We start from the raw sequence: 57,671 nt of genomic DNA, 5'->3' as shown, positions 1-57,671 counted from the left end.
CCTTTATGGTTCCCGCATCAGCCTCACTTATAAGGCTTTCAAGTCCGCCGGCACTGACCCACAAGCTGCGCTTGCTAACCACCTCGGCGGCTGTTTGCACTATGATACGAATCTGCTGGTTGGCGGTAACATTGGTGATGCGGTAGACATTCTCACTGTTTGGCGAAAGGATGAAACCGTTAGCCTTGACCGTGACAACCATGTCTTTGGATGCCGGTACAACCTTGAATGTATAGTCGCGTCCCTTTATCACTTTGTTGTCGGCACCGGAGATGACAGCACCGTTCACAGTGGCAGGAATGTCCACGGTGAAGTACTGTATGGTGTTGTTCTTTGCCTTTATCTCATTGGTAGTGATGAGATCGCCGGTTACAGGCTGCCATTCGTTTGTCCCGTCAGCCATGGTTGCCAGACGCACAATGTCGTCATTGGCAACAGTTGTGCCAGCAGGGACAATACAATCGAAGTCAACATAGCGTTGCTGCATAATCTGCATAGACTGCAGTGAGAGAGTCTTGCCGTTGCAAAGCATTGCTTTCCGCTTTCCGTCAGCAGAATAGAGAGCCACGGCAATACGCCCGGCAAAGTTGCCATAGGACACGTTTTTCAGTGCTCCTGCTCTTACCGTGAACTTTGTTCCTGCACTGATGTTTGCCACATCGGAGGTCATACCCACCTGACGCTCGTCGGAGGTGAGATGGATTGGCGACCAAACACCGGTGTTTGCTGCCGGCTTGATGTTGTAAATAATTGTTGTCTGGTCGTTGAAACTGTGCGAAGTGCTGACTGTCGGGTTCAGTGCGTCGGAAGAGAAATATCCGTTGGCAGAGCCACCCCATCCCCAGTTGATATGGAAATATGGCACAGTCCCCCTCATTTCGTAGCCGTCGCATACGAAAGCATGCCCTACCGACACATCCTGTCCACTGTAGATGACAGGGCGTCCGGCCTCAATCTCATTTATGATGATGCCATCCCAAGTGGCGCGGTCTGTCTCCGAACGCTTCTTGTAAGAGACTTGCGGTGCATAGCCGAAATAGGAAATGAGGGCAGCAGGCACACGTACCTCGAAAGCACTTGAACCGGACATTCCGAAATCTGTCTTGACGGAGATTGCACAGTGTGCCATAAGTGTAGACACCGCCTTGGCTTCCTCTGCCGAATAGCCATAACGGTAGTTGTCGGTTCTCATGTTCTTCCAATCATACGGCGTGTTAAAGTCCGTGCCGTCAAGCGAACCGGTGCCGCTTGCAGGGTGATTGTGGTATTTCATCACAGTAGCCATAGCCGTTCCGACACATCCCACCAGACGACGGTTTGGGATGAGGTTGTTGAACGGTGACTCCTGGCTCCATTCCGCTGTCTTGATGAGTTTCTTGCCTGAGACTCTTGCCTTTGCACGGCTGCGGAGTTCCCCTGCGCGTCCTGCCACTTGCTTTATGGCATTGGCAATCATCTTCACCGTAGCATCGGAAACATTGTCCGGCATGAATGACGACTCATAAGAGTAGCCCACAATAGGAATAGCATTGTCGTCAGCCGAAATGATGATGAATCCTCGGCTGTCTTTGGCATTAAAAACGTAGTAGACGGGAGTGCCGTCACTCTTTTTAGAAGCACACACCAGTTCCAAGGCGTCAATGCTGCTCAGGCGCGAGACATTGCCGGCACTAAAGAAGTCGGTTGCAATCCGTGCAGCTTCTTCCGAAGTGATGGTTTTGGCTTGCATGCCGCAAGGGACACACACGCACATAAGAAGAAGCAGCGATTTGAAAAACTGTTTCAACATAAAAAAAGACTAATCGTTTCTTTTAATTTGATTAATGAATATAATGTTTAATTTTCTTGTTTTGCGATTGTAAAAATACGATTTCACAAAATCGGCTGCAAAATTAGCAATTATTTCCCAAACGGACAAAAAGTTTTGCAAAACAATAGTGATTTTTTCTCGAATTTGCCATACATTAATCTTAATGCCCATGCCACTTCCATGTAGTGCGGTTTTTATATCTTTCTATTGCGATGCTTACGCTTCGCATGTTCACGATTGCGCCACCACATGCCACCTGAAGCTGAAAGGGAATTGCCCGATACTCAACAGATGCCATGTGATGGCGCAGACAGAAGGCTTGCCTTGATTATTCCATGACCTTAATCACGACAGGTCCGAGGAGGCCTGACGGCAGAAGCTCGGCATCCTTCTCGTAGAACTTGAACGAAACTACAGTACGGCGGTTCGCGGAAGGGCGTGGTTTGCCTGATCGAAGCCAGTCGGGCACGGATTTCATGAATCTGCCGGCAGGCTTTGCGTCAGGAGTTGGTGCGAAGCGGTAAGGCTCGCTCCACTCTATGTCGTCAGGCTCTTGCTCGTCACCGATAAGGCGGTTCACCCACAGGTTTGTGACCGAAACCTCGATTTCGTTATTTCCTTTGTGCAGGGCGTCGGTGATGTCACAACGGAATGGCGGACGCCAGAGGTTTGCGACATCCTTGCCGTTGACTTTCACCGTCGCGAGATTCTTGACCGTTCCAAGGTCAAGGATGTATCGGCTATGCTTGTCAATCCGCTTAATCTTCACCTTTGTTGTATAGGCGGCTGTGCCTGAGAAGTATTTCACGCCATTATTTTCCGATTCATGCCATGAAGAGAGTTTGTCGAGAATGAGGGCGTCAGGGACAAGAGCGCTTGGAAATTTCACTGTCCATTTGTTGTCCAAAGCAATTGTCCCTGCGGCCTTTGCCTCAGAAACAGCCTTGCCTGTTGACTCCGTACCGTTTCTGAAAACGAGGAACAGGGCATCTCCGGCATTCATGTTCAGGTTTACAAATGTCTTTCCGTCGGCAATGTTCCAATTATCTGCCTCACCGATTACTTCCGTCTCAGGATTCCAAACTTCCGGCAGACGACTGTTGATATTGAAAGAAACCGTTGGCGATACGGCAGATTCCGATGTGTTGGCAATGAAGAAAACATCAGCATCGCCATCGCGGCGGTGTGTCCATTGTATGGCTTCCGCATTGATTGAAGCACCATCTCCGCTCTTTACATCATCGACAGAAAGCGACTGTTCGCGGCTCTTGAAATCATCGATGAAGCGTCCTCGCTGCAACAGAGCCTGACAGCGTGCCATATAGCCGAACAGAGCCTTTGCTCCGCCACTCTGCCACCATGTCTGTCCCGGTGTCCACTGTGTGCCCCATTGTCCAAAAGTCATACCCGGTTTGTGATCCGTCCAAGGATTCAATGCTCCGGCATGGAGCATCAACGAATTGATTCCGAGACAGAAAGAGCGGTCAGCCACCCTTTTCAAGTCGTTCGGGTCATCCTTCCAGGCATGCAACGGCCAACATGTGAAACCCTCGGCAAAGACAATCTCGTGGCCGCCCTTGCGTGCTGCAGCCACGACTCCCGGCACTTGCGGCCAACCCCATCTTTCCGGTTTTATCCAGAATTCTGCACAGACAGGGTCATCCGCAGAGATCCGGCTGATGATTTTTCCTGTGTTTATAGGATTGAAAGGCTTTGAAGAGCCCGTGCCGTAAGGCTGCACAATGAGTGTGAGCCCATGCCGGTGAGCCAGTTCGCTCATATATCCGTAATAGTTCTCGGCAAAAAGGTCTTCCACCGTAGCACGCCAATCCTTGCGGAAACGCTGTGTTGCTGCGTCGTCGCCAATCGTCACACCCGCAATGACAGGCAGCCACGGACGGATGTCATAGCCACGACGCTTCCGGAATTCCTCCGGCATCAGCTTTGTCCATTCCTGCCCTCCGGCTTCATAACTGTCTATCTCAAGGCGTTGGAACGCTCCATGTCCTGCATCATTGCCTGACAGTTCGAGCAACATTTGCGGATAGCCTGCCCAATAACGGTCGAGTGCTTCGCGGCTCATCTTGTCGCATTCCAGCCCCACACCGCCCATCGGAGCTGTCGCATAGTTGGTCTTGCCGTTGGTCGTATGCCCGAAACGATAGACACGCCAGTCCCCTTTCGGCAGCACACCGCCATCCACCACGATTACCGACTCCGGCGAAACGGTGTCCGCATCAGGCATTGCAATCACGGCAATGTCCTTGTAATAATTGTATTTCGCGTCAACTTCCGGCTGCGGAAGCTCCACACGTCCGCCCTTGCTGCGTGCCATGCTCCACACAATCTTCTGCATAGAGTCCTCCGGCTTCACTGTCGGGAATGCGCTTGACGACCACCCCGGACAATTATGTGTGCCGAACGACAGGCCGAGTCTCTTGCATTCACTGATGGCGAAACTCATCTGCCTGCGCCAGTTCTCTGTTCCGATAGCGTTGGCAGAGTCGCAAATCAATGTCTGCACCTCTCCTCCGACAAGGAACTGCTGCACACCTCCGATGCCCGCCTCTTTGTAGGCTTCGAGGTCTGCTGTTATTGCTTTCTCGTTCACCATGCCATCCATCCACTGCCAAATCATCAGCGGTTTCGCTTCTTCGGACGGTTGACGGAATGCCTCTTCTGTGGTTTTTCGTGGCTTCAGTCTTCTAATAAACTGAAAGCCTGTGGAATAGAACAGCTCATGCCCTTTGGCGTTTAGATGAGCGGTGTCCTTCGGTCCTTGGAAAAAATGCTTGCGGAAATCGGCATTGCCAACATTGATGCCGCCGGTGTTTGCAGCATTAAGGCATGGGATAGAGTATTCCGCACATACTTCGCTGATAGCCCTGATAGTCTGCGGGAAGCCATCGCGCGGCACATCCCAAGGAGTCACAAACGCGATGACAGCCTTCGGATATTTCTCGATGAGGCACTTGCAGAACAGTCGCAGCCCGTCGCGGAAAATGCGTAGCGAGTCGGCATTGCCGCCAATCTTGAACGCATCGTTGTGACCTGCAATGACAAGCACATAGTCTGCCGTATCGTTCATTTCCTTGTAACGTTCCAACATCGGTTTGCCCCAGCCCTCCTTCTCGCGGTCAAAGACGATGCAGTTGCCGTTCCTGCCATAGTTGCGGTAAACCATACCGTTACGCTCCGCCACCAGCGAGTGCCACGCTTCGGTGAAAGGACGGCGGTGGTTGCGCACGTAGCTGTCGCCTATCACATTGATGATTTTCCCTTTCAGGTGGCTCGCACCACTGTCAAAACTCTGCGCCTTGCCACAAACGGCAACCGCAACAAACGCAATAAATATCAGCAATCTTCTCATTTTCAAAGCCTTATTTTATCGTTTTCCATATTTCTTTTCAAACACATCCTCGTGCTCTTCGCCCCATGCCAACAGGGAGTCGATGATGGGAATGAGCGATTTACCAAGCTCCGACAGTGAGTATTCCGAACGTGGCGGCTGCTCGGCGTAGACGGTTTTTTCGACAAGTCCGTCGTCAACAAGTTCTTTCAGCTGTATGTCGAGAACGCGCGGCGTGGCTTCCGGCAAAGCTTTGTGCAACTCGCTCGGGCGCATTTTCCGATTACGCAGTTCGTCGATGATGCAAGATTTCCATTTCGCTCCTATAAGGCTCATCGTCAGGCGCAGCGGACAATCAAGGTCAACAGGTATTTTTCTTTCGTACATGTCTTTCTTCAGGTGTTTCAGGGCATATCCTTGTCCTTGGTTAGTGTAGTGGTGAATAAGTTTTGTTTCTATTTATGTCAGGTGAGACTCCGCAAGTTGTTGTGAAATCACGTTTTCATAGGAAATGTTTCTCATAAGATGTGGCGGAGCCACACTTTACAGCGAAATTATGTTGCTGTATGTGAGAATTGTGGCTTATCACAACTGAAACAGATGAATGATAATGTGTTGTATATGTTTAGCGGATACCAGTATTTTGTTTCTAGCTACAAAGATACGAATAATATTCCGATTTCGTGGCATACCGTAGAAAATTTTCGGTACATGAATAATTTTTCGGTACTTGCAGGATTATGGGAATTGTCGTAATTTTGCAGCCGTAATCAACTTAACCAACAAATTTATGAGAGCAGAAATCAAAGAATATCGCGCTGTGGAAGAGGCTGCGATGAAGTTTGTCAAGAGTGTTGCCGAGGGCAACAGCGAGTATGCAAAGACATTGTTCACGGATGATGCCGTCCTTTTCGGTTGGCTTGACGGAGCATTGGAGCACGGTTCTATCGAACAGTTCTACCGCAATGTCGACACCGTCGGCGCCGGTGATGATTTCAAGGCGCGCATCGATGTCCTTGCCGTGGAGGAGACTGTGGCAGTGGTGCGTGTGCTGGAAGAGAATTGGGGCGGTCGCATCGACTTCACCGACTTCTTGCTCCTCCTGAAAATCGGCGGCGAATGGAAGTGTGTGGCTAAGGCATACAACCAAAATTCCGACACCATAAAGCATTGAAAATCAAGCTTATTGCAGACCGTTATACAAATATGCATGCTGTTTCCCTATGTGAAGCGGAAATGACTACAAACATGTTAATGACAAAAGGTAACACTTGACAGTACAATGTGTTACCTTTTGTCGTGTAAAGTGTTACCTTTGATGCGGTCAAGTGTTACCCTTCGTTTTGCAGACAATATTCTGGCAGTTTGAGATTCGGCAAAAAACAAAAGCAACAGGTTTGCCGGTCGAATAATTGGCTGTCGTCATTCGATTGGCAAACCTATTGCTGAGTGAGTGCTGTTTTTCGCTGAAGCGGATGTTTTGTTCCGCCGGGACAGTGTTTTTTTATTTCGCTTTCTCCAGCGAGGAACGCTTGTCGCGGTGGTAGGAGCGGTAGTCGTCAAGCTCTATCTCCACATCCGGCTCAGTGAGTTCTGCGGTGCGTGGCAGGCGGAACTTCTGGTATTTGATGTTCAGTCCGCGCGCTATCCACATCGACTCGTAGTAAGTCTGTATGGAAAGGATGCGCTGCGTCTCATCGTCCAGCCCCTCATGGTGATAGAGGTCGGTGGTGCGGAAGAGCAGAGGCAGGGCGTTTGTGTCCACCATGTACGACGTGTAGGTGAAGAGGAAATTGGAGTCCGTCTTCAGATGCACTATGCCTCCGTCGACAAGGAAGCGGCGGTAACGCTCCATGAAATATGTGGAAGTCAGGCGTTTGCGCGGATTCTTCATCTGTGGGTCGGAGAATGTCAGCCAGATTTCCTGCACCTCGTCCTCTGCAAAGAAGCGGTCGATAATCTCGATGCTCGTGCGCAGGAACGCCACATTCTTCAGTCCGTCTTTCAAAGCCTGTGTCGCACCTGTCCACATCCTTGCGCCCTTGATGTCCACACCGATGAAGTTGCAGTCCGGATAAAGGCGCGCAAGTTCCACAGTGTATTCGCCCTTGCCGCAGCCGAGCTCAAGGACAATCGGGTTATCGTTCTTAAAGAACTGCTCTCGCCAATGTCCCTTCATCTCGAAAGGCACATTGTCGACAACAGAATATGGATACTGGAACACATTCTCGTAGCGTTCCATGTCAGCGAATTTTGCTAATTTTCCTTTTCCCATTTATGTTTTTGAGAGTTGTTTATATAACTTCCTCATATTTATTGTCAACCATTCCGCGCTCAGCTTTCAGCTCCTCGTAGAACACGGCGCGTGCTGTGAGCATGTAGGGCTCAAGGAGTATGACTCCGAGACCGAGGGTCAGCAGTGCAAGAATAGCCCAGCCGATGAACGAAAGGTCAAGGAGGAAAAGTTTCATCTTGTAGCCTTTCATCATTTTCATACTCTCGCAGATAGCCTGCTCGGCACTGATTTCAGGGTTGTCCTTCAGAATATATGGAGTCATGGAATAAGAATAGTACTTTATTATTCCGGGGATGAGGAACAAGAGCATCCATAAAATCAGGTAAAGTGCTGTCAGGAAGCCCAATGCCCACACTTTTCCGGTTGTATAGTATTTGAAAAGATTGCCGGTTCTCACAGCAACTCCACGCACCAATCCGAGGAACGCAACCATCATGGCAAAGTTCATTGGAAGAAGAAGGAGTCTCATGGCAAAGCCGGAAGGATCGGCAGGCTGACCTCCTATGGTGTAAGTCAGTCCTGCGTTTATGCATAATACGCTTCCACCCACACTGAGAATGCTTGCTATTGTAAGATAGACAAAAGTCATGACGCTTGAATCTCCCCAATTACCATCAAGGGATTCCAATGCTTTCTGGCGGATTTTCTTGTTTTGTAACATAATGTTTAGATTTTAAGTGTTAATATGTTTTCTGTACTATATCTTTGTCTAATACAGCCGTTGTCAGCCGATTACGACGCGCGTCCAGTTGTGAGTGTCAGGCTCTATGCCATACTGTATGTTGCGGAGCTTAGTGTACAGTTTCTCCGACCAAGGCCCCGGCTTATCGCCAAACTGATAGCTCTTGCCGGTCTCCACATCATCAATCCTTGAAATCGGCGAGATTACGGCTGCCGTTCCGCAAGCACCTGCCTCCTCGAATGTTGCAAGTTCCTCTTCCGGAATCTGCCTTCTCTCCACCTTCATGCCGAAATCTTCGGCAAGCTGCATGAGCGACTTGTTAGTGATTGACGGCAGAATGGAGGTGGACTTAGGAGTGACGTATGTGTTGTTCTTTATGCCGAAAAAGTTTGCCGCTCCGGCCTCATCGATGTATTTCTTTTCCTTTGCGTCGAGGTAGAACTCGCACGCATATCCGAGGTCATGCGCTTTCTTGTTGGCAAGGAGGGAAGCGGCATAGTTTCCGCCCACCTTGTATATACCTGTACCCAACGGTGCAGAGCGGTCAAAGTCGCGGATGATGACATAAGGGTTGGCGAAGAAACCTCCCTTGAAGTACGGTCCGACAGGTGTCACGAACATAAGGAAGAGATATTCCGTGGCAGGATGCACTCCGACTTGTGCCGACATGCCGATGAGCAGCGGACGGATGTAGAGTGTCGCACCGCTTTCGTAGGTAGGGATGAACTCCTGATTGAGTTTCACCACCATATCCACCATGTTGTTGAACATCTCCGTACTCACCTCAGGCATGAGTATGCCGCGGCAAGTAGATTGCAGGCGTGCAGCATTCTCGTCAGTGCGGAACACACGCACCTTGCCGTCCGGGCAGCGGTACGCCTTCAGTCCTTCGAAAGCCTCCTGTCCGTAGTGCAGGCAGGTGGCAGCCATGTGCATATTGATGTTTTCTTCGGAGCAGATTTCCATTTCGCCCCATTTTCCGTCGCGGTAGTAGCAACGGACATTGTAGTTTGTCTTGTGATAGCCGAATCCAAGGTTTGACCAGTCGAACTCCTTTGTCTCCATCGTTACAGTCTTTTTAATGTTTGCGTTTCAATTTATAAGAGTTTAGTCCTATTGCCTTGCAAAATTACATTAAATTCGGCATATATGCAAGCAAATTGTGATAAAATCACTCCTCCCCGTCTAATATTTTCTGAATCTCGTTGTCCGCCTTTGTCAGGCTTTCGTTGCAGAATTTGACAAGTGCTCGTGCACGTTTCAGTTTTGTGGTGATGGCATCAAGGTCCATGTCCCCAGACTCCAGCTGTGCCACAATCTGTTCGAGTTCTGTGACAGCGTTCTCGTATTTCATTGCTTTTTCCATACCTTTGATGTTGTTTTTCCTTTTGCGAACTTTGTTTCGATGATGTCCCCTTCGGCAAGATTTGCGGCGTTTGTGACAATCCTGCCATTGCAAAGCGTCATCGAGTAGCCTCGTGCAAGCACTAATTTAGGGTCAAGTGCGGCGGCACGATGGGCGAGCAGCTCTATTTTGTGGGTGCGCATCCTTATTCCTTGGCGTGCCATGAGTGGTATTTGTGCTGTCAGCGAGGCAAGTCGCATGCGCTCAATCTCCAGGCGGTGTCTTACTGCTTGTGCCAGGCGGTCGGCAAGATTGGCGAGCTTGTCGTACACCGCTGCCATGTTGTCGATGAGGAATGCCGCCGCTGCTGTCGGAGTCTTCACACGGATATGCGAGACCATGTCCAGCACACACTCGTCGCGGTCGTGTCCTATGCCTGTGATTATCGGCAGTGGGAAGTTTGCCACGTTCTCCGCAAGGGCAAGGGTGTCGAAGCCAGACATGTCGCTTGTCGCACCGCCACCGCGGATTATCACCACGCAGTCGAACTCCTCTTGCACGGCATAAATCCTGTCAAGGGCAGCGATGACAGACTTTTCCACGTTCTCGCCCTGCATCGTGGCAGGGAACAGCCGTGTCATGAACCGGAAGCCGTAGTCGTTCTCCGACAGTTGGTTGCAGAAATCCCCATAGCCGGCTGCTGTCTCACTGGAAATCACTGCTATGCGCCGGCATAGCATAGGCAGGGACAATTCTTTTTGAAGATTGAAGATTCCCTCCTCTTTCAGTATGCGCACAATCTCCTGACGGCGGCGTGCCATGTCGCCGAGGGTGAATGTCGGGTCGATGTCCGTCACTATCCATGAGAACCCATAGGCAGGGTGGAACTGCGGATAGACCCTGAGCAGGAGCTTCATCCCTGCCGAAAGGCGTTGTCCGGCGATTCTCTCGAAATGTGCTTTCAGGGGCGTCCATGCTGATGCCCAGCACTTTGCCGATGCACGTGCGACGGGAGTGTTGCCACGCTCGTCCTTCTGTACAAGGTCAAGGAACAGGTGTCCGCGCCGCTCATTGGCTTCGGCGAGTTCCGCTTCTACCCAATACTGCATAGCCATCGATTCCTCGATGGTCTGTTGCACAAGAGTGTTCAGTTCGTATAGTGAAAGATGCTCCAATGTGTTTTCTGTTTCTTTTTGTTGCCGATGCTGTCCGGCAAAGGTTGTTATGGCAATGTCCGCATGACAGAAGAATGATATTGCGGTAGCCGTAAATGCCGGGAAATCTCTGCAAATTTACATAAAATATCTGTGAAAGTCAAACAAATCTCCGGAAAAGTTATTGCGAATTCTGGAGTTGTTCATGTATTAAAAAAAGAAAAAGGGACAGCGCTCTGTCCCAATCTTTGTTAACCTTAAATCTAATACTATGAAAAACACGATGCAAAGATAAGGACATTATTTGTTTGTTGCAAGTTTTTACACTCAAAAAAGAAAGCTAATTATTGTATTTTTGATTTAAATCTACGTAACAACATGATAATCATGCAATTTGTAGTAATAATGATGAATATTTTGTACCTTTGCATAAGATAAGTTGCACCTCGGCATACATGAACAAGTTCTGTCTGCCCTCGGTTTGCATTATCTTTGCATTACATTCTGAAATCTAACAAGCGATTTGGGTTAAACAATAAAATAAAGATTTATGGATTCATGCTTCTATCCGTTGTCCTCCATCCATCCTCTTTCGGAGCGTCTGAACTGTCCGTTCTATTATCGTCCCCATGCTTTGTGCCTGCAGGCTGCCGAGGTTATGCAGAAAGATATAGCTGCCATGGCGGAATGGACGGACGAGGTTGCGGAGGGAAAGATGTTCGGTGTGCTTGTCATCAGTGACGCCAAGGGCGGCACAGGCTATCTGCGCGCCTATTCAGGCCAGATTTGCGGCAAGGCGGACTGGCAGGGATGGGTGCCGGCTGTCTTTGACTATCTGCAGCCGGACGGATATTTTGCTGTCAGGGAGGCGGAAATTTCCGCATTGAACGGTGAGATAAAGGAACTTGAACGCTCGCCACGGCACACTCTCGACTGCGCCGCCCTTGCCAAGGCAAAGGAGGACGGGGAGCGTCGCATAAAGGAGTACCGCACATTTATGGCGGAGCAGAAAGCCCGGCGTGTGGCGCGCCGTGCGTCAGGAGAGGACGAGGCAGCGCTGATACGCGAGAGCCAGTTTCAGAAAGCAGAGCTGCGGCGCTTGAAAGCTGCGGTGAAAACCTCGCTGAGACCTTTCGAGGAGACCGTCGCAGCCTATGACATGAAGCTCGCAAAGCTGCGTGTGCGGCGCAAGCAACTCTCGGACTCTCTGCAGCGTTGGCTGTTTGAGAGGTTTGTGATGCTGAACGGCAAGGGCGAGACGAAGAACCTTATGGAGATATTCGCAGAGACACCCGTTCGCGTTCCGCCGTCAGGGACAGGCGAATGCTGCGCGCCGAAGCTCCTGCAATATGCTTTCCGGCATGGCTACAAGCCTTTGGCGATTGCGGAGTTCTGGTGGGGAAAGTCACCCGTTGGCGAGATACGGCATCATCTGGAGTTTTACCCTGCCTGCCAGGGCAAGTGTGCGCCGGTGCTTGAGTTTATGCTCCAAGGGCTTGATGTTGAGCCCAATCCGTTGCACCGGCAGGAGGAAAGGACGGAACTTTCCGTGGTTTATGAGGACGAGTGGCTCATTGCCGTCGACAAACCGGCAGGCATGCTCTCCGTGCCGGGCAAGGGGCCGCGGTTGTCGGCGCATGAGATTCTCTCAAAAGCGTGTGCTCCGGTTTATGCGTGCCACAGGCTCGACATGCAGACTTCCGGCATACTGCTGTTTGCAAAGACGGAGGAGATGCAGCGCACCATACAGGGAATGTTTGCACGGCGTGAGATCCGTAAGATGTACATGGCTGTCCTTGACGGCATAAGCGACCGCCCTTCGTCAGGGGAAATCTCCCTGCCGCTGTCTCCGGATTATGCCAACCGTCCTCGCCGGCGTGTGGATTTCGAGGACGGGAAAGCGGCTGTCACACATTATAATATATTATATGCGCGCGACGGACGGTCGGTTGTAGAGCTGTTCCCGCATACCGGCCGTACGCATCAGCTCCGCATCCACTGCGCTTATTCCGACGGGCTTGGCGTACCTATTGTTGGAGACGAACTGTACGGCCGTCATTCCCGGAGGCTTCTCCTGAATGCGCAGCGCATGGAGTTCCGGCATCCGGTGACGGGTGCGGAGATGAGGATAGACTCACACTTTGACATTGTGAGCGTATAAATCTTGCCACATGTTTGGTGATTTCAGATTTATTGATTATCTTTGCAAAAAGAATATGTATCTATGAACGATTGCAACAAATACATCCGTTTTGACTGGGCTGCAAAGCGCATGCTTAGGGACAAGGCTAATTTCGACGTATTGGAAGGACTTGTAACGGTTCTTCTGAATGAGGAAGTGAAGATTATCGAGTTGCTTGAAAGCGAGAGCAATCAGAATGCGCGAGACGACAAGTTCAATCGTGTGGACATCAAGGCCCTGAACAGCAAGAACGAGATTATCATAGTGGAGATACAGCAGTCGCGTGAATTGTATTTCCTTGAACGCATACTGTATGGCTCAGCGAAAGCCATCTCCGAACACATCTCCCTTGGCGAGAAATACGACAAGGTGCGGAAAGTGTACTCTATCAATATCTTGTATTTTGACCTTGGTCATGGTGCGGACTATCTTTATCACGGCAAGGTGTCCTTTGTCGGCGTGCACAAGCATGATGAGCTGAAGATAACGACAAAGGAGGAGGATGTGATAAAGATAAAGACTCCGGAAGAAATTTTCCCCGAGTATTTCATTATCCGCGTGAATGAATTCAACGATGTTGCGAGAACTCCGCTTGAAGAATGGATGGATTATCTGAAAAATGGCAATATAAAGGATGACACCACTGCTCCCGGCCTTAGTGAGGCTCGCACGAAGCTCCAGTATCTGAGCATGAGCAGGCAGGAAAAGTCTGCCTATGACAAGCATGTTGAAGATATAATGGTGCAGAACGACATACTGGACACTGCAAAAATGGAAGGGCGTGCGGAAGGGCGTGCGGAGGGCCTGAAGGAGGGCCTGAAGGAGGGTATTGAGCAAGGAAGACTGGAAACAGCAAAGGCTCTTCATCAGATGGGACTCTCTAATGAACAGATTGCCCAAGCTACAAAATTGTCCATAGAGAAGTTAAAAGAATTATTCATATAAGTATTTATTAAATATTATACCATGGAAAAGAACAATAATCAGCAACAGCAGATGCAGTTGGAGATACAGCCGGACGTCGCTCTCGGCAATTACTCCAACTTTGCCGTCATCACTCATTCAAGTTCAGAATTTATCCTTGATTTCGCAACAATGCTCCCGGCAATGCCAAAGGCAAGTGTTGCCACACGTGTAATCATGGCTCCTGAGCATGCTGTCCGTCTTCTCGGCGCACTGCAGGAGAACATCAAGCGCTATGAAGCGCAGTTCGGCAAGATACAGATGCCGGGAATGCCTGTGCAGCGCACGATTGCTCCGTTCTCCAACGGTAACGGTGGAGAGGCGTAAAGACTTTTGACGCGAAAACAATACAGAAACGCGAAGGAAATTCCTGTTGATATTCAAGAATTTCCTTCGCGTTTCTGTATGCATTGGTATGCAAGCGTTGTATTTTGCATCCCTATCACTTGTGCTTACGGTTGGCACGCTGCTGCCTATATTTGGCTTTCTGCATGGCAGAGCCTGACCCATGGGCACCGGTGATGTACTTTTTCTTCTTAGCCTTTGTCTTCACTTTGCCGTCATCCGCATTATTGCGCTGACCGCCACGGCCGAAACTGATGCCGTTTTGCAGTATCAAGTCAAAATCATCCATAGATGGTTGTGGGTTGTAGGTTGAGGGGGCTGTCAAGAATAAAACCTATAACCAAAACCCCACAACCTATAATCAATTAATGGTGGAAGAGGCGCACGCCTGTGAATGCCATCGTGATGCCGTACTTGTCGCAGGTTTCGATGACATTGTCGTCGCGTACAGAACCACCTGCCTGTGCGATGTATTCCACTCCGGACTTATGGGCACGCTCAATGTTGTCTCCGAATGGGAAGAATGCGTCTGAGCCAAGAGCCACGCCCTTGTTCTCTGCAATCCATGCCTTCTTCTCCTCACGTGTCAGAGGTTCCGGCTTTTCAGAGAAGAACATCTGCCATGTTCCCTCGGCGAGTACGTCCTCATAGTCGTCAGAGATATAGACATCGATGGTGTTGTCGCGGTCGGCACGGCGTATTCCCTCCTTCCATGGGAGGTTCATCACCTTAGGACACTGGCGCAGCCACCAGATGTCTGCCTTGTTTCCGGCGAGGCGTGTGCAGTGGATACGTGACTGCTGACCTGCACCAATACCGATAGCCTGTCCGTCCTTAACGTAGCATACGGAGTTAGACTGAGTATATTTCAGTGTGATAAGAGCAATGATGAGGTCACGCTTTGCAGCCTCTGTGAAGTTCTTCGCCTGTGTAGGGATATTCTCGAAGAGGGCATCATCAGCGAGGTTTATCTCATTGCGTCCCTGCTCGAAAGTGATTCCGAAGCACTGCTTTGTCTCGATTGGCTCCGGCTTGTATGCCGGGTCAATCTTGATGACGTTGTATGTGCCCTTGCGCTTGTCCTTCAGTATGGCAAGAGCCTCAGGAGTATAGTCCGGAGCAATGACACCGTCGGACACCTCACGCTTAATAATCAGTGCGGTAGCCTCATCACAAGTATCGGAGAGAGCAATGAAATCACCGTAGCTTGACATACGATCGGCACCACGTGCAGCAGCATAAGCGCAGGCAATCGGTGAGAGAGGCACTTTGATGTCGTCAACGAAATACACCTTTTTGAGTGTATCGGAGAGTGGAAGTCCCACTGCGGCACCGGCAGGGCTGACATGCTTGAAACTTGCAGCAGCAGGCAGTCCTGTCGCCTCTTTCAACTCTTTGACAAGCTGCCATGAGTTCAGGGCATCAAGGAAATTGATGTAGCCCGGACGGCCGTTAAGCACTTCGATAGGCAACTCTCCCTCCTGCATGAAGATGCGTGAAGGTTTCTGGTTCGGATTGCATCCGTACTTTAACTGTAATTCTTTCATTTTTTTTATATGTAAAATATTGTATGTCGTAAAAAAAGAGTATCTTTGCAGGCGATAAATATCATCAATGTCATGAAGAAAGATATAAAGTGCCTGCTTGCAGAGGTGGAGAGCAAACTTGTGAAATGCATCCATGAGCGTCCGTCAAAGGAGGCTCTTGACCGCCTTGCCTTGTTTGTCGGTTTCCAGGACTGGGAGAGTTTCAGGAAAGAGTTGCATGAAGGTGAGGACCTTTATGTGGGGAATGAGGATTCAAAGGAGGCAGAGAAAACCACCAAGGAATAGTCCCATCATTTCTTTTTCTTCTTCTTTTTCAGTTCTTCCTCTGTAGTTACGGTTATGCGTCGGTTGCTGTTGTCGCGCAAAACCTGGAGGACTATCTCGGAAACCTGTTGCTTCAGTTCAGAGATAAACTGCTGGGCGTCATATTTATGGTGCTCTATGTCACGCAGTTTCTTCTCCCAGATGCCTGTCAGTTCACATGATTTCAGCAGTTCCTCGCGTATTATGTCGATGAGGTCCATGCCCGTCGGAGTGGCAAGCAGGTTCTTGCGCTCACGCCGGATGTAATGGCGTTTGAACAGCGTCTCAATGATTCCTGCACGCGATGACGGCCGACCGATGCCATTCTCTTTAAGAGCAGCGCGCAGCGTCTCATCCTCTACAAACTTTCCTGCCGTCTCCATGGCACGGAGGAGTGTCGCCTCGGTGTAGTACTTTGGGGGAGTTGTCTGCTTTTCCGTCAGTGTCGGTGTGTGAGGTCCGCTCTCGCCCTTCTCGAAATTAGGCAGTGTGCGCTCATCTTCCTCTTTTTTCCCATTATCAGCGGATGCGTTTGCACTGTCACTTTCTGTCTTGTTTTCCTTTGCGAAGACAACGCGCCAGCCCGGATCAAGGATTTCCTTGCCACTTACCTTAAACTCAACTTTCTCCTCCTCACCCTGCACCTCACCGTTTACGGTTGTGGTGCTTATTATGCAGTCCGGATAAAAGGCGGCTATGAAGCGTCGCGCTATGAGGTCAAAGACATTCCTTTCCGCATCGCTCAACCCATGGGGAGGCACTCCGGTAGGGATGATGGCATGGTGGTCAGTAACCTTTGAGGAATCGAACACACGCTTTGATTTCGCGAGTTTCTTGCCTCCCAAGGGACGGACAAGGTCGGCATACGGTGCTTGTCCGGCGAATTTTGTCTGGAAAAGACCGTTGAGGGTCTGTGGGCATTTTGCGTAGATGTCATCGGAAAGATACTGTGTGTCAACACGCGGGTAAGTCGTAAACTTTCCTTCATAGAGCGACTGTATCGTTCGCAATGTCATATCCGCCGAATAAGAGAATTTCTTGTTACACTCAACTTGCAGGGATGTGAGGTCAAAGAGCTGCGGACACTGTTCCTTACCCTTCTTTTTCTCAACTTTTGTGACTGTGAACGGTCTGCCTTCTATTATGGAAAAGGCTGCCTCACCCTCCTCTTTTTTAAGGTATTTGCCTTTTGTGGCAGTGAATGTAGTGCCGCGATAGATTGTCGAGAGCACCCAATAAGGTTCAGGGACAAAGTTCTCTATTTCCCTTTGTCTGTTGACAATGAGGGCAAGGGTTGGCGTTTGCACTCGTCCTATGGAAAGAACCTGACGGTTCTGCCCATATTTCAAGGTGTACAACCTTGTGGCATTCATGCCCAAAAGCCAGTCGCCAATGGCGCGTGAAAGCCCTGCGAAGTACAGCGATTGGTACTCACTTTGGTCTTTAAGGTTCTGGAAACCCTCACGGATTGCGTCCTCTGTCAGTGAACTAATCCACAGACGCTTCACCGGACATGTAGCTCCGGCCTTCTGCATCACCCACCGCTGTATCAGCTCTCCTTCCTGCCCGGCATCACCACAGTTTATTATTCCGTCGGCAGCCTGCATCAGCTTTTCCACAACAGCAAACTGTTTCTCGATGTGCTGCTGTGGAATGAGCTTTATTCCGAACCGTGTAGGAAGCATCGGCAATGCCGAAAGCGACCACGCCTTCCAACGGTCGGTGTAGTCGTTCGGCTCTTTCAGTTCGCACAGGTGACCGAAAGTCCAGGTCACCTGGTAGCCGTTGCCTTCTATGTAGCCGTCCTTCGCCTGTGTCGCCCCTATCACTTTGGCTATGTCACGGGCGACGGACGGTTTCTCTGCGATGCAAACTATCACGCTGTCTTCTCCTTGTTTTTTTATGGTTTATGCGCAACTAAGGCAGACTGCCATGTCGCAGGTTCTCGTCTGTTGTCACAATGTGAGCAAAAATGCAGAATTGCTTACACTTTGCGCTCTATCAAACATATTTTTGTGACAGAAAATTTCAATAGGCGTAACTATCTTCTTTGTTTCGCAAAAGGTTACGGTTTGTTGTGTGAAAGGTGACGTTTTGCGTTGCAAAGTGTTACCTTTCACTATGCAAAAGGTCACCTTTCATTTTGTCACCCGTTATCGCCTGCTTAGCGGTTTGAATACATTGACTCGTAATATTTCTCGTATTCACCACTTGTGATGTTATCCATCCAAGCCTCATTCTCGAGATACCACTTCACTGTCTTCTCGATGCCTTCCTCAAACTGCAGTGAAGGTTCCCAGCCGAGTTCCTTCTGGAGCTTTGTGGAGTCTATGGCATAGCGTGCGTCATGGCCAAGGCGGTCGGTGACATAGGTGATAAGGTCAAGGTCGGCGCCCTCAGGTCTGCCGAGCAGACGGTCGACGGTCTTGATGACGGTCTTGATGATGTCGATGTTCTTCCACTCGTTGAAACCGCCGATGTTATAGGTCTCGGCTATCTTTCCGTTATGGAAAATCACATCGATAGCACGTGCATGGTCGACGACATACAGCCAGTCGCGCACGTTCTCGCCCTTGCCGTAGACAGGAAGCGGCTTGCGGTGGCAGATGTTGTTGATGAAGAGAGGGATGAGCTTCTCAGGGAACTGGTAAGGGCCATAGTTGTTTGAGCAGTTTGTGACTATCGTCGGCATGCCGTAGGTGTCATGGAATGCGCGCACAAAGTGGTCGGAACTGGCCTTGGAAGCCGAGTATGGGGAGTGCGGATTGTACTTTGTCGTCTCGTAGAAGAAATCCTTTCCGTAGGCGAGGTGGTGCTCGGAGGATGACGCGGTGGTGGTGAACGGCGGCTCGATGCCTTCCGGATTGGTCATCTCAAGTGCACCGTAGACCTCATCGGTGGAGATATGGTAGAAGCGCTTGCCCTCGTATTTCTCAGGCAGTGACTCCCAATAGAGCTTTGCAGCCTGGAGAAGCGAGAGCGTTCCCATGACGTTGGTGCGTGCGAAAGTGAACGGATCCTTTATCGAACGGTCGACATGGCTTTCGGCGGCAAGGTGGATGATGCCGTCAACCTGCTCGTCCTGCATCAGCTTGTAGAACGCATCGAAGTCGCAGATGTCCATCCTTACGAACTTGTAGTTCGGCTTGTCCTCGATATCCTTGAGGTTGGCGAGGTTGCCGGCATAAGTGAGTTTGTCAAGATTAATAATCTTGTACTCAGGATACTTGTTAACAAAGAGGCGGACAACATGGGAGCCGATGAAGCCGGCACCGCCGGTGATTACGATAGATTTCATTGTATTTGGTTTTTAGGGGATATATTTTAAAATTGCCTTGGAGTGTTTTGTCTAAGTTTTATGTAATATCAACTGTCCATAGACGAATAACGCGGAGTATTCGCAGACCATGGCGCAACCTGCTTTGGAGCCTCTGCGGCATTGCGGTTGGCATGCTTTGAAAGTTCCTTCTCTATGCGCTCACTCTCAGGAAGTTCTGCCACAGGAGTGTTCATCGGGTCAGCAGCCATGCGCTTGAAACGCCGCATATAGACTGCCATCATACCGATTGCCACGACAACCGCCAAAGCGTCGCTTGCAGGAAGCGCAGCCCATACACCGTCGATGCCATAGAACTCCGGCAGGATGACTATCAGCGGTATGAGGAAAAGCATCTGCCGTGACAGTGAAAGGAAGGTGCTTATCTTCGCCTTTCCTATCGAGAGGAAGAAGTTGGTTATCACTATCTGGCAACCGATGATAGGGAACAGCAGCATATTTATGCGCAGTCCGTGTGTCGCCGCCTCTATAAGTTCGAAATCGGTGGTGAAGAGACGGATGATGGTCCGTGGGAAAAACTCACCTATGCACCAACCGACAATCATCACAACCGTAGCGCTTGCCATGGCGTAGTTGAGGGCTTGCAGCATACGCCCGTACTGTTTCGCACCGAAATTATAACCGACGATAGGCTGCATTCCCTGGTTTATGCCGATGCAAATCATCACAAACATGAACGAGATTCTGTTGCCGATGCCGTAAGCACCGACAGCCATGTCACCGCCATAGGCAACAAGGGCATTGTTGATGAATATGATCACAAGGCACGCACAGGCATTCATAAGGAACGGAGATACACCGATGCCGATGATGCGCCTTACAAGTTCGCCCTTCAGACGGTAGATGCCACGGTGGAGATGCAGCAGCTCGTCCTTGTTGGAAAGCAACTTGAACTGCCAGCAGAGTGCGCATAGCTGCGCGAGGATTGTCGCCAACGCTGCGCCGCGGATGCCCATGTCGAAAGTGTAGATGAACAGCGGGTCAAGGATAGTGTTGAGAATCACGGTGAAAATCGTGGCATACATTGCCATCTTCGGCTTTGAAGCGGCACGCAGCACGGCATTCATGCCGAAATAAAGATGTGTGACGATGTTGCCAACCAGCAGCACCTCCATGTACTCACGTGCATAAGGCAGTGTCTGGTCTGACGCTCCGAAAAACCTTAGTATCGGTGAAAGGAACACAAGACAGGCTACGGCAAAGGTGATGCCGGTGATGCAGTTCAGTGTGACATTGTTTCCGAGGATATTCTTCGCACCGTCATAATTCTTCTGCCCGAGGAACACACTGATGAGTGTCGATGAGCCAATGCCTATCGCCGCGCCGAAAGCTCCGGAGAGGTTCATGAAAGGGAATGTTATGGCAAGTCCAGCAATAGCCATCGGACCGACACCGCGTCCGATGAAGATGGAGTCCACCATGTTGTACAGAGAACTTGCCACCATAGCCACAATGGCAGGTACGGCATACTGCATGAGCAGTTTGCCGACAGGCTTCGTGCCAAGTTCCAATGTTGCTTGTTTCTGTTGCATGTTACTGAAAATTTGGTGCAAAATTACAAAAAATCTCTGTCATTACATCATAAAAAAGGAAAAACAGTTGTATTCTGAACAGAAAGCAATGAAATTCCTGCTTCCTGAATACGGACAAGGCTTTTTCCGCCGCGGCAATCATCCCATGATGACCTTGCCGGAGGCGGGGTCGTACATCTTCAGCCACTCCTCTTTGGTGCGCTTCCAGCGGTTGTGGCTCCACAGCCAGAGGGAAGGGGCTTTGATGATGGTCTGCTCCAGCATGCGTGTGTAGCGTTCCGTGATGGCAAATTCCGGCTCTTGCTTCGGACGGTCAGTGATGAGGACGAACTCCGCCTCATAGCAGCCGCGCTTCACTTGGCGCACATCGAGGTAGTAGACATCCATGTCGAGCTTCTTCATTAGCTTCTCCGCACCGGTGAAGATAGGGGTCTCGGGGTGGTTGAGAAACGGTGTCCAATAGTGTATGTTGTTCCAGAAAGGCGCTTGGTCGGCAATGAATCCCACGAGGATTGGCTTGCCTTGCTGCTTAAGTTTTACCATTGCGCGCACCGATTCGTTGACGGAGATGTTCACTGCTCCGAAGCGTTGGCGCGTGTAGGCTATGAGTCGGTCGAACACAGGGTTCTCCAATGGGTGGTAGAGTTGTGCCGCCGTGCATGTGCCTTCTGTCCAAAGACTGAACGAGGAAATCCACTCCCAGTTGGCGTAATGTCCGAGATAGATGCCGATGTTCTTGCCGTTCCGCGCGGATTCCCTGACACGCTCCACGTTGATGAAGCGCATACGACGCATGATTTCCTCTTCGGACATGGCGAAATACATCACCGACTCCGCGAGGATGTCACAGAAATGGAGGTAGAACCGGCGTTCCAAGAGCCACAGTTCCTTGTCGGACTTCCCGGGAAAGGAGTCTTTCATCTGTCGGTGGACGAGTTTCCTGCGGTAGCGGATGACATGGAACAGCAGCGCCGAGAGCCACAAGGAGTTGAAATAATGGACGCATGCCGGCAGCTTGGAGACAGCGTACCAGCAGCAGAACATTATGCGGTAGAGGACTTTTTCTTTCATAGTTCGGAGGTTTTCTTGTACAGGTTCTGCAACAGTGCCTTGGCTTTCCGCTCCCTTTGCGTGTCATTGCCAACGACGCATCGCTCGCCATCGAGGTCGAAGGTGGTGCGTCCGGTGGAGTCGACGAAGGTTATGCCGCTGTTGTAGACATGGAAAGCGTTGGGATAAGTGTATGTCGCGCTTGTCACATCGCGTGAGAAAAGGAACTTGTCGTGCTTTATTCCCATTTGTCCGAGCAACGTTGCGGGGAGGTCAGCCTGGTTCATGAGTCTGTCAATCTTCATCTTGCGTGCCACAGCTCCTCCCGTCCATATCATCGGGATGTGGGTGACGCTGTGGTCATGCAGGGTGGCATTCTGACCGTAAGGTACGCCGTGGTCGGAGGTTATGATGACAAGCAGATTGTCCCACATAGGGCTTTTACGCAGTTTCGCCATGAGTTTGCCGAGGCAGCGGTCAGTGTAGTTGAAGGCATTGAGCACATCGTCGTCCATCGTCCGTGACGGCACTGTCCACGGCTCATGGCTGCTGAGGGTCATGATGGTGTGGAAGAATCGTTTGTCCGGATGCTTCCGGTAGTCTGCGCCAATGCTTTCGAACGCCTTGTCGAACAGTGTTCCGTCGTAGACACCCCAGTCCGTGGCGATGTCCTTGCGAGGAAAATCCTTGTCGGAGACGGTGGTTTGGAAGCCTGCCTGGTGCATATAGCCGCCGGTGCTTGCGAAAGAGATGTCGCCACCGTACCAGAATGTCGTCCTGTAGCCATTCTCCAGCAGTGTGCGCGGCAATGCCGGCATGTGCTCACATTTCTCGGGAATCTTCATGAGTGACGTCTTCGGGATGGCGGGCCATCCTGCGAGGAGCGACAGTTGTCCGCGGTCGGTGCGGAAACTGTTGGCGTGGCAGGCAGTGAAGTCCACCCCTTCGCCTGCCAAGGCCTGAAGATGCGGCATGGCGTTCATGTCGCGTGCAATATGCCAGTCTGCTCCTTCCCATATCACAAGGAGGATGTTCGGACGCCGGTTGGTGAGGAGTGTGTCCACGGTTATTGTCTCTGTGTTGTAGATTCCCTTGATGATCTCCTTGCATTCCTCCTCCGGAAAGTACTGCGCCTGTGACCCGAAATCCTCGAGTTTGCCTATGGAATAGAGCATGTTGAACACCGGATTGACAGCCGCATGGTTAAGATACTGGTTGTCGGAGTAGTAAGCCTCGGAGACATTGTTGGTGCCTTTGCCCACTCCTCCCCTTATCATAAGCACGAGAAGGGCACAGACAGCGAGATAAAACGCTGCGTTGAGGAGGTTGCGGGTTAACGGTTTTGTGGTTGAGATGGTGGATTGCTGGTTCTTTTTTCCTATTGCAAAGAACAGCAAACGTCCTGAGAACCATGCCCATACAGCAATGAGAAGTACCTGACGGACGATGAATCCTGCCGAGACACTTGCCATTGCGTCCTTCGGTTTGTCGGTGTAGAGGAACACTGAGGTGTCGAGCTTGAAATGCCAGAAAGGATAAAGGGCGGCATCAACGACAATGATAATGGCGCAAAGGGTCACCACCACCGCATAATATAGCCTCAGGAAACGGCGCAGCCCCTCCTCTTTCCTCTCGCAGGACGGAGGGAGGAATGCCGTGACGACTATTGCCAGGAAAGGCAGGATGAGGGTGTATGCAGTGACGGCACTGTCGAGTTTCAGTCCATGAAGCACCACTTCAAGGCTGTCAGTAAGAGAGTTTCCTTCCTGCCATGTGAGAAACAGGAAGAAAAGTTTCTGCACCATGAAGACAAGCATCATGGCAAGGAAGAGCCTTACCAATAGGATTATGCCGGAATTTCCTGTTGTGTGTTTCATTTTATGACAAGTTTGTCGTTCACCATTCGTTGCATATAGGTCTGTATGACAGCCTTCAGTTGCCGCTCATAAGCCATGATTTTCTCACGCTCGGATGTCGGAAGAGCGAGTTGTCCGTCGGCTTTCAGGAGGTTATGGCGCAGGAGCCAGTCGGTGCGGAAGTTATATACAGCGTGCATGTTGTTGCCGTCGAATTGCAGGAGATAGTCGCCTTTGACAAACTGATACAGCCCGCTGCCGGTGTGGTTGACAGCCCATGTCTCCTCGGAAGGGGTGTTCAGGAGGTCGACGCCCCACGCAATGTAAGGTTCGGGATAGCGAAGCCACCCGAGGATGGTGGGCAGGATGTCCGTCTGCTGTGCTATGCAGTGCATTCGTCCGCGAGGCATCTCGCCGGAAGGGTCGAAGAAAAGCAGTGGCGCACCGAACAGTCCGAGGTCCGTACGGTACTCGGGATGGTCGGCGATGTTGGTGTGATCGCTGGTGAAGACAAAGATTGTGTTCTTGTACCACGGCTGTTTCCGCGCTGTCTCAAAGAACTTCCGCAGCGCCATGTCCGTATAGCGAATGCACTTATGGATAGGGTTTGTGCCCTCTTCCTTATAAATATCCTTGTACTTCTCCGGCACAACATACGGGTGATGACTGGAGGCGGTGAAGACAGAGGTGACGAAAGGCTCGCGGAACTCCGTCATCTTCATGGCGTAGAACTGCAGGAACGGCTCGTCCCAGATGGCCCATGTGCCGTCGTACTCCCGTTCTCCGCCGAAGCGAGGGTCACGGTCGAACTCCGTCCTGCCGTAGTAATCCTTGTAGCCTGTAGACTTTGCGAACGCCTCAAAGCCCATGCTGCCGTTCTCCGCGCCATGGAAAAAGGCTGAGTAATAGCCCTTTTTGCCCAGTTCGCCGGCTATTCCGCTTACATCGTTCATTGATGCCGGGGTAAGGAAAAACGGCTCTATGAAACGCGGAATGCCTGAAAGTATGGACGGCATACCGTCGATTGACTGTCTGCCGTTGGCGAAAGTGTAGTCGAAACTCAGGCTTTCCGCATACAAAGAGTCAACAAACGGCGCATAGCCTTTGTACTTTCCGCCGTCAAGGTGCTCATTGTACGCTCCGATATATTCCCTGCCGAAGCTCTCTACGATAAGCACCACGACATTCTTCCGCCACATTTCGCCCTTCACAGGCTCATGGACGGGTGAATAGATTGTAGCGAGTTCCTCATCGGAGAAGTACTCCGGGTCATGGAAGACGTCCTTGCCAATGGTGCGAATCATGGAGAACGGGGTGTTGAGAATGAGCACAGCCTCAGCCGGACGGCGGACATATTGGTTGGCGTTGCTGACGGTTATCGGGCGAACGGCTGTCGTCCACCCTCCTCGCATACCGGCTATGCAGAAAGGAACAAAGACGAGGAGAGTAAGGGCTCGTGAGGAAATCTCCGCCCAACGTGGGAGAAGAGAATGCTTTCCTACAGCCATTATGCGGCGTGACAGCCGCCATACGGCATAGAAAACAAGGAAAGCAAGGAGGAAAAGGTACCAATGGCGCAGGGTCTCCGCACCGAGAATCTGCAGCAGATTGCTCTCGTTGGAGAATTCGCCGAATACGGACATGGTGGTCCTTTTGCCCGTATATTGGAAATAAACCGCGTCGCCGAGGTTCATTGCGAGTGTCAAACCGGTGATCAGGGTGTAGACAACGCTGACAGTCTTGTCCCATTTCCGGGGAAGGAGGACTATCAGGAGGACGACAAGGGCGTTGGTGTACATTATCGCCGATGTGTCGAACATCAGGCAGCCTTGCAACAGTCTGCCGATGGAATTATGGGAGAACACGTCCGTAAAGACATCCTTATTCTCCAGGAAATAAGCCACACGGGCAATGAAAAACACAGCGTAAGAGAGCATAAGGTGCAGGAATACCCGCACCGCACATGATAACAGACTCATAGCTTTGTGGTTGCTCGTCATACGCTGTGTTTGGATTATGGGATTTGGTCAGTATTGACATAATTGTCAGGGATGTCAATATTGACAATGGTGTCAGTATTGTCAGTACTGTCAATGGCGACAATACTGACAAAAACAATTATTTCTTCCTGCGCGCAGCAGGCTTTTTCGCCGTTTTCTTGGCTGTCACGGCAGGAGCCGGCTTCTCTTCCTTAGGCTCTTCTTTTGCCTTTACCTCCACGACTTCCACCTTGAAGACGAGAGTCGAGAAAGCGGGAATCTTGCCGCTCGGGCGGCTGCCGTAGCCGAGATTCTCAGGGATATACAGCTCCCACACAGAGCCTTGCGGCATCATGCAGAGTGCCTCCGTCCAACCCGGGATGACCTGTGTCGGCTTGAAGGATGTGGTCTGCGGATCGCGCTCATAGCTTGAGTCGAAGACTGTGCCGTCAATCAGCTTGCCCTCATACTTCACGACGACCTCGTCATCCTTCTTTGCAACAGGTCCGTTGCCCTCGGTGAGCACCTTGTACTGAAGGCCTGAAGGGAGCACCTTGACACCCTCCTTCTTGGCATTCTCGGCGAGCCAGTTCTTGCCGGCAGCCTTTGCAGCCTCCTCCTTGGCTTCCTTTATGGCGTTCATGGCAGCCTCGAAGTATTTTGTGGACTCTTCCATGGAGAGCACACTGTTGTCATTCTCCACGGCATCGGTGAATGCGCGCTTGAAGAGAGCTTCGTCGAGAGCAGCATCCGAGCCTTCCATCTGAGTCTTGATGTTAGGGAGCATGCGCTCCTTCACCATCTGTGCAATCTGCTTTCCGGCAGCCTCAGCCTTCATCTGCGGTGTCTCCACCTCGTTGAGCCCTTTCTCTATGCCTTTGACGAAGTCGGCCATATAGGCGGTGTCCACCTTGAGTTGTCCTACGACATAGTCCATCATGCCCATTGTCAGGCTCTTGCCTGCGGCATAGCTGATGGAGTCCGCTTTGGTCTGCAGGGAAACAATGGACTTCTGTATGACAGCGGCAGAGACGGTCTTCTTGTTCTTCTTGTCCTTTTTGGCTACAGCCTCAGAACAAGCGGCGCCCGCTACCATAGCGAGCGCCAGCATTGTTATTGTCTTTTTCATTGTTTAATCGTTGGGCGAATCATTCGGATCAATCGGATTATTCGAGTCATTCGAATGAGTCGAGTGAGTCGGTTGAATCGCTTCCTCCTGAAACTTTACTTCTTTATCTCAAGAAGCTCAATCTTGAAGATGAGGGTTGAGAAAGGCTTGATGGTACCTGCCTGGCGTGAGCCGTAAGCGAGGTCCTGTGGGATATACACTTCCCATGTAGAGCCTACAGGCATCTTTGTGAGCACCTCTGTCCAGCCCTTGATGACCTGGTTGGCACGGAGAGTGGTAGGGTTGCCTGACTTGTAGGTAGAGTCGAACACTGTTCCGTCGAGGAGTTTGCCCTCATAGTTGACAACAACGGCAGAAGTGTCGGCAGGAACAGCTCCTGTTCCCTCCTTCAGAATCTTGTACTGAACGCCTGAAGGGAGAGTGACAACGCCCTGGGCTGTCTTGTTCTTAGCAAGGAAATCCTCACCCTGCTTCTTGTACTCACCAAACTGCTCCTCGAGGTTCTTGGCACGAATCACCTCCATCTTAGCCTGTGCTGTCATTCCGGCCTGCTCCTGTGTCATCAGACCGTTCTTGCCTGTGTAACCGTTGATGAAGCCGGCCATGAAGTTCTTGAGGGAGATGGTCTTTGTGGAGTCCTCACCGAAGATTTCATGGTTGATGCCCTTAATCATCTGGTTGGAAATCTGCTGACCGATTTGTATGCCGGCATAGTATGCTGCCTTCTTCTTGTCGTCACCGGCAGACACGCCTTCGTTAAGACCCTTTATGAATTCGTCCACACATGTGGAGTCAACGCCCATGCGCTCCACGAGATACTGTGAGAGACCGTTGGACTGTGCCATACCGATAGCGTAAGAGAGTGTGTCGAGGTCGTCGTTAAGGTCCGCCTTCGGAGTGGAGTTTCCGCAGCTTGAGAAACCAAGTGCTGCAGCGGCTGCAAGAGCCAGGAATGTAATTTTCTTCATTTTATCTTTTTGTTGTTTTTGTTTTCTTTTGTCATGTTGTATCATGATGCATCATGTTTTATCATGTTGCAGCTCATGTTGAATCATGAGGCAACATGTTACATCATGATGCGTTTGCTTTACTGCACCTCGATAAGCTCAACGTCGAAGATGAGAGTTGAGAACGGAGGGATTGACGCTCCCGCTCCGTGCTCGCCGTAACCAAGGTTGTAAGGGATATAGAGACGGTACTTTGAACCCTCAGACATGAGCTGTAGGCCTTCTGTCCAGCCGGCGATGACACCGTTGAGCGGGAATGAGATAGGCTCTCCGCGCTGTATGCTTGAGTCAAAGACAGTGCCGTCGGTGAGGAAGCCCTCGTAGTGCACCTTCACTGTGTCAGTGGCCTTTGGCTGCTTGCCGCTGCCCTGCACAAGCACCTCATACTGAAGTCCTGAAGGAGTCTCGATGACCTTCGGATTCTTGCGGTTTTCGGCAAGATACTTCTCTCCTGCCTCCTTCGCGCCCTTTCCAGCCTCGCGGCGGCGCTCCATCTCGCGCTCCTCCTGCTTCTGGAAGAACTCGCTGACGAGTTTCTGCGCTTCCTGCTGTTCCACTTTTGATTCGTTTCCTTCAAGCATGTCCTTCACAGCCTCCATGAAGTCTGCGAGGTTGAGGTCCTTTGCTCCGAGCTGTGCAAGCTGTGTGCCGATGCCAAGTCCGAGAGCGTAACTTAATTTGTCCATTGTCTTTATTTACAGTTTATTGATTTTACGATAGTTTGTCCTCACAGCTGTCCGTGGGCTGTCATAAGGCTTACATTCTACAAAATTACAAAATAATCCATTACCTGTGGTCTAAGGCATTTAACCTTTAACCATTTTTAGAATTTGCTGTCCACCTTTTCTTTGTCGTACTGTAGTCCCATTTCGGCGGCGCGCTGTGCGTTGCGCAGGCGGATGGTCTTTTTCTTCTCGCCTTTCTGCTTCTTCATCTCGCCCGGTTTCTGTTGGTGGAACGGGATATTGCCGATGGCGAAGGTTGTGGTAAGATCCCATTTTGCCTTGCATTCAATGGGTTTCGGGTTGTAGTAGACCTCCTCCGGCTGCAGGTCGAGGGAGTAGTCACCGGTGTCCCATTTGCCATTACTGTTGCGGTCAAGGATGCACCGCATGTAGTATGTCCCCGGCGTGAGGTAGTAGAACTCCGCCGTGTTGTCCTTGGCAACGGCTTCCGCCAGTTGTTTTCCTGCGCGGTCGAGGATTTGCACGATAACCTGTCCGGTGCTGTCCCTAACCCCTTCGACATTTACAAAGAGCGTTGCGAAGTCCTCTTCGGAGGCAATCTTGATGCTGTATCTCTTCGGGTCGGAGACTCTTCCATAGATGTCGCGGAAGGCTATGGAGTCTATTTCGAGGAGATAGTCCGTGTCCGGCTGCCATTCCCCTCTGATGCCGTAGGTTCGCGGAGGAAGCCCTTCGGAGTACATCTCCCACGGCACGTCGGTCTTTACAGAGTCGACGAGTGTCGTAAGGTGGATTTTCTCGCGGAAGATGGTGTCAAGCGGCGTTGGAAACTCAATGGTCAGGCTCTTGTCGGGAGCCATTTGGGAGCCTCCGCCGGCGAATTTCGGTTCCAGGGCAACGATGCGCGGATCGCGTTCCTTGAACTCTCTTTCCTTCTTCTCAGCCTTTTCCTTTGCCTTTTCCCATTTCTCCACGTCCTCGTTGAGGAACTTCATGCGTTTTTCATAAGGCACTTTGGCAAGGAATTCAATGGTGTCGGTCTGTGAGACAAGAGTGCCGAGACTGTCTGTCATCATGTATTCGAGGGCGATGCGCAGTGTGTCTTGATTGACAAGGGCAGTGTCGCGCAGCCAATAGGTTATTGTGTCGCGTCGTTCCGTTGTCTCGATGATGTAGGCATCCTTGTCGTTGAAGTTCAGTGCCGTGAGCTTTGGCAGCGTGTCGGTCGGCGTGCTGAAGAAGAGAGTGAAGCGGTCGGGCTCCTTTCGCTCCGTCTTGATGAGGTAGCGTTGTGTCGGTTCCTGTGTGAAAGAGCGCAGGCAGATGTCGTCAGGGAGATAGCGCAGGTAAGGCACGCGCTTGATGTCGGCGATATGCAGGCTGTCCTTCCAGATTGTGTCCTGCCGTATGTCGTCCTTTGTAGAAGGTACGATTATGTCGTGGCTGAACGCCAACGGTTCGCCGCGCTGTGAGAGTTTGAAGTCACTGTCGCTGTCGCCGAGGGAGTAGATGCGGTACTTTCCCGGTGCCACGCCACGGATTACGAAATGCCCGTAGGAGTCTGTGCGTCCCGTGCGGAGCATGGGTTCGGTGGTGAAAGCGGAGTCTGCGAGGTTGGCATAGAGGCCCACAAGCTGCCCTTTGACCGGTTCGAGGTCCTCGGCGTTCACGACATAGCCGCTTACGGCAAGGGTGTCTATATGGTCGCCTGTGGAGAAGACATAGGTGTAGTTGCCCATCGGATTGTTCTCGTTGTTGTCCTTTATGGCATCGGAGAAGTCGATGGTGTAGGTGGTGTTTGCCTTCAGGGAGTCGCGGAAGGTGATACGTATGGACTTTCCCATGGTCTTTATGTCCGGCTGCTCTATCTGCGGAGGGCAGAAGACAAGGTTCTCGGCAGCGTTTTCCAACTGAACGAACTCATTGAAATACAAGGTTATGCGTTTCTGTGTGACACCTGTGGCGCGCTCTTGTGGCATGGTAGCCACCACGCGTGGCGGCACTTCGTCGTACCATCCGCCGTCAGGAGAGCCCATGCGGGCGCAGCTGTGGAGGAGGATTGCCGCTGCCGTGGCAAGGAGGATTATGGAAAGTCGGTGTAGCATTTGGGTGGAATTGGGAGTGGTTGGAGGTGGGTTGGAGGTTGTTGTAACATGATGAATCATGAGAAAACATGATGCAACATGGCATCATGATTAAACATGTTGCTTCATGATTCATCATGTTGCAACAGAAAGCCTCCCTTAATTCAATTTCAGGAGCTGCTCGATATGCTCGCGTGTGTTGCTCAGTCGCGGCACCTTATGCTGTCCGCCGAGTTTGCCGCGGCGCTTGAGCCACGAGTGGAAGAGTCCCGGACGCGCCTTGATTATCTCAAGAGGCTGCAGGGTGATGTCCTTAAACCGCTTCGCCTCGTAGTCGGAGTTTATCTCCTGGAGCTTGTCATCGAGAATCCGTGCGAAACGGCCGAGGTCCTCAGGCTCACGCGCAAACTCTATGAGCCATTGGTGGCGGCACTTGCCGTCGTCGCCCATAAAGACCGGAGCTGCGGTGTATTCCAATACTTCCGCACCCGTTTCGAGGCAGGCATGTGCCAGTCCCTGCTCGGCATTGTCGACGATGAGTTCCTCACCGAAGGCGTTGATGAAGTGCTTCGTGCGCCCGGAGATGATGAATTTGTAAGGGTTGGTGCTCGTGAACTGCACGGTGTCGCCGATGACATAACGCCACAGGCCACAGCTTGTGGAGATTACCATGGCATAGTTCTTGCCCACTTCCACGCCCCATAACGGCACAACGGTAGGCATTTCAGGCTTCGCGCTCATAGGAGCGGCAAGGTAAGCGTTGAGCTTGTCAAGCTCTGACATAGGCACAAACTCATAGAATACATCGTAGTCAAGCATGAGGAGCATGGACTTGTCGTTCGGGTCGCTCTGTATTCCGAAGAATCCTTCCGATGCGTTGTAAGTCTCCTCGTAGTGCATGTCCGACTTTGTAATAAGCTGTTCGTACTGCTTGCGGTAAGGAGTGAAGGCTATTCCGCCATGGAAGAACACTTCAAGGTTGGGCCATACCTCTTCAAGATGCTGCTTGCCTGAGAGTTCCATGACACGGATAAGCACCGAGAGCATCCATGAAGGCACACCGGAGATGTTGGTGACGTTCTTGTTGAGCGTCTCCATGGCTATCCTTTCACGCTTCACCTCAAAGTCGGAGAGCAATGCTGTCTGCTTCTTCGGCACACGAACCATGTTCGCCAACGGGTTGATGTTCTCGATAAGGATGGCAGAAAGGTCACCCACGAGAGAGTCCTCGACATTGTAGTTTGCCTGATGTGAGCCACCGAGAATCAGCGCGCGTCCGTCAAAGATGCGCGAATTGGGATTGTTCATGAGGTAGAGGGCCACGGAGTCCCTTCCTCCGGCATAGTGCATCCGCTGCAGTCCCTCTTTGGAGACAGGGATGAACTTCGACTTGTCGTTCGTCGTTCCCGAGGATTTGGCGTACCATCTGACTTTTCCCCGCCAGAGGATATCTTCCTCGCCGCGGCGCATGCGGTCGATGTCCTGCTTCAGGGACTCATAGTCGTTAAGCGGAAGGTCCTGTGCGAAGGTCTCATACTTATGGATTGAGGAGAACGCATAGCGTCTTCCAATCTCCGTATCATCAGCACGACAAAGCAGACTCTCCAGCACTTTCTGCTGAAGGTCTGCCCCGTGGTTGATATGTTTCTGCAGTTCATTCTGCCTTCTTGCGAAGTAGAGTTTCTGTGCAATGCTTGTTATGCTCATTTTCTATGTGTTTAGCGGCAGGCGGCAGTCACCATGAGTGCCGCCGTTAACCGCCGTTCAGAGGCACACTCCCCATTCCTTGGCGGAAAAGGGGGCGTGCCTCTGCCGGTAAAAATACTTTATTTATATAATATATGTATAGAGATTCTCTCCATATATATCACACAAGCCTGTGTTGTCGGCTGCCGGCGATTATTCCGGGCGCATCACAACAGTGAGCTTATTGCCTGCCACAAGGACATTGTTCTTGAGGAAAGCGGAAATCTTCTCAGGTGTGACAGCCTCGACAACCTTCTTGTAGTCGGTAATCTCATCAACACCGAACTTGGTGTAACCGTCAATCACTCCTGCCCAGTAGCCGTTCTTCTTGGCGTTGACGTCAGCGTCCTTGAGCATGTTAGCCTTCACTTTGGCAACAATCTCTGCGTCTGCGCTCTGTGCGAGCTTCTCGATGTCCTTGTTGATAAGGTCGAGCGCGAGGTCAACCTGCTCAGGCTTAGAGATAGGAGCATAAACCTGCATAATCACCTCAGAACCGAACTTGTAGCCGGAAAGTGAGAGGTAAGCACCGCAAGAGTAAGCAGCGCCTGCGTCCTCACGCACATCCTTAAGGAGCATCTGTGACAGAACCTCACCGACATAGGATGAAAGGACACTGTTCTCAAGAGTGTAGTCAACCGGAGCGTGGAGCATCTGCATGATAGAAGGCTGCGGAGTCTCCATCTTACGCTTGAAATCCTTCACGACATTGCCCTTGAACAGGGTGCGCACGTCTGTCACCTTGGCAGCCTTTCCCTTACCCGGGAGTGACGCGATGTACTTGCAGATCAGCGGACGGATGGTTGCCTCGTCGAAGTTGCCTATGATAGTGAATGTGTAGCCGTTAGCATTTGAGAAACGTTCCTTGACGATTTCCAGACAGCGGTCAAGACTTACGTTAGGCAGGTCGGCCATTGTGAGCGGCGCAAAGCGAGGGTTGTTGCTGTAAAGACCGTTTGTCAGGGAGTCGGAGAGTGCTACCTGAGGCTTCAGGTCGCGATTCTTCAGACTTGTCTCAAGGCTCTGCATGAGTTTGTTGTAAGCCTTCTCGTCTTTCTGAGGGGCAGTGAAGTAGAGGTAAAGGAGCTGCATCATTGTCTCGATGTCCTTCGGTGTGGAGTGACCTGTCACACCGTTGTAGACAAGGTTGCCGAGATTGACATCCACATTTGCCTGCTTTCCTGCGAGAGCCTTCTCAAGCTCGTTGCTTGTGAAGTTGCCGAGTCCGAATGTTCCGGCCACATAATCAACGAGTTTCATGTTGCTGTAGTCGGCAGCGCCATAGAGGTTCTTGCCGCCGTCAGCCCATCCGCGGAGAAGGATTTCGTCGTTCTTGAAGTCAGTCTTCTTAAGGATAACCTTAGCACCGTTGGAGAGAGTGAGCTCAGTATAGCCCAGCACGTCGTTCTTCTTCTCAGACTTGATCTTGCCTGCCTTGAGCATCTTCTTCTCGTCAACGAGAGGCTCGTCCTTTGTGTTGTCCACCCAAGCCTCGACAGCCTGTGCGCGTCCCTCGGCAACCACAGCCTTCATGTCCTCGACAGTAAGGTACTTGGCACCTTCCTTCTCCTGGGCGAAGCAAGAGATGACAAGGTTCTTGTCCTCATTGATTGTGATGGATTCCTTCAGTCCCTGGTTGATTACTTCGAGAGGAATGTTCTGTGCGATAGCCTGCCAGAGCTGGTAGTCAGTCTCTGGGTCAGGCATTGCCGCGCCTTTGAGGTAGTTGTTCACACACTGCTGATAGAGTTCTGTGTGCTTGCGCTTGTCACGGTTGGAGTAAGCCTTCTCGCGCTGTGAGAGGAACTCCTCCTTTGCACGCACGAACTCACCGCCTGTGACACCGTGCTCCTTGATTCTCTTCAGCTCGCGAACTGCCGCAAGGAGAGCCTCACGTGCCTTGCCTTCCTTGGCAACGATGGTCACGTCGAACGCGTCCTTTGTCGTTGAGATGCAGTAACCGCCGTAAGACATTGAGAGCTGTACGAAAGGACAGTCAGGGTTCTGTGCTATCTCACGCATACGTGAGTTGAACATCATGCAAACGAGGTCGCTGAGATAAGAGTTCATGTACTCCATCTGAGTGTTCATCATCTCTTTTGGCAGCGCATCGCTCTTCATGGCTATGGACATGAGAGTGTACTGCATTTCCTTGTCCTTGTCGAAGATGTAGATGGCCTCCTCATTGTCAGGCACCGGAACAGGCTCGACATGAGCGGCATTGGCGTGAGCCTTGATGTGGCTGAAGAGTTCCTTTATCTTCTTCTCTGTATGGTCTACATCGATGTCACCGATTACGATGATTGCCTGGTTCTCAGGGTGATACCACTTCTCGTAGTATGCGCGGAGCACCTCAGGCTTGAAGTTGTCCACAACCTCCATAGTACCGATAGGTAGGCGGTAGCCATACTTACAGTTAGGGTACATGGCAGGGAGATTGTTCTCGAACAGGCGCTGCATGGCAGAGTTGCGCATAGCCCACTCGCCATGGATGACGCCACGCTCCTTGTCGATGTCCTCCGGGAGGAGTGAGAGGCCGTTTGACCAGTCCTGAAGGACGAGGAGACAGGAGTCAAGGGCTGTCTGGCGTGCTGTAGGCACATTATCTATATTATAGACAGTCTGCTCGATTGAGGTGTAAGCATTGAGGTCGGCACCGAACGCAACACCGAGTGTGCGCAGGTACTCTATCATCTCATTGCCCTTGAAGTGTGTGGAACCGTTGAACGCCATGTGCTCAAGGAAGTGGGCGAGACCGCGCTGGTCGTCGTTCTCCTGTATGGAACCGACACGCTGCGCAATATAGAAGTTCGCCACTTTCTCAGGATAAGCGTTATGGCGGACATAGTAAGTGAGACCGTTGTCGAGCTTACCTATGCGTGTGTTAGGGTCGGTCGGCAGTTTCGGCAGCGTCGGCATCTGTGCGAGGGTGTAGGAAACCACTGCGAACAGGACGACGATGATTGAAAGAAACTTTTTCATTTTGTTGTTTGTTGATTATAGAAAATTGAAGTTGTTTGTCAAGGTTGTTATCACGATTCATCATGGTTTATCATGAGACATCATGATTTATCATGGAGTGGTCATCATGATTCAGCATGATAAAACATGATGCAACATGATGAATCTCACCACTCTTCCTCTGCTAAAGCAGGTGTCTCGTGAGGTATCTCACAGGGTAATACACAGAGATGAAGCCCACGGTTATCACCGTGACGAAGATGACCGCCACATCAGAATAGTGCACGCTGAGCGGATAGGCGTCGACAATGAACGTGCCACTGGACTCGCCCATGCTGACAATTCCGAACTCCTGCTGCAACCAGCACAGCAGCAGACCGAGTCCTGTGCCGACAACAGCGCCGACAATGGAGATGAGACTGCCTTCAATGAGGAATATCTTCCCTATCAGACTGTCAGATGCTCCAAGATACCTCAGTGTCCTGACATCGTCCTTCTTATCGATGATGAGCATCGAGAGCGAACCGATGATGTTGAAGCAGGCTATGACAAGGATGAACGTGAGGAAGATATAGGCGATAATCTTCTCAATCTTCATTATGCGGAACGTGTCCTCCTGCTGCTCGAACCTGTCTTTCACGACATACTTGTCGCCGCAGATGCCGCGGATTTCCTCCTTCACCGCCTCGATGTCCGTACCCTGTTTCAGGCGCAGGGCGAGGCTTGTAATCTCGCCTTGGCGGAAGAACAGGTTGCGTGCGAAGGTTATTGAGGTGAGGATGTACTGCTTGTCGTACTTTGCCTGCTTGACGGAGAACACGCAGCCGGAGGACATCAGCGAGTCGACACTGAACGCCTCGCCAGGGTTGGTCATGTCAAGCTGTCCCTCGCGCTGCGGGGCGTAAATCTTCAGCCAGTCCTGCCAGTAGGCTCCCGTGCCGAGATCTATCGCCACGCGGATGCCCGGAATGCCATACTCAAGGTCGGCTGCATGGAGCGTGAAGTCGCCCTCGCCGATGAGTATGCTTCTGATGTTGGTCAGGTAAGGGTAGTTGTCCTCCACGCCTTTTATGCGCACCATCATCTGCTTGTCCCCATAGACAGCAAGTGCCTGGTCCTCCACGCATTCCGTGGCGACATCTATTTCTGGCAGCGACTTCACCTTCAGCAGCAGCGGGTCGTCGGCAGCGCATGCCTTGCCCTTTGCCGGAGTGATTTCTATCTGTGGGTCAAACGCCGTGAAGAGCGATGCCACAAGGTCGTGGAAGCCGTTGAAGACGGAGAGCACAATGATGAGTGCCATGGTCGCCACCATTACTCCGATGACCGAGATTCCGGAGATGATGTTTATAGCGTTGGTGCTTTTCTTGGCAAACAGGTACCTGCGTGCTATGGTGGTGGCTAATGACATTGGGTTTTTGTTATGTTTTTTGGAGGTTGGAGGTTGTGGGCGTGGACAATGCTGACAACATTGACAGCTCTGACAGTACTGTCGTTATCGTCCCAAGCCCCCACTCCTCGGTTAATTATTCTTTCAGCAGTTCGTCGATGCGCTCGATGTAGTCGAGTGAGTCGTCGATAAAGAAGCGCAGCTCGGGGATGATGCGCAGCTGGTTGCGCACGCGCCGACCGAGGTCGTAGCGTACCGTAGCCTGGTTCTTGTTGACGTTCTTGATTATCTCCTCGCCCTTTTCGGACGGGAAGACGCTTAGATAGGCTGTGCAGATGGAGAGGTCTGGGCTTATCCTGACGCGCGTAACACTGACCATCACGCCATGCATCATACGGGTCTGTGACTGGAAAATCAGGCTCAGCTCCTTCTGCAGAAGGCGCGAGATTCTATTTTGTCTTGTCTCTTGCATATCCTTATTGTGTTAAGTTTATGATGTTCCTCGTAAGCCTGCGCCCGTCATTCCACGAAAAGCGGTGGCAAAGGACTGTGCGGAACGGCAGTGAATCCGTGCGCAAGTCATACTGTTCGCTTTCCATATCCTTTAGACGCATAATGCTCCTAATAAACTACAAAATTACTCCAAATATTCGAAAAACAAGCCGTAATTAATCTTTTTTAACCTGACACACCTTCTTATATATAAAGTTTTATTGGTGTCCGGCAAAACTCCACAAGTTGTTTTGAAATCACATTTTCATTAAGAGGTGTTTCTCATAAGATGTGGCGGAGCCACAACCCTTACGGTAACCGTCGGCTTCAGCCGTGCGGATTAGAGAAGAACTCCATTAGTTGTGTGGCAGCGCCACACTCCTTTATGTCTCAATTCCTTACGCCCACAATAAAAGAGTGTGGTTCCACCACACAATGCAGAGAGCATTCTTGTTGTCCCCACTGCTGAAGCAGGGGGTTACCATAAGGATTGTGGCTCCGCCACACTTTACAGCGAAACCATGTCACTGTATGCGAGGATAGGGGTTTGTCACAACTGAAACAGATGAATGGTAATGTGTTGTATATGTTTAGCGACACTAATAATAAAGTTTCCTGCTGAAATCCGCCATAATCCCAAACCTGCTTCCTATGCACTGGCAACAGTTCGGGAAATGTCCTGCAACAGTGCTGTGAAAGGTCAGCAAACATGCATAAAACAAACCGTTACCTTTCGCATGACGAAAGGTAACGGTTGACCATGTGAAAGGTTACACTTTACCGGACAAAAGGTAACGCTTGGCTTTGCATGCCTTAACCTTTGTTTTCAAAATGATATACAAAGAGGTCAACAGTTCTTATAATAACCTATGGCTCAAACACATACAGCGCATACCGGTCCCTGTCACCTCTTCGCCTTTTGAGATGTCTTCATCGCGGTATTCGCATATTGTGGTAGAAATAAGGCATCGGACTGTAACGGTCAGGCTGCAGCATGTGCATGTCAAGGAAGTCCTTGACCTTCTGCGTATATTCCTCGGGATGGTCGAGATAAGCACGCGCGTGCTCTGAGCCCGGTGCTATCCACAGTTGCTTTGAATCTCTTTTCGTTTCATAGAGCTTGTGTGCCATCCATGTCGGGACAAAGGTGTCCTTGTCGCCATGTATGAACAGGATAGGATCTATGCACCACCTCATCTGCTTCAACGGTGACGCCTCGCCGAAACTCCACCCGTTCTTCAGTTTGCAAATCACACTGGCAGAGTACATCAGCGGGAACTCCGGGAGGGAGAACTGCTCGCGAAGCTCCTTCGAGAACTCGTCCCATACGCTCGTGTATCCACAGTCCTCGATGAAGCAGCGTATAGTGATTGGAGTTTGTTCTCCGGCTACGCACATTGTTGTTGCAGCTCCCATGGAGACACCGTGGATGACAATCGCCGAATGTTTCTTCTCGTCGCGGAATATCTTGTCCGCAACATACGCCCAGTTGAGGACATCTTCCCTGTCCTTCCACCCCATCTGTATGCTCTCGCCGTCACTCAGTCCGTGGGCGTGAAGGTCAGGGAGCAGGATGTTGCAGTTCAGGTACTTATGGTACATTCTGCCGAGGTAAAGAAACGTGGCATGGCAGTCCTTGTAGCCGTGGACAATGATTGCCGTGCGTCCGTGTGCGTTCTCGTTGCGCATGTACACGGCATGGAGGCGGCGTCCGTCGTACCTTGTTACGAACGTGTCGCGCAGCAGACCGTTTGCCTTGACGCTGTCGGTCCATGCTTTCATGAACGGTGCGCGCTTGAACATCACCTGCATCGCACTGTCAATGTCGCGGCGGTTGGGGTCGGGCGTGAGGGAATAGCTGAGCATGTAGAAGCTGCCGCCGATTGTGATTGCTGTGACAACTGCCAAGACTGCCACGATGGGGAGGAGGGTTTTCTTCTTGATTTTCATTGGAATATATGTTTTTATATTGTGTTTTTATGGGGATAAAGTGGAAATGTCGGAATAAATGACTAACTTTGCATAAGATAAGCGGCACCTCAGCAATTAAGAGCAAGCTCTATTGCGTTCGATTTGCATTATCTTTGCAAAATATTCTGCGTTCTTATTTTATAGTAATCATAAACCAACAGTAATATGTTTGTTGTATTCGGATGCTTGTTTTTGGGAATAATCTTGGGGCGTTTGTTTTTGCGGAACCGTGAAAACGGGTGGCTGTCAAGCGCCATCACCGGCATTGTCCGCCTGCTTCTGCTCGCGTTGGGACTGGAGGTCGGAGCGGATAGCATGATTATGGGCAGCCTTGGTTCGCTGGGCTTGACAGCATTGTGGCTCACGGTGGCAGCAATGGCAGGCAGCGCATTGACGGCTACTTGCCTGTGGATTGCCGTGCGGAAGAGTGGCAGCAGTGCATTGGAATGCCTTCGGAAGTCTTCAGAGGGAACGGCTTCGGCAGTGGAGAACGGCAAGCACGGAGGCATCGGAATCCGGCTTAACATGCTGTGGGAGAGCATGAAAGGCAGCCTTATGGTTGTCGCGTTCTTCCTTTTGGGCATAGTGCTCGGGCTGGCGGGAGTGGCGGATGCGGACGGCAAGTCTGTCTCGCTGACAAGCTATGTGCTTTATGCCCTGCTGCTGTGTGTCGGCATGACCATAGGCGAGGACGGAGATTTCTTCAGCCGTGTGAAGGGGTTGGACAGGAAACTGATGCTTCTTCCGCTGATGACGGCATGCGGAACATTCCTCGGTGTGGCGGTCATGTGGGCTTTCTTCAGGCAGTATCTCCTGACGGACTGCCTTGCCGTGGGTTCAGGGTTCGCATATTACTCGTTGTCAAGCGTGTTCATCACGGAGATGAGGGGTGCGGAATTGGGCACTGTGGCGCTGCTGTCGAACATATTCAGGGAGATTCTCGCCCTGCTTGTCATCCCTCCAATGGCGCGCACTCTCAATCCGCTGGCGGCGGTGAGCATGGGCGGTGCCACGACTTTCGACACCTCGCTGCCGGTCATCATGCAGTCGGCAGGGAAGGATTTCCTTGTTGTCGCCGCCTTCCATGGCCTGACGCTCGATTTCAGTGTGCCGCTGTTCGTCACACTGTTTTGCAACATCGGCGGATAAAGGATAGCGGAATTTCACGGCTTTTCCCTTGTTCTACAAACGACAGTGGGGCTGCACCACCTTGATGATGGTGCAGCCCCACTGCTATATATCGTAGAATTTCCATTGCTTATTTCATGGGATAATACTCCTCGAAAGAGGATTCCGCGTCGCTGCGCTCCGCCTTTGTGACAGCCTCAACGATGGAATTGCAGTAGACTTCAAGGTCTGTGTACCAGCCGCGCTTGTCGAGAGTGAAGGTCGCGGAGTTGTCCGTGCCTACGGAAAGCCCGTGTGCCTTCTCCCATTCGTCGGCAATGCCGTCGTTGTCCGTGTCAAAATCCGCAGGACGCTGTGATGTCCCGAAGTTATTTTCGGTATAGCCGTTGACATCGGAAACAAGGTCTATGAGTCCCGGCTTCTGTGTTACAGAACCTTTGTAGGTGGCTGTACCCGCCTGAACCTCTTTCATGTAGCGTGCATCCACATCATCACGGTACAGCGATGCACCACTATGCGCGATGACTTTCATGTACGCCTTGTCTGCCGTGTGTGTCGTGACGCTGCCGGAAGGGCAAGGCTTCTCCATACGGATTGGCACACATTGCTCGCCGTTCTCGTTCGCAACGTGCTTCACGGAACTGCCGTAGAAGTTGTGGATGTCCTTGGAACAGATGTCGCCGTTGATGTCATGCACGCCTTTGCCATAGCTCACGCCGCGCCAGTCACGGTTGGGAGTCTTCTTGCCGGCAGTGGTCTCGGTGGTGTTTCCCGAGATGTAGTAACGGCTTGTCATACCGAAATACTTGTCGTCGCCGGTCATGGAGTTGGCAGCTTCCGCCACCGACACGGTGGTTATGCGCTCCTGACTGCCTTTTCCCGAAGGGCCTGCCTTGTAATAGTTGTTGACCATGTTCACCTGTCCTCCTCCCGGGCCGCCGTAGCATGTGCCTTGAGCGTTGTACATCAGGCAGTTGCGGAAATCGACTATCTCCGACTGCACAGGATTCTCCCATTTGTAAGTGCCGTAAAGGTTATTCTCCTTATAGCCTTCCCAGCCGTTTCGCGCGCCGTTGAAGCGCGGGCCGCGGTTGGAAACGTGGGCGATGAGGTTATGGTGGAACGATGCGAGTTTGCCGCCCCATATCCCTCCGTAGCCGTGTGCGCCTTTGGAGTGTCCGGGATTGGTAAGGCTCTCGGCTATGGTGCACCACTGCATGGTGAAGTTGTTGTTGTCATAGAACGACGCTACCTCGTCGATGCTCCATGAGAAAGAGCAGTGGTCAAAGATTATTCCTGTCCTTCCGCGTGCATAAGAAGCGTCGGCACCGTCGTTGATGTCACGCTCCTGACCGCGCCGGAAGCGGAGATAGCGGATGATGTTGTTGGACTCCGGACTGACGGTGTAGTACCTCAGGGTGATGCCCGGAGCAGGGGCGGTCTGCCCCATGACGGTGGTGTTTTGCCCGATTTTCAGGTTTTTCTCCAAGGCGATGACACCTCCGACATCAAAGACGACAATCTTCTTCTCATCGCCTTTCACCGCCTCGCGCAGCGAACCCGGACCATTGTCGTTGAGGTTCGTGACATGGACAACCTTTCCGCCACGCCCTCCGGTGACATATCTGCCATGCCCTTCCGCACCGGGGAATGCCGGCGCGCTGTCAAACTGTGCCAAGGCAGCCACAGGCAGGGCAGCAAGGAGCATGGAGAGTAGTTTTTGTTTCATTGGAATCTGTTCTTTTTTGTTCCGCTTCCTGCTGTTGTTTTTATTGTTTCACAGCAGTTTTCATCCTTTCATTGCAGGCAAATCAGTCAATGACCTTTGTCGAAATGCGCTGATTGTTCTTAAGGATCACGGTCTTGATTTTCACGCCTTTAGCGTTTGCGTCTATGCGCTGTCCCTGCAGGTTGTGGTAGATTGTGGCAACAACCTCCTTGTCACCGACAGTGGTTCCGTCGATTCCGGTGGAGACAAATGCAGGATAGTACTCGTTAACAGCATCGATGGCGTCGCTGTTGCCGCCCTTCATTATATGCTCCACAAGAGAGTTGGCATACACCTCAATGTTTGTGTACCAGCCGCGAGTGTCTATTGTCGTCGCCGAAGCGTCGCTTGCATCGTTAGGATTCAGACCGTTGGCAATCTCCCATGCGTCAGGAATGCCGTCCTTGTCTGTGTCAAAGTCGGCCGGACGGCTTGTAGATTCAAGCTCAGGGAAGCTCGCAGTGGTAGGGTCAGCCTCCTTTGAAGGGTCGTTTATGACATCAAGAATTCCGGCAGTATTAGCATGTCCTCCTGTATAAGTCACAATTCCAGCCCTTGCTTCTTCCATATAGCGCGCGTCAACAGCATCACGGTGAAGGCTTGCACCACCATAAGAGAGCACCTTCTCATAAGCCACCTTGGCGTCATGTGTTGTGACCTCACCTGCATCGATAGGACTGTCGAGCTTTATTTTAATGTAATCAACACCGTCTTTGGTTACATAAGTCTCATTCTCACCATATCTATGCTCAGGGTCGTTACTGTATCTCTCACCATTGATTGTAAGGATTCCACTATCATAAATCACACCTTTCCAGTCATAATTCTCTGGAGAAGAGGCTGCTGTAACATAGTTTCCATGGATATAGTAACGACTTGTGTAATTAGGGAAAGGATTACTGCCACTATTACCTGCGTCAGCTTTGGATATCTGTGTCACACGAGTCTTGTTCTTTGTACCGGGACCTGCCTTGTAATAGTTGTTCACCATATTGACATAACCACCTCCGGGACCGCCATAGCAGCCGTTACCGTTGCCCCAGTTGTACATCACGCAGTTACGGAAGTCCACACGCTCCGCCTGAATAGCGTTAGCATACTTAGTCTTGTCGTAGCCTGTCCAATTATAGCGTGCGCCATTGAAGCGAGGAGCACGGTTCTGCACATGCGTGATGTAATTATGGTGAAAAGAAGCACCTTTACCACCCCAGATGCCACCATAACTGTGATCGCCTTTACTATGTCCTGCGTTAAGTCCCTCACCAAGAGTACACCATTGCATTGTGAAATCACGGTTGTCATAGAAAGAAGCTACCTCATCGGTACTCCATGAGAAAGAACAGTGGTCAAGGATTATGTTTTTATGACGACGTCCCCATGCAGCATCAGCACCATCATTCTCGCCAGTACCTGTGTTTATATCTTTCACCTGAGAACGGCGGAAACGCAGGAAGCGGACGATGACATTGTCACAACCTGTAAACGTAACGGTGCGGTAACGCAATGTGATTCCCGGCGCAGGTGCTGTCTGTCCGAGGATTGTTGTATTTGACGTAATGTTCAGGTCGCCTTTCAAATCAATGTATCCTCCAACATCAAAGACGATAATCTTTTTGCCTGTGCCGCTCAAGGCTGCACGCAGCGAACCGGTGCCGCTGTCATTAAGATTAGTCACATGGATGACCTTTCCTCCGCGTCCTCCGGTGGTGTATCGTCCATGACCCTCTGCACCCGGGAATGCCGGAGCGGTCTCTGTCTGTGCCGCTGCCACCAACGGCAGGGCAGCGAACAGGAGTGTAAAAGTTTTCTTTACAATAGTCTTCATTTATGTTTCAATTGTTTTGTTGTCCTTCAATAAAATATCTTTACCTGACTTTTTCCTTTTGCATCGTCTTGCGGCCTTTCTTTATTTTCACGCCGGCGGAGTGCTTCCCTGTCGGCTGTCCGGCAAGGTTGAACGTGGCGGTATAGAGGTTTTCCGATGCGGAGACATGCCCAACGCCCGTCGGAGTACTGAACAATGTCGCACCGGCATTGCCGCCCACCTCCTCCGGAACTGCGGAAGCGTCCATCGGAACGTAGGAATAAGGCATCCTGACCGTGCCATTTGTAGTAAGATTGTACTTGCTGTCAGGGTCCACGGCGATGTTCCCGCGGCACTCATGCGCCCTTGCGTCCTGCGCCCGGAAGCATTTCCGCACGCCCTCGGCGAAATGGTTTCCCTCGACGAGCATAGCCACCTTGTTCCTCGCGTTTATGCACGGAGAGGAGTTTCCGGGGCAGTTATAGTAGTTGTTGAGGAGGTGCAGCGTGCCGTAGCGTGCCATCGGCATGCGCGCCATGCAGCCTTTTCCCCACATGTTGTTGGCGAACGTGATGTTGAGCTTTCCCTCGTCAGCAGGCGATTCCTCCGCACTGCACACAAGATTGGTGAAGGAATGGGAATAGGAACGCTCCGTATAGCTGAACGTGCACCAGCTTACGGTGACGAAATCCGACTGCATGGTGATGTCGAAATTGCCGTCCATGCCGTCGGTAAAGTCACAATGGTCCACCCAGACATGCTCCGAGGAAGTCATCTGCAGCAGATCCGTGCCGCCGACATCGATAGATCCGGGACCGACAAACCTCAGGTTGCGCACGATGATGTTCCTGCATTCCGACATCCGGAACACACCCGCCTGCCGGTGGTTCTCGTTGCCGTACATGTCGAGGAGTATCTGGCGTGTGTGCTGCTCCTGTTCCTCCGCGACATAGACACCGTTGCTCAGGTAGCCGCCCGTGCCTGCATTGCCACTCATCGAAGGCACTCCGGCATCGTCAAGCCGCTTCTTTGCCTCAGGAGTGACAAACCATTTTGTGCAGAGCCGTGCACCGTTTATGCCGAGCAGCGTCTTGTCCTTCAAGCCTTTAAGCGGCACTGCCTTGGAAAGAAGGAAATCGCCTGCCGAGCCGTCGAAGACGATGATGCTGTGGTTCGCCACCGCATCAAGCACCTCGGCATACATGTCCTTGCCTGTGGAGGTCAGAGTTTTCACCATGCCGGCATCGATTCCACTGAACGGATAGTCCTTCACACCGCCACCTGTGACACGGAATTCCTCCGCCCCACTGTCGAGTGACGAGCACACAGCCATACCGAAAGGCGCGTTGAGGTCATGGACCGACTGTCCGTAGGATGACAGGCAGGCAATGAAGAGCAGTGCCGATATGATAATGTTCCTTAGTAGCATAGTTTTCAAAGCGTATACAGTGCATTCTATTTTGAATATAACGGCAAAACAAAAGGTTTATTGTACATGCATGTTGTAAAATGTGTGAAAAGTTCTTTCATTGCCGTCCCATGCCGCCTTTCATAGTGAAAGGTTTCAATCTTTTACAGAATGTAAAGTATAAAACATATAAAACAAAAATGTTACCTTTGTTTGACAGGACATACAAATTGGAATTTTGAAAATATATTAACAAAGCAACTCCTATGTTAAAAAAAACAAATCGAGAGGCGTTGTCTACAAAAAAGTTTGTACATTTACAACATTAAAATGCGGAATAGGTAATATGCAATGATAAGAATGCAGCATTATTGATTCCGTCCAAATCAGAACAAACAGGCAACCTGCTTGACAAAGCAGATGTCAAGACTAACTGTCGCTTTTCATAATATCAATGAAGAGATGTGATGGTCTTTACTTGCCACAATCTTGTATACATTACAGTCTAATGTTACCAGAAATGGCATAAGCAGGAGCACGTATTCATTCCTGCAGGCATAACAGACAGAATACGATGTTGAATATTTAATTCTATTATAAAAAAGAAAAGAAAAAGAACGGAACGCAAAGAAACTTGACAGCCTAAGGCTATGTCTGAGTTATGAAAGAACGGCCGTGTTAAGACACATGGCATAAACATTAACAACAAAGGCGCTCCATTCTACAAACTTGAAATGAACATATAATACATATTGAGCTTTTAGCTCTTGTTCTCTTTCGATTGAATACCGCCAATATTCGCATACTGAGAGCAAGCAGACTGAAAGTTCACGCTCATAAGGCGTGGACTGTTCTATGCTTGTCAGTATGCAGGTCACTTGGCGGTAACCCAATCGAAAGGCAAGCAGAAAGAATGGTTGCACGCCTTTTTTAGTGACACCAGTACAAATGAATTCAAATGTTTTTAATCGATTGACAATGAAGATGGCCATGCTTATGGTCATAGCATGCTCAATTGCCGCAAGTTGCTCTGCCCATCCAAGCAACCCAAGCAACCGTGAAGATTCCGCAATAAAAAAAGATTCTGTCATGCGCAAGGCGATGGGAGACAGTATTTACGCAATTATCTCCGATGCAAAGAAAATCAAGGCGGAGGTCATCAAGTTGGAAACGGACTCAACCTCTTTGCAGAATACTGTATTTGTTAAGAACAAACACATCCCCTTAATCAAGTTTGTCTTGTCCGACCCCCAAATATACAGTGTCAGTACTCCTGCGTACGGCTCTTTCATGCCATGCTTCTCGCTGACCTTTATAAGGAGAAAGGAGAGTTGTACAGCGGAATTCGATTTTGGCTTAAGGAAATGGTCTGTTTGTGATGACAAAGGAAATAATCTGAAAACATTCGATTTGTCTTCAAATGACATGTTAAGGGTCGCCGATTTACTATTTCCGAACAGTAAACATCTTCAATCACTTATCAACACAGAGAAAAAATGAGACGGTTTATATTTATCACTTTAGTCCTGCTTGGATATTCTGCAATACAGCTCCAAGCGAAAACAATCCATTGGCTGACATTCATTGACACGACAGATGGAATAGGGAAGCCTGAAGGCGGAGTCGGCGAGATAGATCAGAATACACGCAAAATATTGTATGCGAGATGGATAAACCTTGTGAACGCCTCATTAGGCGAACAAGGATACAATGTGAACATAGTTGATATCCACGGGAATAAGACCTCACCTGAGAATTGCAAGACCATTATCAATGGGCTACAGTGCGGCAACGAGGATATTGTGATGTTCTATTATGTCGGGCATGGCACGGAAAATACCGGTACAAGCAAGTTCCCATTAATGCTCATGGCACAAAGCAACGTGAATAAATTCGTTCCTCTGACTTGGGTGCATGAAACTCTGAAAAAGAAAGGTGCGAGACTTACCATTTCCATTGGTATGTGTTGCAATGCCCGGCAGGGAGCACCGGGTAGGATTGCCCCGACATTCAGCATGAATTATGGGAATACGTATATAGATCAGGATGTATCCAAAAACATAAAGAAATTATTTCTGAACTATCGAGGTGATTTAATAGTCACCTCTGCATCTCCGACAGAGAGTTCTTGGGCATGCGGGTCAAATATTGGACCGACTGATTATTTTACCCTGAACTTGCTGGCGTATTTCAACAACATCCTTCCGGACGACAATAATCCAAACTGGGAGAACATGCTGGCTGAAATAAAAAAGACGGTATATGACGAGGTCAAAAACAACGTGGGTATTCAGAATAAGTTTCCAGGCTCAACCCAGACTCCTGTTTGGGAGAGTCATCTCATCGCGGCCAGCAGCCCGGCTCCTACCCGGCCAGCCCCTCCTGCCAAAGAGGTAACCCGGACAGATGACGAGGTTATCTCGAAAACTGCACTGAATAAAGCTCTGGCATACATTTCATCCAACAGTGCGGATGAAATGGAAAGAATAAGAGCGGCAGAAAGACTTAAAGATTCTTTCAGCGGCAATCTGACAGTAAAAATCCTGTCACAGGACGGGGACATTGTGATTGACAAGGAAATAATATCTGATTATCTTGGTCGCATAGCAACAAGCCGCTCACTGATGAATGTATCAATCGACAACATTAAAGTCAACAAAAACGGACAGGTCATCTTATTAAGTGTCCGTGAATCATACAAAAAAAGTAAATAGGAATATATGAAGGCAAGAATATTTTTAGCATTGCTCTTATTCAGCAGCATAGCGATGCCTTATGTGTACGGGCAGACTCCGCAAGAGGAGGAAGTCCTGAAGCAGCGGGCAAAAGAAAAAGTCAAAATGCTCAACGACTACATCTCTTTCATAGCAGACCCACGGAAGAAGATGGAAACGAGAGCACAGTACAAAGGCGAGGCGCAGAAACTGTTTGTGCACAACTGCAACAGCTATACGGAAATCCTGGAGTTTGCCGACGGCACAAAGAAAGAGATACACAAGGACGGAGTGACGATGGGCATAGCTTCTGTAAGAAACAGGACTCCGAGGCAGAAGCCCATGAGGCAATATCTCCGAGGCCTGATGACTATGGGGTACAAATCTGTCACCATAGAGACGACAGATATTGCTGACATGCGTGTGTCAAAACTGCAGCCGTATGGCAGGGACGAGGACGGCAGGATGCTGTATATATGTTCCGTTTATTTTGACCAGGTGTTCATCGGGCAAAGGGGCGATGGCGGGACTTATAAGGATTTGACACGCAAATGGGTTGTCTGCTATGTGCAGGTAGATGAGGTCCTGAATGAAGAAACGGGCGAGACAAAACCTGAATATATGGTCAGGTTAGGAGATGTCTATGTCATTTCTGTCGAGAAAGTATTCTAAGAGCAGCGCTTATGGTAAGGAAAATATTTGTAACCATCTTGTTTTGTGCAGGGGCATTGTGCACTTCTGCACAAACGACGGTCTTTAACCCACTTGACCGTGACCAATATTTGGCAAGAGTGAAAATGCTTGATGAATTCATGGCACGTTTCAACGGCGAAGAGAAGCGCGGCAATATGCCGGCTGAATACGCAGACCGCGCATCCAATATCCTATTGCTCTTTGACTTGTCAAGATTCAAATCAAAAGGCGACAGCTGTTTTGTTGCCGCCAAGGATTTCGCGAGCCACGCCGTGGAAAGCAAGTCGTCATTGAGGAATGAAGATGACAACTGGTTCGCAAAAGTGAGATGTCATGGCAGACTGGGAGAGAAGAAGGTCAAGTTCGACATGCTCTTATGCTTCGAGAAAAGAGATAGTGCCATGTACGGATGGGCAATAAGCAATGTTGAAGGCGACATCTTCAGGACATCACGTGACAATCCCCATAAGGAATTGCTCATTATGCCAAATGACAACGAACAGTTTTTCCAATCTGTGATAAAGGCCACAACAGAGACATGCCAGTATATTGATGACTATGCGCGTAAAGGATACCGGGCTGACGCTCTTTCGACCTTCCTTGCACTTGTGCGACACGGTCAGCTGAAGATTGAGGCAGTGACAGACGTACGGTTTGTCTTTCTGCAAGTCCCTGGGTATGTCTTTACTGTCAAGTATTTTGAAAGAGAAAGTAAAAATGCCGGTTGGCTTATTGACTCATGTGAGAGAATCTCCGACCAGAAAAAGGATTCACTATTAAAAACCATACACCCATGAAGAAATATATATATTGTTTGTTGCTTTTTTCCCATATTGCCGCATACGCTCAGGAAGAAGATGTCTATGCCGTGCGTCGGTTCGGCAACAGCTTGCAGGAATGGTGCTCTACGGAGGACATCAGCTTCCGTTTCAGATTACAGGACATGTGCGCGTCGGCCTGCAGGGTGAAAGATGAGATCATGATGGACTTTGCGCGTAATAGCGGCATTAGCATAAAGGACTATGTCGTCCAGAACTATCTGAACGGATTTGAGACTGCGATGAGCAGGGGTAAGGTTACTGTTGATGTGAGCAATATCAGAGTAATCTCGTCTGACCAGCAGTCGTATTCGGCGTATGCCACGAGGACAGAAGAAAGAAAGGCAAGGAAGTTTACTACAATAGCCTGTGATGTAAGAGTCAATGGCACATTGAACTATGACATAAAGGACCTGTTCTATGTACATAAAGGGGAAATCCTTAAAATCACTCCGTATGAAGAAGTTGTAGACAAGAAGACAGGAAAGAAGAAAGTCAGAGTTGATTTCAGCGACTTGTACTATAATTCTACTATCGGGTTCTCTTACAACTATGGGCAAAACTTTCCAGTAGGAGGCTCTTTCAACTACTCTACAGCTGGATTGCCATTTATGGTAAGTGTTGACATAGGTGTGAATCTGGATAATGACAAATATATCATAGAAAAAGTTGACATGAAGGACATTGAAAATTACGATAGAGTAAAGAAGGTTTTCGACCCCAAATGCTTCCTGACAATCACACCGCAATTGTATCTCAGATATTTTGCCATAGGATGTGGTGTTGGACTTTTGTACATGGATGGGACAGAAGAAACGACATGTTCATCCTCGGACTCTTCTGCCGGAAGCAAAGTATCATTACTGGACTATAGGAATGCTGAAATGTTCAAACCTATGATACGCCCTGTAGCAAAAGGCTTCATACCTTTGAATATAAGAAAGGATCTTTACCTGTCCGTAAGCGCAGGCTATGATTACATCTTTGGCTATAAAGAAAAGAACGGATTCAACTTTGGAATCGGTCTTCAATGGGCAGTGAACTGAGAAATGCAAAATCATTAAACATACAGATTATGAGATTCAATACAAGAATATGCAAGTATGCCGTATATGCCGTATACGCCGTATTGGCAGCATTCACGGCGTCAACTGTTTTCTCGTGTGAGGATGACAATGTCGGAGAGTTCAGGCTTACAGGAGACATACGCCATCTGATACCTGACAGCTCCTATGGCTTGCAAAAGACGGTCACAAGTGACGGACAATATATTGTGTTTACCCCGAAACTCAATCCCGGCTTCGAAACCTGGGGGCTGGCTCTGGCGCAAGTGGAATACTATATTGACGATGCTCTTTACATGACAGAGAAGACGGCTCCTTACGAGGCCTTCATAAATAAGGACGACATTGGAAATGGCGACCACCAGATAAGGGCAAGGATGACTGTCACCGGTGAGAGCTGTTACGATGTCATTCTTGAAAAAGAAGAAAAGTTTAATCTATCTGGCGATGATGCAGCATCAAAGGTTCATGGTGATTTCTACATAAACTATAACTATGTCACCACAGGTGACGAACTTATAATAACACCTGAACTGCTCGTTAACCGCTCAAGTGAGGGGTGTACGATAGACGAGGTGAAATATTACTGGGACAAGACTTTGGTCTCAACCGTAAAATCTTATCCATACAGTCTCAAGTACAAAGTCAATGCTGCGGCAAATTCCTCTCATCAGATAGAAGTGGAGATAAGTTATCATGACAATTCTTCAGCGTTTCTTACATACAGATATATCTTTACAGGTTATAATGTTCTTGGTGCAGATGACGACCGTGCAAGTTGGGATATAAAGTCCAAACGGAATGATTACACAAACGGGGAAACCGTTTCGCTAACTGCAAAATCATTCAAAGGGGCAAATGTAACCAAGAATCATGAAATAGAGTTTTATCTTGACGACAAACTTATAGGCAAATCTTCATCGTTCCCATACACATTGGATTATACATTGAAGAATTTGAAAAGAGGAACCCATGTGATACGCGGACATATCAGTACTAAGGATGGTGATTCTTCCTCAGGCTACGCTACTGAGAAAACAATAGTCATTACAAAATAGTCCTGCCGGCATCATCCTGAGGAGTGTTTCCATTGACTGATTCAAGCCATGCCTTGATTTGAGGGGAAAAGCGCAGAAAGGAGCTGTTTTTCACGTTTTACTCATACGGGTGTCATTCTGCAAATCATACTCCAGGTGCGGAATCATCTCCTGCGTCCGGCAGGCAAAAGTTACCATCCGCCGTGCAAACGTTAACGGTTTGCACGGAAGGTGGTAACTTTTTTGACACTTGTGAGTGCCTGCATTTGATTTTACACTGAAAACGCCGGTTTGCTTTCCGTAACATGCAGATGCTGTCTCCATTCACTGTTATACCATCAATGAGAATGGGTAGCGGTTCACAATTTTTAACCGCCAAACTGTTTGCCGTTTCATGGAAAACGTGTAAATTTGCAGCCGATAACAAATATTTCCATGAATACCGGTTTATAACCTTTGGGAAACAACATGTCACGACGACGGATTCACATATTCCTCCTGACGCTCATTGCGCTGTTCTCATGCACGGACTTGTATGAGAAGACGGGCGACGTGCTCATCGGAACAGCGGTGGAGAGCGAGGAAGTCCGCAGTCAGGCAGCTGTCCTGTCATGGGATGACAGTAGGGAAACATCGATGGCACAGCCGGGAGAGGTTGTCAGCATTCCGGCATGCCTGCCCACTCCGCCGGCTCCACACAGCGTGGCAGTCGCAAAGCATCTCCGCACAGGAAAGACGCTCCTGCGCATGCCGTCGGCAATCGTCGCCGAGAGGCATGCTCGCCGTCATCATTTCCCGGTGTTCTTCGCAAAGGCAGGCACCGCCTTTGTCTCGCCCCGTGCGGCAAACTATTATGTGTTTGCCCTGCGGCGCATGTTGTGTTAGATTTTTTCCGTTTTCATGCATGCCCTATTGTTTGCCCGCCCGACATCCGTCAGGGCGCGTGCCGTGGCATGCACAAAATCCACAGATAACAGTCCTGTAGGCAAAAGGTAACGCTTTGCCGTGTGAAAGGTAACCTTTCGCATGGTAAAAGGCAACCTTTTGCAAGGTAAAGTGTTACCTTTTGTAACACACTGAGACACAGAATGTTTCAGAAAATCATTTCAAAACAAGCAATAAAAAAACACAAATGAAAATGGAAAAGATAAACACTACATACCCACTTGTTGACAAAATCATCAACACCTTGCCTGAGATAGAGCGCAGACGCAACGGTCTGCTGAAGACTATCCTTGGCAACAAGTACACACTGACTTATCTTCCTACGGGTGCGGAGGTGAAGCCCTACAGCGAGACTTACGGCATGGGGCTGGCGGAGGACATAGAGCGCATGGTGAGCACCGGCATGATTTCCGACCTGCCTGTCCTCGAGCCATCTGCCAACGGCAATGTGATGATTCAGGCGTACATCAGCCACGACCTCCATTTCTGTGCCATCCAGGCATTGCGCTTCCTGGATTTCGAGTATTCGCCGGTGACAGAGCCTTGCGTGTATACCGGTGACAAGGCATACGAGATTGTATGCAAGATAAAAGGAATGGCATAGCAAGACTCCCTGGGCTGACATCATGGTGTGGCAGCCCGGGGAGGTCTGTTTGGTTGTTTGGTCAATATTGTCATTACTGTCAGTAGTGACAATATTGTCGGTTTGGTCAGTACTGACATCATTGACAAAACTGTCAGTACTGACCAAATCATATATTCCTCAATCCGATGCATCTCGGATAATCGATGCATCCCCAGAACTCCTGTCCCTGTCGCTCCCCTTTCTTTATCATGCGCCTTTGCATCGGTTTGCCGCATCGCGGACATTTCGGAGCATTCGCGGCGGCAGCCTCCGCCTTCCTTTTAGCAAGCCTTTCCTGCGTCATGTTCTCCGTGAAACCTCCAAGTTTCCTGAACGCCTCCAGCTGAGAGTCCATCATGTTCTGCAGCATCCTGTTAAGACGCTCGCACAGGAGCAGCAATGCATTGGCGCATATCTCAGGGGAATCGCTCTCAATCCATGGGTCATATTTCGCTTTCTGTGCTATGATGTAGTCCGCAACGTCATGGAACAAGTCCTTTGAAAACATAGGCTTGTCAACAGAAACGTTCCATACATCCCTTACATTAGGGTCGTCCGTGCGCCAGACGCCGTATTTGTTGGAGACAAGGAAATTGAAATAGTTGCCGAAAAGTTCGTCAATGCTTCCGCGTGCAACATCCGTCAGGCGCATTTCAGTCTCGATGGAGGTGTCGTGGCGTGACGTTCCTTCCGCAATGTTCGCCACGGCGGAGCGCGCAGCCATCACCATCTGGTCGTAGAGACGGTGGCATGGGTCTGTGCGGTAGTCTATGAAGCGGTGGCAGAAGCTCTGTGTGCCAAGCTGGATGATGTTCGCCACAGCCCACGATTTGAGCCAGAAATAGGACTTTGAGTAGTGGATGGTTACGCCCATAGGTGGTGTTGGTTTTTAGTTATTATTGTTTTTGTCAGTAATGTCAGTATTTGGTCAGTACTGACACTATTGACATAACTGTCAGTACTGACTAAAAAAATCTATCCTCCCCTCTCCGCCCAGTCACCGCGGTCAAGGGTGCGGTAGGCGATTGCCTCGGCGAGATGATGCGAAAGGACGGAAGGCGACGCTTCGAGGTCGGCAATGGTGCGCGCAACCTTCAGTATGCGATTGTAGGCGCGTGCGGAGAGTGACAGACGCTCCATGGCATTGCGGAGCATTGCCAGTCCGGCATCGTCAGGGGCGGCATACTCATGAATCATGCGCTCCGTCATCTGCGCATTGCAGTGGATGCCCTTGCAGCCCTTGAACCGCTCCTCCTGTATGCGTCGGGCGGCGATGACACGCTCACGGATTGCCGACGAAGGCTCTCCGGGCGACTGCTTGCTGATGTCCTTGAACGGGACGGGCGTAATCTCACACTGGATGTCTATGCGGTCGAGCAGCGGGCCGCTGATTTTGTTCATGTAACGCTGTATCTGCCCGGGCGTGCAGACACAGTTGTGCGTAGGGTCGTTGTAGTATCCGCAAGGACAAGGGTTCATAGATGCCACGAACATTATGGAGCATGGATACTCTATTGTGTATTTTGCGCGCGAGATGGTTATTTTCCTGTCCTCCAACGGCTGGCGCAGAACCTCCAGCGTACTCTTGCTGAACTCCGGCAGTTCGTCGGCAAAGAGCACGCCGTTGTGCGCCAGACTTATCTCGCCGGGCTGAGCCTTCGTACCGCCGCCGACAAGGGCTACCTGCGAGACGGTGTGGTGTGGCGCACGGAAAGGACGGCATGAAATCAGCGAAACATCACTGCCGAGCTTTCCGGCAATGGAGTGTATCTGCGTCGTCTCAAGGCTTTCGGCAAGCGAAAGCGGAGGAAGAATGCCGGGAAGGCGCTTTGCCATCATCGACTTTCCACTGCCCGGAGGACCTACCATGATAAGGTTGTGCCCGCCTGCAGCGGCAACCTCAAAGGCTCTTTTCACACTTTCCTGCCCTCGCACATCGGCGAAATCAAGGTCAAAGTCCGTCTGACGGGCGTAGAACTCTGCCCTTGTGTCGACAAACACCGGCTCATCCGTACGCATACCGTTAAGGAACTCCACAACATCCGTTATCGTCGACATGGCATGGACATCAAGATTGTTCACCACGGCGGCTTCCCTGCCGTTCTGCATGGGGACAATAAGTCCGCGAAACTTCTCTGCCCTTGCGCGGATTGCTATGGGCAGCGCGCCTTTTATGGGTTGCAGACGCCCGTCAAGTCCCAGTTCTCCGACAAGCATGTAGTCGCCGAGACGGTCGGCGGACACCTGTCCGTCGGCGGCAAGGATGCCGATGGCTATGGGCAAATCGAAACTTGCGCCCTCCTTTTTCAAATCGGCAGGCGCAAGATTGACTGTAATCCTTTTGCAAGGATATTCGTATTTGTTGATTGTTATGGCGGAATGGATGCGGCTCTGCGCCTCACGCACAGCCTCATCGCCAAGTCCGGAGAGGAAGAATTTCTCGCCTTTTGTGGCGTTCACCTCCACGGTGACGGTCTTCACGTCAAGTCCGTTGACCGCCGCGCAGAATGTCTTTACAAACATTAGGGTCAGGTTATTGGTTTCAGTTGCGTCAGTTATCTCAATTATGTCAGTAATGACATTATTGTCAGTACTGTCAGTAGTGACTGTTGTGTCAGTAATGTCTATACTGTCAATTATGACAATACTGACAATCGTGTCGGATTATTTCTTGAGTTCCTTTATCAGTTCGTCGACAGAGAGGTCGCGGGCAGCAATCTTGCCATTGCGCACGACAATGTTCCGGCGTGTCTGGAAGAAGCCCAGTTTCTTTGCTACAGGACTGTCCGCCATTCTTCCGTCACAGAAGACAGGGAAGTCACGCTCCTCCCTCTTAAGCATAGCGTCCGATGCATCATAGGACACGCCAAGGATGCCCCACTCTCCCTTCGTGTCCTTCCTCTCGTTGGAAAGGCGGCGCAGAATGGCTCCGCTCTCAAAGTCCCATGAGGCGAAACAGCAGACAACCCATGTCCCTTTCCTAATGTCCGGAAGAGGGTCGCCCATGATGTCCGTGCCGGCAATGCGTTGCACAGCAGCCCCTTTGGCAGAACGGCGCAGCTCGTCAATCTGTGTCTTGAGCAGCTTCAGAGCGGCATTCTCCTTCTGTGCGCCAAGCATCCTGTCTGCCAGTGCCAAAACTGTGTCATAGTCAGGCGAAGGCGAAGCAAGGATATACCGTCGCAAGAGATACATGCCGACAGACGACTCAGGGCTCTCCTCCACAAAAGCCTTCAGTTCCTTGGCAACCGCCTTGCTGTCCTTGGCGCTGCCGACCGCCTTGCGGAAACGTGTGAGGAGCTTGTTCTCGTCGCCTCCCTCTACCTCCAGTTCCTGCAGGTTATGGGCATTGCCTTCCATGGATGCCGACTTTCCGGGCGTCACAAACACCGGAATCTCCACACCATTGGGCAGCATTATGACCGCCACCCCCTCATGCTTGCAGGCAGGTTCATAGGTGAAGCGTCCGCCTGCAACGGTGATGGTGTCTGTCCCCTCCAGGGAACCGTCAGGGCTATAAACATAAAACTCACCCTGATTAAGGTTCAGCAGATGACCTTTGAGCCTGAAATGCCCATTGTCAGGTCCGCACGCAACCAACATCAGCGTGAGTAGCAGAAGTATGTTTCTCATTGATTTGTATGTCCTTTCTTCCCGGCTCCGGCACATGAAGAAGCCTTTCCGCCAAGGAGTACCGCGAGCGGGACTCGAACCCGCACGGCCGTTTCGGGCCAGGAGATTTTAAGTCTCCAGTGTCTACCATTCCACCATCGCGGCACATAAAAATGTGTCTGTTCTGCAAAATTACTTATTTTAATCAAGATTTAAGAATAACAAACCCTTTAATTAAGTTTTTTTAGTAGTCAAGGTTAAGAATAGAGGTTATCCGACAGATTGGTAAACTATCAAGTTACCAAATTGACAACTTACCAAATTGACAATTTACCGGACTGACAACTTGCCGGATAGATGAGCCATGTTTTTTTATAGGACGTCCTCTATGTCACTCTTTGTTGTCACCGAGTCCGGCTCGCTATGCATAGACACGTGCAAGGAGTCTGAGGGCTGACTTCTTTGTGAAGCGTGCGCGGTTATTGTACATCGTATACATCTCTGTGGAACTGTAGCCGCCGTTGGTGACAGGGATTGCATGCTTCCAGATGACACCGTCAGTGTTTTGATGCAGTACTCGGCAAAGACATCGATGCGACCGTTAAGCAGTGATGCGTCAAATCACCTCTTCAAGCCATACCCCACTCAGTTCTTTTCCTCTCCCTCTCCTCCTGTCCCTATCCCCTGCTGTCGCCAGCCCATGAACGCATGAAGCAAAAATTCCCCCGCCGACCTTTCAGTCAGCGGGGGAACATGTATCAAAGAAGGCGGCCTCCTACTCTCCCGCATTGCAGTGCAGTACCATCGGCGCAGGCGGGCTTAACTTCTCTGTTCGGAATGGGAAGAGGTGGAACCCCGC

General features: G+C 50.4%; 46 protein-coding genes, 1 tRNA gene and 1 rRNA gene (1 of these 48 running past the window's edge). 13 read left to right on the top strand and 35 right to left on the bottom strand.

Annotated elements, in window-relative coordinates:
• From HPS57_RS11025 to HPS57_RS11015, 3 genes are all read right to left on the bottom strand, one after another.
• Positions 1–1,789, bottom strand: partial view of a C10 family peptidase gene (locus HPS57_RS11025; protein WP_172183068.1) — the 5' end (the start) only. The gene continues 3,890 nt to the left of window position 1, outside the view; 1,789 of the gene's 5,679 nt are visible here — the first part of the coding sequence; its start codon is at positions 1,787–1,789; the stop codon falls past the left edge of the window.
• A 349-nt stretch (positions 1,790–2,138) separates the two neighbouring features.
• Positions 2,139–5,180: a glycosyl hydrolase gene (locus tag HPS57_RS11020; RefSeq protein ID WP_172183066.1), complete on the bottom strand. Its 3,042-nt coding sequence runs from the start codon at positions 5,178–5,180 to the stop codon at positions 2,139–2,141.
• A 15-nt stretch (positions 5,181–5,195) separates the two neighbouring features.
• Positions 5,196–5,546 (bottom strand): winged helix-turn-helix transcriptional regulator, encoded by a 351-nt coding sequence (locus tag HPS57_RS11015; RefSeq protein WP_172183064.1) that lies wholly within the window; start codon positions 5,544–5,546, stop codon positions 5,196–5,198.
• Between the two features lie 403 nt (positions 5,547–5,949).
• On the opposite strand from HPS57_RS11015, the gene HPS57_RS11010 reads away from it, so the two are divergent.
• Positions 5,950–6,333: a nuclear transport factor 2 family protein gene (locus tag HPS57_RS11010; protein ID WP_172183062.1), complete on the top strand. Its 384-nt coding sequence runs from the start codon at positions 5,950–5,952 to the stop codon at positions 6,331–6,333.
• Positions 6,334–6,663: 330 nt separating this feature from the next.
• On the opposite strand, the gene trmB is transcribed toward HPS57_RS11010, so the two are convergent.
• The 5 genes from trmB to xseA all read right to left on the bottom strand — a co-directional run bounded on the left by trmB (position 6,664) and on the right by xseA (position 10,657).
• Complete coding sequence (gene trmB, locus HPS57_RS11005) at positions 6,664–7,434, bottom strand: tRNA (guanosine(46)-N7)-methyltransferase TrmB (RefSeq protein WP_172183060.1); 771 nt, start codon at positions 7,432–7,434, stop codon at positions 6,664–6,666.
• 19 nt (positions 7,435–7,453) lie between these two features.
• Positions 7,454–8,116, bottom strand: a complete 663-nt coding sequence (locus HPS57_RS11000) for a DUF975 family protein (protein ID WP_253946535.1) — start codon at positions 8,114–8,116, stop codon at positions 7,454–7,456.
• Between the two features lie 63 nt (positions 8,117–8,179).
• A complete protein-coding gene (locus HPS57_RS10995; protein ID WP_338400497.1) occupies positions 8,180–9,220 on the bottom strand; it encodes a branched-chain amino acid aminotransferase in 1,041 nt (346 codons plus the stop codon).
• An 88-nt stretch (positions 9,221–9,308) separates the two neighbouring features.
• Positions 9,309–9,503 carry an exodeoxyribonuclease VII small subunit gene (xseB, locus tag HPS57_RS10990; protein WP_135940265.1) on the bottom strand — a complete coding sequence of 65 codons (195 nt, stop codon included), beginning with the start codon at positions 9,501–9,503 and terminating at the stop codon, positions 9,309–9,311.
• Positions 9,488–10,657, bottom strand: a complete 1,170-nt coding sequence (gene xseA, locus HPS57_RS10985) for an exodeoxyribonuclease VII large subunit (RefSeq protein ID WP_172183058.1) — start codon at positions 10,655–10,657, stop codon at positions 9,488–9,490. The genes xseB and xseA overlap by 16 nt, the downstream gene beginning before the upstream one ends.
• Before the next feature lie 529 nt (positions 10,658–11,186).
• Between xseA and HPS57_RS10980 the strand changes: the two genes are divergently transcribed.
• The 3 genes from HPS57_RS10980 to HPS57_RS10970 all read left to right on the top strand — a co-directional run bounded on the left by HPS57_RS10980 (position 11,187) and on the right by HPS57_RS10970 (position 14,108).
• Positions 11,187–12,797 carry an RluA family pseudouridine synthase gene (locus HPS57_RS10980; protein ID WP_172183056.1) on the top strand — a complete coding sequence of 537 codons (1,611 nt, stop codon included), beginning with the start codon at positions 11,187–11,189 and terminating at the stop codon, positions 12,795–12,797.
• 63 nt (positions 12,798–12,860) lie between these two features.
• Positions 12,861–13,763: an Rpn family recombination-promoting nuclease/putative transposase gene (locus HPS57_RS10975; RefSeq protein ID WP_172183054.1), complete on the top strand. Its 903-nt coding sequence runs from the start codon at positions 12,861–12,863 to the stop codon at positions 13,761–13,763.
• 21 nt (positions 13,764–13,784) lie between these two features.
• Positions 13,785–14,108 carry a DUF3467 domain-containing protein gene (locus HPS57_RS10970; RefSeq protein WP_135940260.1) on the top strand — a complete coding sequence of 108 codons (324 nt, stop codon included), beginning with the start codon at positions 13,785–13,787 and terminating at the stop codon, positions 14,106–14,108.
• 115 nt (positions 14,109–14,223) lie between these two features.
• Here the strand turns inward: HPS57_RS10970 and HPS57_RS10965 are convergent, their stop codons facing one another.
• Both HPS57_RS10965 and HPS57_RS10960 read right to left on the bottom strand, forming a co-directional pair.
• Complete coding sequence (locus tag HPS57_RS10965) at positions 14,224–14,415, bottom strand: hypothetical protein (RefSeq protein ID WP_135940259.1); 192 nt, start codon at positions 14,413–14,415, stop codon at positions 14,224–14,226.
• A gap of 76 nt (positions 14,416–14,491) precedes the next feature.
• Positions 14,492–15,808, bottom strand: coding sequence for a phosphoribosylaminoimidazolecarboxamide formyltransferase (locus HPS57_RS10960; protein ID WP_172183052.1), 1,317 nt, complete (start codon positions 15,806–15,808; stop codon positions 14,492–14,494).
• On the opposite strand from HPS57_RS10960, the gene HPS57_RS10955 reads away from it, so the two are divergent.
• Complete coding sequence (locus tag HPS57_RS10955) at positions 15,746–15,958, top strand: hypothetical protein (RefSeq protein ID WP_172183050.1); 213 nt, start codon at positions 15,746–15,748, stop codon at positions 15,956–15,958. The genes HPS57_RS10960 and HPS57_RS10955 overlap by 63 nt on opposite strands.
• Positions 15,959–15,963: 5 nt before the next feature.
• Here the strand turns inward: HPS57_RS10955 and HPS57_RS10950 are convergent, their stop codons facing one another.
• From HPS57_RS10950 to HPS57_RS10880, 16 genes are all read right to left on the bottom strand, one after another.
• Entirely contained in the window at positions 15,964–17,856 is a 1,893-nt protein-coding gene (locus tag HPS57_RS10950) for a DNA topoisomerase 3 (protein WP_172183048.1), read from the bottom strand.
• Between the two features lie 284 nt (positions 17,857–18,140).
• Positions 18,141–19,274, bottom strand: a complete 1,134-nt coding sequence (locus tag HPS57_RS10945) for a dTDP-glucose 4,6-dehydratase (protein WP_172183046.1) — start codon at positions 19,272–19,274, stop codon at positions 18,141–18,143.
• A gap of 68 nt (positions 19,275–19,342) precedes the next feature.
• Positions 19,343–20,845 carry an MATE family efflux transporter gene (locus HPS57_RS10940; protein ID WP_172183044.1) on the bottom strand — a complete coding sequence of 501 codons (1,503 nt, stop codon included), beginning with the start codon at positions 20,843–20,845 and terminating at the stop codon, positions 19,343–19,345.
• A 138-nt stretch (positions 20,846–20,983) separates the two neighbouring features.
• On the bottom strand, positions 20,984–21,916 hold the full coding sequence (locus HPS57_RS10935; RefSeq protein WP_172183042.1) for a lysophospholipid acyltransferase family protein: 933 nt from the start codon (positions 21,914–21,916) through the stop codon (positions 20,984–20,986).
• The gene (locus HPS57_RS10930) at positions 21,913–23,772 is read right to left on the bottom strand and encodes an LTA synthase family protein (RefSeq protein ID WP_172183040.1); all 1,860 of its coding nucleotides are present in this window, start codon (positions 23,770–23,772) and stop codon (positions 21,913–21,915) included. Before HPS57_RS10930 ends, HPS57_RS10935 begins: the two co-directional genes overlap by 4 nt.
• The gene (locus tag HPS57_RS10925; protein WP_253946533.1) at positions 23,769–25,730 is read right to left on the bottom strand and encodes an LTA synthase family protein; all 1,962 of its coding nucleotides are present in this window, start codon (positions 25,728–25,730) and stop codon (positions 23,769–23,771) included. The genes HPS57_RS10930 and HPS57_RS10925 overlap by 4 nt, the downstream gene beginning before the upstream one ends.
• 139 nt (positions 25,731–25,869) lie before the next feature.
• Positions 25,870–26,859 carry a BamJ family beta-barrel-assembly machinery protein gene (gene bamJ / locus HPS57_RS10920; RefSeq protein ID WP_172183036.1) on the bottom strand — a complete coding sequence of 330 codons (990 nt, stop codon included), beginning with the start codon at positions 26,857–26,859 and terminating at the stop codon, positions 25,870–25,872.
• 95 nt (positions 26,860–26,954) lie between these two features.
• A complete protein-coding gene (gene bamJ, locus HPS57_RS10915; RefSeq protein ID WP_172183034.1) occupies positions 26,955–27,827 on the bottom strand; it encodes a BamJ family beta-barrel-assembly machinery protein in 873 nt (290 codons plus the stop codon).
• Positions 27,828–27,946: 119 nt separating this feature from the next.
• Positions 27,947–28,552: a BamJ family beta-barrel-assembly machinery protein gene (gene bamJ, locus HPS57_RS10910; protein ID WP_172183032.1), complete on the bottom strand. Its 606-nt coding sequence runs from the start codon at positions 28,550–28,552 to the stop codon at positions 27,947–27,949.
• 137 nt (positions 28,553–28,689) lie between these two features.
• Positions 28,690–30,657 (bottom strand): Ig-like domain-containing protein, encoded by a 1,968-nt coding sequence (locus tag HPS57_RS10905; RefSeq protein ID WP_253946532.1) that lies wholly within the window; start codon positions 30,655–30,657, stop codon positions 28,690–28,692.
• 138 nt (positions 30,658–30,795) lie between these two features.
• Entirely contained in the window at positions 30,796–32,343 is a 1,548-nt protein-coding gene (locus HPS57_RS10900) for a GH3 auxin-responsive promoter family protein (RefSeq protein WP_172183030.1), read from the bottom strand.
• A gap of 192 nt (positions 32,344–32,535) precedes the next feature.
• A complete protein-coding gene (locus HPS57_RS10895) occupies positions 32,536–35,364 on the bottom strand; it encodes a M16 family metallopeptidase (protein ID WP_172183028.1) in 2,829 nt (942 codons plus the stop codon).
• A gap of 163 nt (positions 35,365–35,527) precedes the next feature.
• Positions 35,528–36,754 carry an FtsX-like permease family protein gene (locus tag HPS57_RS10890; protein WP_172183026.1) on the bottom strand — a complete coding sequence of 409 codons (1,227 nt, stop codon included), beginning with the start codon at positions 36,752–36,754 and terminating at the stop codon, positions 35,528–35,530.
• Between the two features lie 115 nt (positions 36,755–36,869).
• Positions 36,870–37,205 carry a 30S ribosome-binding factor RbfA gene (gene rbfA / locus HPS57_RS10885; protein ID WP_172183024.1) on the bottom strand — a complete coding sequence of 112 codons (336 nt, stop codon included), beginning with the start codon at positions 37,203–37,205 and terminating at the stop codon, positions 36,870–36,872.
• Positions 37,206–37,209: 4 nt separating this feature from the next.
• Positions 37,210–37,332 (bottom strand): hypothetical protein, encoded by a 123-nt coding sequence (locus HPS57_RS14450; protein WP_256378289.1) that lies wholly within the window; start codon positions 37,330–37,332, stop codon positions 37,210–37,212.
• 823 nt (positions 37,333–38,155) lie between these two features.
• Positions 38,156–39,175, bottom strand: a complete 1,020-nt coding sequence (locus HPS57_RS10880; RefSeq protein WP_172183022.1) for an alpha/beta hydrolase — start codon at positions 39,173–39,175, stop codon at positions 38,156–38,158.
• A 186-nt stretch (positions 39,176–39,361) separates the two neighbouring features.
• Here HPS57_RS10880 and HPS57_RS14350 point away from each other — a divergent pair, with 186 nt between their 5' ends.
• On the top strand, positions 39,362–40,345 hold the full coding sequence (locus tag HPS57_RS14350; RefSeq protein WP_253946531.1) for a LysO family transporter: 984 nt from the start codon (positions 39,362–39,364) through the stop codon (positions 40,343–40,345).
• 109 nt (positions 40,346–40,454) lie between these two features.
• Here HPS57_RS14350 and HPS57_RS10870 read toward each other — a convergent pair whose 3' ends face one another.
• The 4 genes from HPS57_RS10870 to HPS57_RS10855 all read right to left on the bottom strand — a co-directional run bounded on the left by HPS57_RS10870 (position 40,455) and on the right by HPS57_RS10855 (position 46,395).
• Complete coding sequence (locus tag HPS57_RS10870) at positions 40,455–42,053, bottom strand: pectate lyase (RefSeq protein ID WP_172183020.1); 1,599 nt, start codon at positions 42,051–42,053, stop codon at positions 40,455–40,457.
• Between the two features lie 82 nt (positions 42,054–42,135).
• Positions 42,136–43,917: a pectate lyase gene (locus tag HPS57_RS10865; protein WP_172183018.1), complete on the bottom strand. Its 1,782-nt coding sequence runs from the start codon at positions 43,915–43,917 to the stop codon at positions 42,136–42,138.
• Positions 43,918–43,957: 40 nt separating this feature from the next.
• A complete protein-coding gene (locus HPS57_RS10860; RefSeq protein ID WP_172183016.1) occupies positions 43,958–45,325 on the bottom strand; it encodes a pectate lyase family protein in 1,368 nt (455 codons plus the stop codon).
• A gap of 638 nt (positions 45,326–45,963) precedes the next feature.
• The gene (locus HPS57_RS10855; RefSeq protein ID WP_172183014.1) at positions 45,964–46,395 is read right to left on the bottom strand and encodes a hypothetical protein; all 432 of its coding nucleotides are present in this window, start codon (positions 46,393–46,395) and stop codon (positions 45,964–45,966) included.
• A 405-nt stretch (positions 46,396–46,800) separates the two neighbouring features.
• On the opposite strand from HPS57_RS10855, the gene HPS57_RS10850 reads away from it, so the two are divergent.
• The 7 genes from HPS57_RS10850 (at position 46,801) to HPS57_RS10820 (ending at position 53,179) form a co-directional block, all read left to right on the top strand.
• Complete coding sequence (locus tag HPS57_RS10850; protein ID WP_172183012.1) at positions 46,801–48,018, top strand: caspase family protein; 1,218 nt, start codon at positions 46,801–46,803, stop codon at positions 48,016–48,018.
• Positions 48,019–48,024: 6 nt separating this feature from the next.
• Positions 48,025–48,690: a hypothetical protein gene (locus HPS57_RS10845; RefSeq protein ID WP_172183010.1), complete on the top strand. Its 666-nt coding sequence runs from the start codon at positions 48,025–48,027 to the stop codon at positions 48,688–48,690.
• Between the two features lie 110 nt (positions 48,691–48,800).
• Positions 48,801–49,508 carry a hypothetical protein gene (locus tag HPS57_RS10840; RefSeq protein ID WP_172183008.1) on the top strand — a complete coding sequence of 236 codons (708 nt, stop codon included), beginning with the start codon at positions 48,801–48,803 and terminating at the stop codon, positions 49,506–49,508.
• Entirely contained in the window at positions 49,505–50,575 is a 1,071-nt protein-coding gene (locus HPS57_RS10835; protein WP_172183006.1) for a hypothetical protein, read from the top strand. The genes HPS57_RS10840 and HPS57_RS10835 overlap by 4 nt, the downstream gene beginning before the upstream one ends.
• A gap of 29 nt (positions 50,576–50,604) precedes the next feature.
• On the top strand, positions 50,605–51,651 hold the full coding sequence (locus HPS57_RS10830) for an Ig-like domain-containing protein (protein ID WP_172183004.1): 1,047 nt from the start codon (positions 50,605–50,607) through the stop codon (positions 51,649–51,651).
• Positions 51,652–52,098: 447 nt separating this feature from the next.
• Positions 52,099–52,515, top strand: a complete 417-nt coding sequence (locus tag HPS57_RS10825) for a hypothetical protein (protein WP_172183002.1) — start codon at positions 52,099–52,101, stop codon at positions 52,513–52,515.
• Positions 52,516–52,768: 253 nt separating this feature from the next.
• Entirely contained in the window at positions 52,769–53,179 is a 411-nt protein-coding gene (locus HPS57_RS10820; RefSeq protein ID WP_172183000.1) for a hypothetical protein, read from the top strand.
• Positions 53,180–53,327: 148 nt separating this feature from the next.
• On the opposite strand, the gene HPS57_RS10815 is transcribed toward HPS57_RS10820, so the two are convergent.
• From HPS57_RS10815 to rrf, 5 genes are all read right to left on the bottom strand, one after another.
• Complete coding sequence (locus HPS57_RS10815; RefSeq protein WP_172182998.1) at positions 53,328–54,074, bottom strand: four helix bundle suffix domain-containing protein; 747 nt, start codon at positions 54,072–54,074, stop codon at positions 53,328–53,330.
• Between the two features lie 101 nt (positions 54,075–54,175).
• Positions 54,176–55,723, bottom strand: coding sequence for a YifB family Mg chelatase-like AAA ATPase (locus HPS57_RS10810; protein ID WP_172182995.1), 1,548 nt, complete (start codon positions 55,721–55,723; stop codon positions 54,176–54,178).
• Positions 55,724–55,864: 141 nt separating this feature from the next.
• A complete protein-coding gene (locus HPS57_RS10805) occupies positions 55,865–56,833 on the bottom strand; it encodes a DUF4369 domain-containing protein (protein ID WP_172182993.1) in 969 nt (322 codons plus the stop codon).
• Positions 56,834–56,892: 59 nt separating this feature from the next.
• Positions 56,893–56,977 (bottom strand) — tRNA-Leu (locus tag HPS57_RS10800).
• A 597-nt stretch (positions 56,978–57,574) separates the two neighbouring features.
• Positions 57,575–57,671, bottom strand: a 5S ribosomal RNA gene (gene rrf, locus HPS57_RS10795); the annotation flags it as partial.

The organism is Palleniella intestinalis, assembly GCF_013166595.1.
Classification (GTDB): domain Bacteria; phylum Bacteroidota; class Bacteroidia; order Bacteroidales; family Bacteroidaceae; genus Prevotella; species Prevotella intestinalis.
Note: the sequence above shows the minus strand (reverse complement) of the source record. Positions and strands in the feature narration are given on the sequence as shown.

Coding starts and splice junctions, on each gene's coding strand:
- HPS57_RS11020 (WP_172183066.1), bottom strand. CDS start 5,180: ATGAGAAGATTGCTGATATTTATTGCGTTTGTTGCGGTTGCCGTTTGT.
- HPS57_RS11015 (WP_172183064.1), bottom strand. CDS start 5,546: ATGTACGAAAGAAAAATACCTGTTGACCTTGATTGTCCGCTGCGCCTG.
- HPS57_RS11010 (WP_172183062.1), top strand. CDS start 5,950: ATGAGAGCAGAAATCAAAGAATATCGCGCTGTGGAAGAGGCTGCGATG.
- trmB (WP_172183060.1), bottom strand. CDS start 7,434: ATGGGAAAAGGAAAATTAGCAAAATTCGCTGACATGGAACGCTACGAG.
- HPS57_RS11000 (WP_253946535.1), bottom strand. CDS start 8,116: ATGTTACAAAACAAGAAAATCCGCCAGAAAGCATTGGAATCCCTTGAT.
- xseB (WP_135940265.1), bottom strand. CDS start 9,503: ATGGAAAAAGCAATGAAATACGAGAACGCTGTCACAGAACTCGAACAG.
- HPS57_RS10980 (WP_172183056.1), top strand. CDS start 11,187: ATGGATTCATGCTTCTATCCGTTGTCCTCCATCCATCCTCTTTCGGAG.
- HPS57_RS10975 (WP_172183054.1), top strand. CDS start 12,861: ATGAACGATTGCAACAAATACATCCGTTTTGACTGGGCTGCAAAGCGC.
- HPS57_RS10970 (WP_135940260.1), top strand. CDS start 13,785: ATGGAAAAGAACAATAATCAGCAACAGCAGATGCAGTTGGAGATACAG.
- HPS57_RS10965 (WP_135940259.1), bottom strand. CDS start 14,415: ATGGATGATTTTGACTTGATACTGCAAAACGGCATCAGTTTCGGCCGT.
- HPS57_RS10955 (WP_172183050.1), top strand. CDS start 15,746: ATGAAGAAAGATATAAAGTGCCTGCTTGCAGAGGTGGAGAGCAAACTT.
- HPS57_RS10960 (WP_172183052.1), bottom strand. CDS start 15,808: ATGGATGCATTTCACAAGTTTGCTCTCCACCTCTGCAAGCAGGCACTT.
- HPS57_RS10945 (WP_172183046.1), bottom strand. CDS start 19,274: ATGAAATCTATCGTAATCACCGGCGGTGCCGGCTTCATCGGCTCCCAT.
- HPS57_RS10940 (WP_172183044.1), bottom strand. CDS start 20,845: ATGCAACAGAAACAAGCAACATTGGAACTTGGCACGAAGCCTGTCGGC.
- HPS57_RS10935 (WP_172183042.1), bottom strand. CDS start 21,916: ATGAAAGAAAAAGTCCTCTACCGCATAATGTTCTGCTGCTGGTACGCT.
- HPS57_RS10930 (WP_172183040.1), bottom strand. CDS start 23,772: ATGAAACACACAACAGGAAATTCCGGCATAATCCTATTGGTAAGGCTC.
- HPS57_RS10925 (WP_253946533.1), bottom strand. CDS start 25,730: ATGAGTCTGTTATCATGTGCGGTGCGGGTATTCCTGCACCTTATGCTC.
- bamJ (WP_172183036.1), bottom strand. CDS start 26,859: ATGAAAAAGACAATAACAATGCTGGCGCTCGCTATGGTAGCGGGCGCC.
- bamJ (WP_172183034.1), bottom strand. CDS start 27,827: ATGAAGAAAATTACATTCCTGGCTCTTGCAGCCGCTGCAGCACTTGGT.
- bamJ (WP_172183032.1), bottom strand. CDS start 28,552: ATGGACAAATTAAGTTACGCTCTCGGACTTGGCATCGGCACACAGCTT.
- HPS57_RS10905 (WP_253946532.1), bottom strand. CDS start 30,657: ATGCTACACCGACTTTCCATAATCCTCCTTGCCACGGCAGCGGCAATC.
- HPS57_RS10900 (WP_172183030.1), bottom strand. CDS start 32,343: ATGAGCATAACAAGCATTGCACAGAAACTCTACTTCGCAAGAAGGCAG.
- HPS57_RS10895 (WP_172183028.1), bottom strand. CDS start 35,364: ATGAAAAAGTTTCTTTCAATCATCGTCGTCCTGTTCGCAGTGGTTTCC.
- HPS57_RS10890 (WP_172183026.1), bottom strand. CDS start 36,754: ATGTCATTAGCCACCACCATAGCACGCAGGTACCTGTTTGCCAAGAAA.
- rbfA (WP_172183024.1), bottom strand. CDS start 37,205: ATGCAAGAGACAAGACAAAATAGAATCTCGCGCCTTCTGCAGAAGGAG.
- HPS57_RS14450 (WP_256378289.1), bottom strand. CDS start 37,332: ATGGAAAGCGAACAGTATGACTTGCGCACGGATTCACTGCCGTTCCGC.
- HPS57_RS10880 (WP_172183022.1), bottom strand. CDS start 39,175: ATGAAAATCAAGAAGAAAACCCTCCTCCCCATCGTGGCAGTCTTGGCA.
- HPS57_RS14350 (WP_253946531.1), top strand. CDS start 39,362: ATGTTTGTTGTATTCGGATGCTTGTTTTTGGGAATAATCTTGGGGCGT.
- HPS57_RS10870 (WP_172183020.1), bottom strand. CDS start 42,053: ATGAAACAAAAACTACTCTCCATGCTCCTTGCTGCCCTGCCTGTGGCT.
- HPS57_RS10865 (WP_172183018.1), bottom strand. CDS start 43,917: ATGAAGACTATTGTAAAGAAAACTTTTACACTCCTGTTCGCTGCCCTG.
- HPS57_RS10860 (WP_172183016.1), bottom strand. CDS start 45,325: ATGCTACTAAGGAACATTATCATATCGGCACTGCTCTTCATTGCCTGC.
- HPS57_RS10855 (WP_172183014.1), bottom strand. CDS start 46,395: ATGACAGAATCTTTTTTTATTGCGGAATCTTCACGGTTGCTTGGGTTG.
- HPS57_RS10850 (WP_172183012.1), top strand. CDS start 46,801: ATGAGACGGTTTATATTTATCACTTTAGTCCTGCTTGGATATTCTGCA.
- HPS57_RS10845 (WP_172183010.1), top strand. CDS start 48,025: ATGAAGGCAAGAATATTTTTAGCATTGCTCTTATTCAGCAGCATAGCG.
- HPS57_RS10835 (WP_172183006.1), top strand. CDS start 49,505: ATGAAGAAATATATATATTGTTTGTTGCTTTTTTCCCATATTGCCGCA.
- HPS57_RS10830 (WP_172183004.1), top strand. CDS start 50,605: ATGAGATTCAATACAAGAATATGCAAGTATGCCGTATATGCCGTATAC.
- HPS57_RS10825 (WP_172183002.1), top strand. CDS start 52,099: ATGTCACGACGACGGATTCACATATTCCTCCTGACGCTCATTGCGCTG.
- HPS57_RS10820 (WP_172183000.1), top strand. CDS start 52,769: ATGGAAAAGATAAACACTACATACCCACTTGTTGACAAAATCATCAAC.
- HPS57_RS10815 (WP_172182998.1), bottom strand. CDS start 54,074: ATGGGCGTAACCATCCACTACTCAAAGTCCTATTTCTGGCTCAAATCG.
- HPS57_RS10810 (WP_172182995.1), bottom strand. CDS start 55,723: ATGTTTGTAAAGACATTCTGCGCGGCGGTCAACGGACTTGACGTGAAG.
- HPS57_RS10805 (WP_172182993.1), bottom strand. CDS start 56,833: ATGAGAAACATACTTCTGCTACTCACGCTGATGTTGGTTGCGTGCGGA.